General features: G+C 68.9%; 41 protein-coding genes and 6 pseudogenes (1 of these 47 running past the window's edge). 16 read left to right on the top strand and 31 right to left on the bottom strand.

Going from position 1 to position 57,671, the window contains the following annotated elements:
* On the bottom strand, positions 1-474 hold the beginning of the coding sequence (dnaJ, locus tag NF20_RS02230) for a molecular chaperone DnaJ (protein ID WP_019731900.1). The gene continues 672 nt to the left of window position 1, outside the view; only the first 474 of its 1,146 coding nucleotides appear in the window; its start codon is at positions 472-474; its stop codon lies beyond the left edge, outside the window.
* A gap of 56 nt (positions 475-530) precedes the next feature.
* Complete coding sequence (gene hrcA / locus NF20_RS02225; protein ID WP_024637521.1) at positions 531-1,562, bottom strand: heat-inducible transcriptional repressor HrcA; 1,032 nt, start codon at positions 1,560-1,562, stop codon at positions 531-533.
* A 215-nt stretch (positions 1,563-1,777) separates the two neighbouring features.
* Here hrcA and NF20_RS02220 point away from each other — a divergent pair, with 215 nt between their 5' ends.
* From NF20_RS02220 to NF20_RS02210, 3 genes are all read left to right on the top strand, one after another.
* A complete protein-coding gene (locus NF20_RS02220) occupies positions 1,778-2,092 on the top strand; it encodes a type II toxin-antitoxin system VapB family antitoxin (RefSeq protein WP_003876002.1) in 315 nt (104 codons plus the stop codon).
* Between the two features lie 81 nt (positions 2,093-2,173).
* Entirely contained in the window at positions 2,174-2,770 is a 597-nt protein-coding gene (locus tag NF20_RS02215) for a carboxymuconolactone decarboxylase family protein (RefSeq protein WP_024637522.1), read from the top strand.
* Entirely contained in the window at positions 2,767-3,657 is an 891-nt protein-coding gene (locus tag NF20_RS02210) for a sigma-70 family RNA polymerase sigma factor (RefSeq protein WP_011724540.1), read from the top strand. Before NF20_RS02215 ends, NF20_RS02210 begins: the two co-directional genes overlap by 4 nt.
* Here NF20_RS02210 and NF20_RS02205 read toward each other — a convergent pair.
* From NF20_RS02205 to NF20_RS02160, 10 genes and pseudogenes are all read right to left on the bottom strand, one after another.
* Complete coding sequence (locus NF20_RS02205) at positions 3,651-4,169, bottom strand: hypothetical protein (RefSeq protein WP_011724539.1); 519 nt, start codon at positions 4,167-4,169, stop codon at positions 3,651-3,653. The genes NF20_RS02210 and NF20_RS02205 overlap by 7 nt on opposite strands.
* Before the next feature lie 293 nt (positions 4,170-4,462).
* Positions 4,463-4,999 carry a hypothetical protein gene (locus tag NF20_RS02200; protein WP_011724538.1) on the bottom strand — a complete coding sequence of 179 codons (537 nt, stop codon included), beginning with the start codon at positions 4,997-4,999 and terminating at the stop codon, positions 4,463-4,465.
* A gap of 175 nt (positions 5,000-5,174) precedes the next feature.
* Positions 5,175-5,390 (bottom strand): MbtH family protein, encoded by a 216-nt coding sequence (locus NF20_RS02195; protein WP_003875997.1) that lies wholly within the window; start codon positions 5,388-5,390, stop codon positions 5,175-5,177.
* Positions 5,371-6,657: an NADPH-dependent L-lysine N(6)-monooxygenase MbtG gene (mbtG, locus tag NF20_RS02190; RefSeq protein ID WP_024637655.1), complete on the bottom strand. Its 1,287-nt coding sequence runs from the start codon at positions 6,655-6,657 to the stop codon at positions 5,371-5,373. The genes NF20_RS02195 and mbtG overlap by 20 nt, the downstream gene beginning before the upstream one ends.
* Positions 6,654-11,096 (bottom strand): non-ribosomal peptide synthetase, encoded by a 4,443-nt coding sequence (locus NF20_RS02185; RefSeq protein WP_033713222.1) that lies wholly within the window; start codon positions 11,094-11,096, stop codon positions 6,654-6,656. Before NF20_RS02185 ends, mbtG begins: the two co-directional genes overlap by 4 nt.
* Positions 11,093-17,665, bottom strand: coding sequence for a non-ribosomal peptide synthetase (locus NF20_RS02180; protein ID WP_011724535.1), 6,573 nt, complete (start codon positions 17,663-17,665; stop codon positions 11,093-11,095). The genes NF20_RS02185 and NF20_RS02180 overlap by 4 nt, the downstream gene beginning before the upstream one ends.
* Position 17,666: 1 nt before the next feature.
* Positions 17,667-20,710: pseudogene (gene mbtD / locus NF20_RS02175) on the bottom strand (mycobactin polyketide synthase MbtD).
* Entirely contained in the window at positions 20,707-22,035 is a 1,329-nt protein-coding gene (locus tag NF20_RS02170) for a polyketide synthase (protein WP_011724533.1), read from the bottom strand. Before NF20_RS02170 ends, mbtD begins: the two are co-directional and overlap by 4 nt.
* Positions 22,032-22,796, bottom strand: a complete 765-nt coding sequence (locus NF20_RS02165; RefSeq protein WP_023861393.1) for a thioesterase II family protein — start codon at positions 22,794-22,796, stop codon at positions 22,032-22,034. Before NF20_RS02165 ends, NF20_RS02170 begins: the two co-directional genes overlap by 4 nt.
* Positions 22,797-22,804: 8 nt before the next feature.
* Positions 22,805-26,302, bottom strand: coding sequence for a non-ribosomal peptide synthetase (locus NF20_RS02160; protein ID WP_033713220.1), 3,498 nt, complete (start codon positions 26,300-26,302; stop codon positions 22,805-22,807).
* 106 nt (positions 26,303-26,408) lie between these two features.
* On the opposite strand from NF20_RS02160, the gene NF20_RS02155 reads away from it, so the two are divergent.
* Entirely contained in the window at positions 26,409-28,064 is a 1,656-nt protein-coding gene (locus tag NF20_RS02155) for a (2,3-dihydroxybenzoyl)adenylate synthase (protein ID WP_033713218.1), read from the top strand.
* Positions 28,065-28,158: 94 nt separating this feature from the next.
* On the opposite strand, the gene NF20_RS02150 is transcribed toward NF20_RS02155, so the two are convergent.
* The 3 genes from NF20_RS02150 to NF20_RS02140 form a co-directional block, all read right to left on the bottom strand.
* Positions 28,159-29,220: a 3-deoxy-7-phosphoheptulonate synthase gene (locus NF20_RS02150; RefSeq protein ID WP_033713216.1), complete on the bottom strand. Its 1,062-nt coding sequence runs from the start codon at positions 29,218-29,220 to the stop codon at positions 28,159-28,161.
* 414 nt (positions 29,221-29,634) lie between these two features.
* Positions 29,635-29,919 carry an SHOCT domain-containing protein gene (locus tag NF20_RS27910; protein WP_033717197.1) on the bottom strand — a complete coding sequence of 95 codons (285 nt, stop codon included), beginning with the start codon at positions 29,917-29,919 and terminating at the stop codon, positions 29,635-29,637.
* Positions 29,892-30,974, bottom strand: coding sequence for a PPE family protein (locus tag NF20_RS02140; RefSeq protein WP_255343422.1), 1,083 nt, complete (start codon positions 30,972-30,974; stop codon positions 29,892-29,894). The genes NF20_RS27910 and NF20_RS02140 overlap by 28 nt, the downstream gene beginning before the upstream one ends.
* 1,052 nt (positions 30,975-32,026) lie before the next feature.
* On the opposite strand from NF20_RS02140, the gene NF20_RS02135 reads away from it, so the two are divergent.
* From NF20_RS02135 to NF20_RS02110, 6 genes are all read left to right on the top strand, one after another.
* Positions 32,027-33,418 carry a condensation domain-containing protein gene (locus NF20_RS02135; RefSeq protein ID WP_023900848.1) on the top strand — a complete coding sequence of 464 codons (1,392 nt, stop codon included), beginning with the start codon at positions 32,027-32,029 and terminating at the stop codon, positions 33,416-33,418.
* A gap of 33 nt (positions 33,419-33,451) precedes the next feature.
* Positions 33,452-35,098 (top strand): ABC transporter permease, encoded by a 1,647-nt coding sequence (locus NF20_RS02130; protein ID WP_024637184.1) that lies wholly within the window; start codon positions 33,452-33,454, stop codon positions 35,096-35,098.
* A complete protein-coding gene (locus tag NF20_RS02125) occupies positions 35,098-36,441 on the top strand; it encodes a hypothetical protein (protein WP_019733713.1) in 1,344 nt (447 codons plus the stop codon). Before NF20_RS02130 ends, NF20_RS02125 begins: the two co-directional genes overlap by 1 nt.
* A complete protein-coding gene (locus tag NF20_RS02120; RefSeq protein ID WP_033713213.1) occupies positions 36,441-37,697 on the top strand; it encodes a hypothetical protein in 1,257 nt (418 codons plus the stop codon). Before NF20_RS02125 ends, NF20_RS02120 begins: the two co-directional genes overlap by 1 nt.
* Positions 37,698-37,820: 123 nt before the next feature.
* Positions 37,821-38,201 carry a hypothetical protein gene (locus NF20_RS02115; protein WP_224111333.1) on the top strand — a complete coding sequence of 127 codons (381 nt, stop codon included), beginning with the start codon at positions 37,821-37,823 and terminating at the stop codon, positions 38,199-38,201.
* Between the two features lie 243 nt (positions 38,202-38,444).
* Positions 38,445-39,776 carry a PPE family protein gene (locus NF20_RS02110; RefSeq protein ID WP_033713211.1) on the top strand — a complete coding sequence of 444 codons (1,332 nt, stop codon included), beginning with the start codon at positions 38,445-38,447 and terminating at the stop codon, positions 39,774-39,776.
* Between the two features lie 396 nt (positions 39,777-40,172).
* Here NF20_RS02110 and NF20_RS02105 read toward each other — a convergent pair whose 3' ends face one another.
* The 4 genes from NF20_RS02105 to NF20_RS02090 all read right to left on the bottom strand — a co-directional run bounded on the left by NF20_RS02105 (position 40,173) and on the right by NF20_RS02090 (position 42,828).
* On the bottom strand, positions 40,173-40,364 hold the full coding sequence (locus tag NF20_RS02105; RefSeq protein ID WP_033713209.1) for a ferredoxin: 192 nt from the start codon (positions 40,362-40,364) through the stop codon (positions 40,173-40,175).
* Between the two features lie 341 nt (positions 40,365-40,705).
* Positions 40,706-41,785 carry a GGDEF domain-containing protein gene (locus NF20_RS02100; protein WP_023864604.1) on the bottom strand — a complete coding sequence of 360 codons (1,080 nt, stop codon included), beginning with the start codon at positions 41,783-41,785 and terminating at the stop codon, positions 40,706-40,708.
* Between the two features lie 280 nt (positions 41,786-42,065).
* A complete protein-coding gene (locus tag NF20_RS02095) occupies positions 42,066-42,440 on the bottom strand; it encodes a MerR family transcriptional regulator (RefSeq protein ID WP_003875976.1) in 375 nt (124 codons plus the stop codon).
* A gap of 196 nt (positions 42,441-42,636) precedes the next feature.
* Positions 42,637-42,828: a hypothetical protein gene (locus NF20_RS02090; protein WP_003875975.1), complete on the bottom strand. Its 192-nt coding sequence runs from the start codon at positions 42,826-42,828 to the stop codon at positions 42,637-42,639.
* A gap of 434 nt (positions 42,829-43,262) precedes the next feature.
* Between NF20_RS02090 and NF20_RS27545 the strand changes: the two genes are divergently transcribed.
* Entirely contained in the window at positions 43,263-43,409 is a 147-nt protein-coding gene (locus tag NF20_RS27545) for a hypothetical protein (protein WP_019732300.1), read from the top strand.
* 8 nt (positions 43,410-43,417) lie between these two features.
* Here the strand turns inward: NF20_RS27545 and NF20_RS02085 are convergent, their stop codons facing one another.
* Entirely contained in the window at positions 43,418-43,834 is a 417-nt protein-coding gene (locus tag NF20_RS02085) for an Hsp20/alpha crystallin family protein (RefSeq protein WP_003875974.1), read from the bottom strand.
* Positions 43,835-44,062: 228 nt separating this feature from the next.
* Between NF20_RS02085 and NF20_RS02080 the strand changes: the two are divergent.
* From NF20_RS02080 to NF20_RS02065, 4 genes and pseudogenes are all read left to right on the top strand, one after another.
* Positions 44,063-45,582: pseudogene (locus NF20_RS02080) on the top strand (PucR family transcriptional regulator).
* Between the two features lie 152 nt (positions 45,583-45,734).
* On the top strand, positions 45,735-46,367 hold the full coding sequence (locus NF20_RS02075; RefSeq protein ID WP_019732302.1) for a membrane protein: 633 nt from the start codon (positions 45,735-45,737) through the stop codon (positions 46,365-46,367).
* 369 nt (positions 46,368-46,736) lie between these two features.
* Complete coding sequence (locus NF20_RS02070; RefSeq protein ID WP_023900950.1) at positions 46,737-47,270, top strand: GreA/GreB family elongation factor; 534 nt, start codon at positions 46,737-46,739, stop codon at positions 47,268-47,270.
* Positions 47,267-47,734, top strand: coding sequence for a GreA/GreB family elongation factor (locus NF20_RS02065; RefSeq protein WP_003875970.1), 468 nt, complete (start codon positions 47,267-47,269; stop codon positions 47,732-47,734). The genes NF20_RS02070 and NF20_RS02065 overlap by 4 nt, the downstream gene beginning before the upstream one ends.
* A gap of 293 nt (positions 47,735-48,027) precedes the next feature.
* Here NF20_RS02065 and NF20_RS02060 read toward each other — a convergent pair whose 3' ends face one another.
* Positions 48,028-48,531 carry a hypothetical protein gene (locus NF20_RS02060; protein WP_224188558.1) on the bottom strand — a complete coding sequence of 168 codons (504 nt, stop codon included), beginning with the start codon at positions 48,529-48,531 and terminating at the stop codon, positions 48,028-48,030.
* A gap of 133 nt (positions 48,532-48,664) precedes the next feature.
* Here NF20_RS02060 and NF20_RS02055 point away from each other — a divergent pair.
* Positions 48,665-49,379: pseudogene (locus NF20_RS02055) on the top strand (type 1 glutamine amidotransferase domain-containing protein).
* A gap of 602 nt (positions 49,380-49,981) precedes the next feature.
* Here the strand turns inward: NF20_RS02055 and NF20_RS02050 are convergent.
* From NF20_RS02050 to NF20_RS25855, 10 genes and pseudogenes are all read right to left on the bottom strand, one after another.
* A complete protein-coding gene (locus NF20_RS02050) occupies positions 49,982-50,575 on the bottom strand; it encodes a TetR/AcrR family transcriptional regulator (RefSeq protein WP_003875965.1) in 594 nt (197 codons plus the stop codon).
* Positions 50,572-51,423, bottom strand: coding sequence for an oxidoreductase (locus NF20_RS02045; protein WP_011724504.1), 852 nt, complete (start codon positions 51,421-51,423; stop codon positions 50,572-50,574). The genes NF20_RS02050 and NF20_RS02045 overlap by 4 nt, the downstream gene beginning before the upstream one ends.
* A 330-nt stretch (positions 51,424-51,753) precedes the next feature.
* Positions 51,754-52,464: a TetR/AcrR family transcriptional regulator gene (locus NF20_RS02040; RefSeq protein WP_024637172.1), complete on the bottom strand. Its 711-nt coding sequence runs from the start codon at positions 52,462-52,464 to the stop codon at positions 51,754-51,756.
* Between the two features lie 35 nt (positions 52,465-52,499).
* Positions 52,500-53,054, bottom strand: coding sequence for a pyridoxamine 5'-phosphate oxidase family protein (locus tag NF20_RS02035; protein ID WP_023900956.1), 555 nt, complete (start codon positions 53,052-53,054; stop codon positions 52,500-52,502).
* Positions 53,055-53,096: 42 nt separating this feature from the next.
* Positions 53,097-53,369 (bottom strand): thiamine pyrophosphate-binding protein, encoded by a 273-nt coding sequence (locus tag NF20_RS27845; RefSeq protein ID WP_224110892.1) that lies wholly within the window; start codon positions 53,367-53,369, stop codon positions 53,097-53,099.
* 35 nt (positions 53,370-53,404) lie between these two features.
* Positions 53,405-53,863 carry an acetolactate decarboxylase gene (locus NF20_RS02030; RefSeq protein WP_224188572.1) on the bottom strand — a complete coding sequence of 153 codons (459 nt, stop codon included), beginning with the start codon at positions 53,861-53,863 and terminating at the stop codon, positions 53,405-53,407.
* A gap of 64 nt (positions 53,864-53,927) precedes the next feature.
* Positions 53,928-54,149 (bottom strand): annotated as a pseudogene (locus NF20_RS02025) (transposase); the annotation flags it as partial.
* Between the two features lie 43 nt (positions 54,150-54,192).
* On the bottom strand, positions 54,193-56,136 hold the full coding sequence (locus tag NF20_RS02020) for a tyrosine-type recombinase/integrase (protein ID WP_007172497.1): 1,944 nt from the start codon (positions 56,134-56,136) through the stop codon (positions 54,193-54,195).
* Positions 56,133-57,181, bottom strand: a pseudogene (locus NF20_RS28655) (tyrosine-type recombinase/integrase). Before NF20_RS28655 ends, NF20_RS02020 begins: the two are co-directional and overlap by 4 nt.
* 112 nt (positions 57,182-57,293) lie before the next feature.
* A pseudogene (locus NF20_RS25855) lies at positions 57,294-57,671 on the bottom strand (transposase); the annotation flags it as partial.

Genomic DNA, 57,671 nt, shown 5'->3' with positions numbered 1-57,671 from the left:
GGCGGAGTCGCCGTTGGTGCCCTTGCCGTGGCAGCGGTCGCACAGCACGGCGGTGTCGACGGTGACCTGCTTGGTCACCCCGGTGGCGCACTCCTCGAGGTCGAGCCGCATCCGCAGCAGCGAATCCGAGCCCGGCCGGACCCGCCCGATCGGGCCGCGGGAGGTGGTGCCGCCGCCGAAGCCGCCCCCGAAAAAGGCCTCGAACACATCGCCGAGGCCGCCGAACCCTCCGAAGCCGCCGCCCGCCGCGGCCGCCCCCTCCAGCGGATCACCGCCCAGGTCGACGATCCGCCGTTTCTCCGGGTCGCTGAGCACCTCGTAGGCGACGCTGATCTCCTTGAATTTCGCCTGCGCGGCCTCGTCGGGGTTGACGTCGGGATGCAGTTCGCGCGCCAGCTTGCGGTACGCGCGTTTGATCTCCGCATCGCTGGCGCCTCGGCTCACGCCGAGCAGCCCGTAATAGTCGCGTGCCACGCTTGCCTCTCCTATACCTGGTCTTTTCCGCGCCTACCCACGGTGCGGGTGCGCGCTCATCGAGCACCCAGGACTTCGCCGATATACATGGCAACCGCAGCAACGCTGGCGATAGTTCCCGGATAGTCCATCCGGGTGGGCCCCAGCACACCCATTCCCCCGTAAACGGTGTCGGAGGTGCCGTAGGCGGTGGTGACCATCGAGGTGCCCACCATCTGCTCGGCGGCCGTCTCGTGGCCGATGCGCACCGTCACCTTACCGGCCTCCTGCTGGGCGGCCAGCAACCGCAGCACCACGACCTGCTCCTCGAGCGCCTCCAGGATGGAACGCAACGAGCCGCCGAAATCGGCGGCGTTGCGGGTCAGGTTGGCGGTACCGCCCATCAGCAGGCGTTCCTCGCTGTGTTCGACCAGCGACTCCAGCAACACCGTGGCCGACCGGCCCACCGCGTCACCCAGGCCGTCGGGGCTGCGCAGCTGCTCGGCAAGGTCGGCCACCGCGACCGACGCGGCGGACAGCTTCTTGCCGACCAGCGCCTGCCCGAGCATCTCGCGCAGCCGGGACAGCTCGTGGTCGTCGATGACGTCGCCGAGTTCGACGATGCGCTGATCCACCCGGCCAGAGTCGGTGATGACGACCATCAGCAGCCGCGCCGGGGTCAGGGCGATCACCTCGAGGTGCCGCACGGTGGACGACGACAACGTCGGGTACTGCACGATGGCCACCTGCCGGGTCAGCTGCGCGAGCAGCCGCACCGCGCGGCGCAGCACGTCGTCGAGGTCGACACCCGATTCCATGAAGTTCCGGATCGCGCGCCGTTCGGCCGCCGACAGCGGCTTGACGTCGTCGAGCCGGTCGACGAATTCGCGGTAGCCCTTCTCGGTGGGGACCCGCCCGGAGCTGGTGTGCGGCTGGGTGATGTAACCCTCGGCCTCCAGCACCGCCATGTCGTTGCGGACGGTGGCCGACGACACGCCCAGGTTGTGACGCTCCACCAAGGTCTTGGAACCGATCGGCTCCTTGGTGGCGACGAAGTCGGCGACGATGGCGCGCAGCACCTCGAAGCGACGCTCATCGGCACTCCCCACTGGCCCTCACCTCCATCGATACCGCGTTAGCTGGGTTCATTTTACGGTCTCGAGCGGGCCCGACCTCACCGTTGAAGCGCGAGCAGACGCAAAAGCTCCCCGCCGCCCGGCGTGTCGGGTGCTTTCGCGTCTGCTCGCCGGACGACCGGGGTCCCGGCTAGCCTTTCCAGCATGAAACGCTCGGCCCACCAGACCGCGTCGGGAAAGAGGCGCCGATGATTTTCAAGGGCGTGCGCGACGGCAAACCCTATCCCGAGCACAACCTGTCCTACCGGGACTGGTCGCAGATCCCGCCGCAGCAGATCCGGCTCGACGAATTGGTCACCACCACAACGGTGCTGGCGCTGGATCGGTTGCTGTCGGAGGACTCCACCTTCTATGGCGACCTCTTCCCGCACGCGGTGCGGTGGAAGGGCATCACCTATCTCGAGGACGGGCTGCACCGCGCGGTGCGGGCGGCGCTGCGGAACCGCACGGTGTTGCACGCCCGGGTGTACGACATGGACCTGCCGTTGGGCCCGTCCGGATAACCCGCGGTCACGTTTGGGCCTGGCCGCGTGTCGACCTAGTGAGGACCTTGGTCAACAGCACAACTTGCCAGGAGGATCGCCATGTCACGGCTGCCGGGAGTGTCCGACCGCGACGCCGGCCTGGGCGCCAGGATCGCCTTCTTCTTCACCAGGCGCAAGCTCGCCCAGATGACCGGGCTGGAAACCGCGGGGATGCTGGAACCGCTGCGCATGTATGCGCATATCCCGAGACTGCTCAACGCCTACGGCAGGTTGGAGCAGGCCGAGTCCAGGCTGGACATCCTGTCGCCGCGGCACCGCGCGCTGGCCGAGCTGAAGGCGGCGACGACGGTGCGCTGCGAATACTGCATCGACCTGGGCTCCCAGATCGCCCGGCGATGGGGAATCACCGACGAGGAACTGCTGGCCATGGCCGACTACCGCGACGCCGCATGCTTTTCCGACGTCGACAAGCTGATCCTGGAATACGCCACCGCGATCAGCCGCACCCCGGTCGAGGTGAGCGATGAGCTGTTCGACGCGCTGCGCGCGCACTTCGACACCGCACAACTGGTCGGCCTGACCCACGTCATCACGCTGGGCAACCTGCGCGCCCGCTTCAACATCGCGCTCGGCATCGCCTCGTCCGGGTTCTCCGGGAGCCGGGTGTGTGCGCTGCCCGACACCCCGCGGCCATGACGAGCCCGGACGCGGCGGACCTGACGGCCCGGTTCGAGGCGGCCCGGCCCCGGCTGGGTGCGCTCGCGTACCGCATGCTGGGCTCGATCGATGACGCCCAGGACGCCGTGCAGGAGGCCTGGCTGCGGCTCGACCGCAGCGGCGGCGCGGACATCGCCAACCTGGACGCCTGGCTGACCACGGTGGTGGCCCGCATCTGCCTGAACATGTTGCGCGACCGCCGAACTCGCGACGGCGCCGAGCCGGCGGCCCACCTGCCGGACCCGATCGTGGAGCCGGCCGGCGAGTTCGATCCAGAGCACCGCGCGATGCTGGCCGACGCGGTGGGGATGGCGCTGTTCGTGGTGCTGGACACGCTGCCGCCGGCGGAGCGGCTGGCGTTCGTGCTGCACGACGTGTTCGCCGTCCCGTTCGCGCAGATCGCCGCGATCGTGGACGGCACGCCGGAGTCGGCCCGCAAGCTGGCCAGCCGGGCGCGCCGACGCATCGAGCGGGCCGATCCGGTCCCGGACGGCGACCTGGCCGCGCAGCGCGAGGTGGTCGACGCCTTCTTCGCGGCGGGCCGCAGCGGGGACTTCGACCGCCTGGTGTCGGTGCTGCATCCCGACGTGGTGCTGCGCGGCGACTTCGGGCCGGCCACCGCGACGGTTCGGGTGCAGGGCGCGGCCGCGGTGGCCAAGCTGGCCCGCAGCTACGCGGGGCCCGAGCGCGAGGCGTGCGCCGCGACGGTCAACGGCGCCGCGGGTGCCGTCATCTTCGTCGCAGGCCGCGCCGCGTCGGTCATGGGTTTCGTGGTGCGCGGCGGCCGGATCCGCGCGATCGACGTGCTGGCGGATCCGGACCGCATCGCGAAACTGGAGCTGGGTGCGCTACGCGCCGATCACTGACCGGCGGCCTGCAGCAACTCCATCGCCGACGCCCGCGACAGCACCCAACCGCCCTGGTTGACGAAGGTGACGTTCTGGGTGACCGGCGAGGTCAGCTTGGGACCGGACACCGAAACGTCGGCCGTCGCCGCACCCGAGGCGGTCGGTTGGATGTTGGTCACGTCGAACGACAGCGGCAGGTCACCATTTTTGGCGGCCTTCTGCAGCTTCTTGTCGGCGACGTGCGCTTCCACACCGCTGATCCCGCCCTGCACCAGGTTGCTCTTGTTCGCGAACGGAACACTCGGGTCGGCCAGGCTGTTGAGCAGGCCGGTGAGCTGGTCGGAAGTCGGGACGTTGGCGCCCGCGACCGGCTGTGCCGGCGGCGGATCCTGCGGAAGCGGTGCGCCGACGGCGGCGAGCCGCACGGTGCCCGGCGCGCTCGGCGCCGCGGCGGCGGCCAGTCCGGCGGCGGCGCCCCCGACGATGGCCAGCGCCGCCACGCCGGTGGCAATGGTTTTGACGGTGTTCATGATTCCCCCTTCGGTGGGCACGAATGTCGACGCGCAGGTGGTACCCCGGTCGCCCTTTGTTGGATGTGGATGGTGCCCCGTTGCATCTGCTAATTCGTGTCTCGGCACCGATACGTTACGGCCTGCCGATGTGCAGGGGACATGAGCAAACTGTGCGCGGGCTGTGCGAGCCGATGGTTGCGCGGTAAGACGCCGAACCCCCATGCGCCCCTGGACGGGTGGCGCATGGGGGTCGATGACCGTCACTGCGTGTGCACGAATTCGGCGGTCCGGCAAGGGTTTACCGATGTCGGTCAGTTCATCGCGGTGGCCGCCTGGATCAGCGCGATCGCGGCGTCGTGCTGCAGGACCCAGTTGCCGCCCTGGTTGACGAACACCAGGTGCTTGTTGACCGGCCCGGCGAACTTGGGCCCCGTGATGCCGACGTCGGCTTGGGCCATGTTGGGTCCGGCCGGCGCGATGTTGGTGACGTTGAACTGCTCGGGGAAGTTCCCGTTGCGGTAGGCCTTCCGCAGGTCGTGGTCGGCCACCATACCCTCGTTCTGGCTGACGCCGTTTTCCACCAAGTTGGCCTTCTCCCGGTAGTTCACGCCCGGATCGGTCACCTGGTTGCAGAGGTTGGCCAATTGATCCGCCGTCGGCAACTGGCCCGGCGCTCCCGGCGGCAGGGGCGGCGGTGGCGGCGGGTCTTGCGGCAGCGGCGCTCCGAACGCCGCCAACTGCACGTCATGCAGACCGGTCGGCGCTGCCATGGAAGCCACACCGGCGGCCGGGCCGCCGATGGCGGTCAGCGCCGCCACGCCCGTGGCAATGGACTTCACGGTTTTCACAGGTCCCCCTTCGATGCGCATGGACCGTGGCGGGGTTTTGCGGTTGCGCCGCACGCGGTCACACGTCTTCATGGTTGAAGATGGTGTAAGTGTGCCTTGCGACACGGCATTTTGTGTCTCGAGTTGGTCACGTTACGACGACGCTCCGGCCGCGGACCGCGTTTCGCGGTGGCGGCTACTCGCCGGCGAGCGCCTCGATCAGGCTCTTGGGCCGGATATCCGACCAATTCTGCTCCACGTACTGCAGGCAGTCGGCGCGGCCGGCCGCACCGAAGACCACACGCCAGCCCGGGGGCGTCTCGGCGAAGGTCGGCCACAGGCTGTGCTGGTCCTCGTCGTTGACCAGCACCACGAAGGTCGCGGTGTCGTCGTCAAAGGGGTTGGCGCTCATCATGTCTCCTTCGCGCGGGATACTTCGTCGGGCCAAGGGTCGATCCCAACACCCGGTCGGACAGCAAGCCGAGGCAGCTCAGGTTGGGGAACCCGGGCCCCTGGGTGAGCCCGGACAGGTTCGGTAGGAACAACTTGGGGGTGACGTCGGTGACGGCCAGGTCATAACCTATCGCCTCCTGCAGCCGCTCCGAGCTCAGGGGTCCGCCCAGACCGAGCTCCAGCAGATCGAGGGCCTCCTGGCTGAACAGCGGTGCGAACCAAAGCGAGTCGGCACCGGAGCCGTCGATCACCAGGTCGAAGCCGTGCACGGTCTCCAGGTTCTCACTGCCGCGGTTGGTGGACAGCGTCAGCCGGATCTGTCCCTGCACGCCCACCGCGTGGGCGACCCGTCCCCGAAGGTGGTGGATACGGTCGTCGGCCAGCAGCGCTTCCTGCACGGACGACGAGAACACCCCGCGATCGGTGCGGGCCAACGCATCCCGGCGTTCGGCCAGGGTCAGGGCCGGCCAGTTGGTCGGGTCGGAGAACAGCGAGTTCTCGAAATACCCTTCGCCCCGGGTGAACAGCGTCGCCTGGGGCGAGATGACGGTGATGCTGGACACCCGGTGCCGGAACAACTCGTTGAGCATCGCCGCGGCCGTCTCTCCACCGCCGATCACCGCGACCCGCTCGGCCCTGATCCGGTCGTGGTTGGCGGCGCGATCCCAGAACTGGGCGATGGACAGCATCCGCGGATTGCCTGGGAGCAAAGACTTTTCGGCCTGGCCGGGGCCGGTGATCATCAACGCGTCGGCGTGCACGGTGGTTTCGTGGGTATGCAGCGCCCAGCGGTCCCCGGTGACGGCCAGTTGTTCGACCTCGCCGTGCACCACGGTCATCCCCACGTGGTCGGCCACCCAGGACAGATACTGGCTCCACCGGCGGTGCGTCGGCGCCGGCCTGCCGCGGTCGATCCATTCGGCGAACGACGCCGTCGCGATCAGATAGGACTGCCAACTGTAGCGGGTCATCCGCTCGTCCAGTTCGGCGTTGCGGCGCGGCACCAGCGCCGAGCGGTAGGGGAAGCCGACGTCCTTTTCCGGGCTGGTACCCAGCCGGTGCGCACCGTCGGTCCAGCCGCCGCTGGCCTGCCAGTTCGCCGCCACGCCGATGCGTTCCACCGCGACCACGTCGGGAACCTCGACACCCATGTCGCGCAGCACCGAAGCCTTGGCGGCCACCGCCACCGCCTTGGCTCCCGCGCCCAGGATCGCAAGTGTGCTCATGTCACCATCTCCCGCAGTGAATCGACCCAAAGCTCTTGCAGCGCAGTGATATCCGTGTCTGTGAGAATATCGGGCAGGGTGCGCCACTGCGCGGCCAGCACCCGTTGTCCGCCGTATGTCAGCACCATCGCCGCGATGGTGAGCTCGTGGCGCACGGCCAGGTCGGGCTCGGGGATCGGTGACAGTCCGGCGAGCAGCTCACGCTCGAGCGTCAGCCCGGTGCCGCCGTCGGTGTGGGCGGCGCCCAGGTAGTTCAGCAGCAGTTGCGGCGACGGGAGGGCGGCGAGCCGTTCGGCGGTGTCGTCACGCAGGTAGCGCAGCAGCCCGTAGTCGAGTCCGTCGCCGGGGATCGCGGCCAGCTTGTCGGCCACCCGTCGCGGGTCCGCCGCGTCGACCCGGATCGGGTAGATGGAGCTGAGCAGGCCCACCGTGTCGCCGGTGTCGATGGTGTGTGCACCCGGGCCGTCCACCAAACTGTCTGCGCGGCCGTGTGTTTCGAGGGCCAGCAGTGGCGGCGGCGTGGATTGTCCGCGTTGCCGGCGCCAGCGCGTCACGGTGGCCGCGGTGGCGGCCACCAGCAGCGTGGGCAGCGGCAGACCCGACTCCAGGAGCCGGCGGGTGAGGTCGGCGTCGGTGGCGACGTTGCGGACGAGCAGGTCGCGGGCGCGGTCGCGGGCCGGGTCGACGCGCCGGGCGCCGAGATCGGGGTCGTCGCCGTCCAATTCGGACGCCCAGAACCCCACGGTGTCCAACCGGTGCGCACGCGCGGTCAGCGCGTGCGCCCAGCGGCGGTAGCTGGTGTGCTCCCGGACGGCCGCCGGCGAGTGACCGGTGGCCGCCGCCGTCAAGGCGGCGCCGAGTTCGCCGAGGACCACCCGCCACGACGCCGGGTCGAGGGCGATGACGTGCGCGGTGAGCAGCAGCACGCCGTCCCCGTCGGCCGGTCGCAGCCACACCGCGCTCAGCAGCACCCCGCGTTCGGGGTCCAGCCGGTCGATCGCCCGGGTGGCGTGGTCGGCCACCGCCGCGCGCAGATCACCAACCACCGCAACCTCTTCCAGTTCCCTACCGATGTCGGGAGCCGGTCCCGCAACCAGGGTCATCGTGGCGCGGTCCACCCGGCTGCGCAGCACCTCGTGACCGTCGATGATGCCGGCCAGGGCGGTCTCCAACTGGTCGCGGCGCAGCGTCTGCGGGACCCGGATGGCTTCGGTTTGGGCCAGTCTGCGCGGCTGGCCGTGTTCGTAGAGCCAGCGGCCGTTGGGCAGCAACGGCATCGGGCCCGTTCCGTCGTCCACTCGGCCCGCGGCGGGCGTGCTTTCCGCGTCGATCGCTTCGGCAAGTTCGCGGATGCTGGTGCAGTCGAGAACGAGCCTGGCGCGCAACGCGATTCCGCGGGCCCGGGCCGCCTGGACCACCGAGAGCGCCATGATGCTGTCCAGGCCCAGCGCCAGGAAGTCCGCGGTGACGTCGACTCGCGGCTGGCCGAGCAGCTCGGCGATCAGTTCGGCCAGCGCTGATTCGGTGCCGGTCTGTGGCGTGGCCGCGCCGTCGACGGCTTCGGCGTTGTCCACGGCGGCCAGCGCGGTTTCGTCGAGCTTCCCGTTGGGGGTCAACGGGATTTCGTCGACCATGATGATGCGCTGCGGCACCATGTAGCGCGGCAGCCGGGCGCTGAGCATGCCGCGCAGCTCGGCCGGGCTCGGCGTGTCGGGTGCGGCCCGGTGCGTCGCCACGTAGGCGGTGAGCCGCGGTGCGCCGTCGCGGTGGCGCACCAGCACACCGGCGTGCCGGACGGCGGGGTGTGATTCCAGTGCGGCCGCGATCTCGCCGGGCTCCACCCGGTGGCCGCGGATCTTCACCTGGGCGTCGGCGCGTCCCACGTATTGCAGTGAGCCGTCGGGCAACCGGCGCACCAGGTCCCCGGTTCGATACATCCGTTCGGAGGCCGCGAACGGGTCGGCGACGAACCGGGACGCGGTCTCCCCCGCGCGGCCCAGATAGCCGCGGGCCAGCTGGGCGCCGCCCAGGTACAGCTCGCCGGTCGCCCCGCACGGCACCGGGCGCAACTCGGAGTCCAGCACGTAGCCGCGGGTGTGCCGGGTGGGCCGCCCGATGGACGGCTCGGCGTGCTCGGCGATGGCGGCCACCACCGCCTCGACGGTGGTCTCGGTCGGGCCGTAGCAGTTGTACGCCGACATCGTTGTGGTGTTGCACGCGTTGCGGATTCGGGCCCAGGCCGCGCTGCCGAGCGCCTCGCCCCCCAACGCCAGCACGGTCAGCGGCGCCTCGCTCAGCAGGCCGAAGGCCTGCAGCTGGGCGAACATCGACGGGGTGGTGTCGATCATGTCGACGCCGTGCTCGGCGATCAGCGCGACCAGCGCCTCCGCGTCGGTCTGGGTGGCTTCGTCGACGACGTGCACGCCGTGGCCGTCGAGCAATGCAACCAGCGGCTGCCAGGCGGCGTCGAAGGCGAAGGACCAGGCGTGGGCGATGCGCAACGGGCGGCCCAGCGCGGCCGCCGCCGGGCGTAACACCCGGTCGAGGTGGTCGTCGGCGTAGGCGCCCACCGCGCCGTGAGTTCCGATGACGCCCTTGGGTTCTCCCGTCGTGCCGGAGGTGAACACCACATAGGCGGCCTGGGCCGGCGGGATGTCGGGCGGCTCGAAGCCGCCGTGCTGGGATCTGCCGGCCTCGAGGAGTTCGTCGATCCGCTCCTCGTCCAGCACGATCGAGGCGCCGGACTGGCGCAGAATCGAGTTCACCCGCGGCGCGGGCATTCCCGGCTCCATCGGCACGCACATGCCGCCGGCCTTCAGCACCGCCAGCATCGCGACGACGTAGCGCGGCCCGCGGGAAAGCTTGATCGCGACCGGTGTTTCGGGTTCGACCCCGAGCGCGACAAGTTGTGCCGCGAGCCGGTTGGTCGCCTCGTCCAGTTCGCGGTAGGTGAGCGAGCCCTGCGCCCAGCTGACCGCCGGCGCGTCGGGTGTCTGCGCCACCACGTCGGCGAATCGGGCGGGCAGGCATTTCGGTGACGGCGGCGCGATGGGCCCGGCGGCGCGCAGCGGTGCGGCTTCGTCGTCGAACAGGACGCTGACGGCACGCAACGGGCGCTCCCAGTGCCGCAGCAGTCGCTCGGCGGTGGTCAGCAGCCGGCGCCCGACCGCATCGGCGGGGATGACACCGAGCGCGCCGTCGACCACTTCGATCAGCACCACCAGTTCGCCGCCTTCCATGTGGGCGGCGACGGCGATCGGGAAGTGGGACAGCGTTTGCAGGGCCGACGGCCGGAATGTCGCACCGCCGGCGGACAATTCACCGCCGGCGGTCAATCCGTCCATCGGGAAGTTCTCGTACACCAGCAGCGTGTCGAACATCTCGCCGATCCCGCCGAGGGCGCGCAGCTGGGCATGCCCGAGGTAGCTGTGCTCACGCAGCAGCGCGGCGTCGCGCTGCACGGCCCGGCACTGTTCGCCGACGGTCGCGGCGGGGTCGAGCCGCACCCGCAGCGGCACGGTGTTGATGAACAGACCGACCATGGTCTCCACACCGGTCAACTCCGGCGGCCGGCCCGACACCGTGACCCCGAAAACCACGTCGCGGGTGTCGGTCAGCCGGGACAGCACCAGCGCCCACGCCATCTGCATCAGGGTGTTGACGGTGATGCCGCGGGACCGGGTCTCGGCGGCCAGCCGCGCGGTGGCCTCCGCCGGCATCCGCAATTCGGTGGTGCGCGGCAACGCAGTCCGCTGTCCCCCGGTCGCCTCGGCCGAGCCGAGCGAGGCGGCCAGCAGGGTGGGACCGGGCAGCCCGGCCAGGTGTTCGCGCCAAACCCGTTGGCTGGCTTGTAGATCGCGGCCGGCCAGCCAACCGATGTAGTCGCGATAGGGCCGCGGCGCGGCGGGCAGCGCCGACCGATCGCCGCCGGCCCGGTACAGGGTCATCAGCTCGTTGACGAACACCGGCAGCGACCAGCCGTCGATCACGATGTGATGAGCGGTCAGCACCAAACGCCAATGCGCATCCGGTAATTCGATGAGCAGGAAACGGATGGCCGGCCCGCGCTCGAGATCGAAGGGGCGCCGGCGTTCGGCGGTTTCCAGCATCGGCACCTCAGCGGGCGAGGCCGTGACGGACCGCCACGGCAGCTCGACCCGGGACGGCACGATCTGCACCGGCCGCGGGATGCCTCGGGAAAAGAAGCTGGCCCGCAGGTTCGGGTGGCGCACCAACATCTTTTCCGCGCAATCGCGCAGCAGGGCGACATCGAGTGTCCCGGTGATGTCGGCGGCCATCCCGATCACGTACGGGTCGTCCGCCGGCTGGCCGTCGGCGAACTCGGCAAGCGTGGTCAGCGAATACAAGCCCTCCTGCAGCGGGCTCAGCGCCATCACATCCTCGATGTCGGGGGCGACATCGGTTTCGGCGGCGGTCATGCGGTGCCTTCCCGCGACGACGACCAAAGCTGGGTCACCGCGGCCAGATCCGAGGCCGACAACCCGGAGGTGCTCATCGGCTCGAACCGGGTGTCGGCCGGCTGATCGTCCAGCCGACCGTCACTATCGTTGTCTCCCAACGCATCCAGGGCGGCAGCCAGCTGCTGCACGGTGGGGTTCTCGAAGATCATCCGCGGACTCACCGGCAGGCCGGCTGCCCGCGCCCGCGACGCCAGCTGCACCGACAGGATGCTGTCGCCGCCCAGCGCGAAGAAGTCGTCGAACCGCCCGACCTCGGGTGTGGACAGCAGCTCGGCGAACACGTTGGCCAATGCCCGTTCGGTGTCGGTGCGGGCCGGCTCGGTCCGGCCGCCGGTGCTGACCGCCGGCCGGGGCAGGCCGGGCCGATTCAGCTTGCCGGATTCGGTTTTCGGCAGGGCGTCGAGCACGGTCAGCGACGACGGCATCATGTAGCCCGGCAAGGTGGCAGCGATCTCGGCGCGCACCTGTGCGGCGAACGCCGCCTTCTCGGCCTCGTCGGCAATGGGCCGTTGCGGCACCACGTAGCCGGCCAGGGAGGTGCCGCCGTGCACCTCCCAGGTGCGGGCCGCCGCCGCGGCGACGCCATCGGCGCCCGCCAGAGCCGCCTCGACCTCGGCCAACTCGACCCGGAAACCACGGACCTGCACCTGGTGGTCGGAGCGCCCGACGAATTCCAGCTGGCCGTCCTCGGTCCACCGGGCCAGGTCACCGCTGCGGTACAGGCGCGAACCGGGTTCCGCCCCGAACGGATTCGCGACGAACCGGGCCGCGGTCAGGCCGGGACGTTTCCAATACCCCCGAGCGAGCTGGTCGCCGGCGTAGTAGAGCTCCCCCACCACGCCGACCGGCACCGGGCGCAGCCCGTCGTCGAGCAGATACGCCTGCGCACCCGGAACGGGTTTCCCGACAAGCGGATTCGGCGGACTCAACGGCCCGCGGGACACCGCGCCGGAGGTTTCGGTCGAGCCGATGTTGTTCAACAACTCGGGGCCGCCGCCGTCGGCTTCGTCGCACACCGACACCAGCCGCTGCAGCAGCGAGGTGCTGACCGGCTCGCCGCCGCACACCAGCCGCGACAGCGAGCGCACCGCATCGGGCCGGCTGTCCAGCAGCGCGGAGACCAGGCTGGGCACCGCGGTCACCTGGGCGACCGAATGCCGGTGCATCAACTCCCCGAGCGCCTCGGGGTCGCGGTGTTCGGCGTCGTCGGCCAGGATCATCGTCGCGCCCGCCGCCAGCCCGGCCAGCATCTCCATGCCGCCTTCCAGGAAGGTGATGGAGGCCTGCGCCAATCGAACGTCGTCGGTGCGCGGCGGGTAGTGCCGCAGCTGCCAATCCAGCCGGGCCGCCATCGAGCGATGCGTTCCCACAGCACCTTTCGGCTTGCCGGTGGAGCCCGAGGTGAACACCAGATACATCGGATCGTCGGGGTGGGGCGGTCGCAGTCGGCCCGCCCGCGGGTCCACGTCGTCGCGGTCCACCAGCGCGCGGACCTGCGGATCGTCCAGCGAGAGCAGCTCGACCCCGGGCAGCCCCGGCATGGTGTCCACCGCTTCGACCGTCGCGACCACGACCGGTGGCCGCACGTCGTCGAGCATGAATTGCTTACGCGCCGAAGGATATCCGGGATCGACGGGGAAGTAACCGGCACCGGCCTTCATGATGGCCACCAGCGCCACCACCAGCTCGATGCTGCGCCGGGTGGACAGCCCGACCAGCGTGCCCGGTCCTACCCCCCTGTCGACGAGCAGCGCGGCCAGGTTGTCCGAACGGCGGTGCAGCGCAGGGTAGTCGATGTGCTCGGCGCCGCAGCGCACCGCGATCCGGTCGGCCCCCAGCGACCGGCTGGCTTGCAGCAGTTCCGGTATGGTGCGCGGCCGGTCCCGTGGCGGCTGCGCGCCGCGGCTCCACTGTCGCAGGATGCGCTGTTGTTCGCCGGCGTCGATCAGCGCGACGTCCCGCAACGTCTGGTCGAGGTCGTCGGCGAACGCGGTGACGGCCCGGACCAGCCATCCGGCCAGCCGCTCGATGGTGGTCCTGCGATACAGGTCGGTGCGGAAGATCAGATGGCAGTTGTAGCCGATGTCGCCGGCGCCGTCGGTGCCGAAGAAGTTCACGCTCAGGTCGGCGTGCGCCATGTCGAAGACGGGATCCAGCGACGTGCACACGGTGTCCTGGCCGTCGCCTCCGACGGGTGCGGTCTCGATGACCCGGGTGGCGGACAGGTGATCGCGGACGTGCACGACGACCTGGAACAGCGGATTGCGCGACAATGACCGCACCGGGCTGACGCTGTCGACCACCCGGTCGAACGGCAGGTCCTGGTGCGCATAGGCGGCCAGCGCGGTTTCCCGGGCCCGCTTGAGCAGTTCGCGCAACGTCGGGTTGCCGTCCAGGTCGTTGCGCAGCACCAGGATGTTGACGAAAAAGCCAATCAGCTGGTCCAATTCGGCTTCGGTGCGACCGGCTACCGGGGTGCCCAGCGGAATGTCCACGCCGCCACCGGCCTTGTGCAGCACGACGGCGACCGCCGTTTGCAGCAGCATGAACTCGGTGATGCCCAATTCGCGGCACACGTCGGCGAGCTTGGCCCTGGTGGCCGCGTCGATGTGGAAGTCGACGGATTCGCCGTCCCCGCTGGGCACCGGCTGGCGCGGGAAGTCCGGGCGCAGCCCGGTGTCCTCCGGCAGCCCGGCCAGCTGCCGGGTCCAGTACTCGCGCTGCGCACCGGCAACCGCGGACTCCTGGCCGCCAGCGTCACCGAGAAACGTGCGCTGCCAGGCCGCGTAGTCGGCGTACTGCACGCGCAGCGGAGCCCAGGACGGCGCTTCCCCACCGCGCCGCGCGCGGTAGGCGGTCATCACGTCGGCGAACAGCACACCCGCCGACCAATGGTCGGATGCGATGTGGTGCACGACCAGAGACAGCACATGCTCGGCCGCGTTCGCGACGCGCAGCACCGCGACCCGGATCGGCAATTCGCCGTCCAGCTCGAAGCAGTGCCGCCGCTCGGCGTCGAGCTGCTGCTGCAGCCAGGGGTCGTCGGGGCCGTCCTCGCGGCGCACCGGGATCTCGACGCCGGGCGGGCCCACCACCTGGTAGGGCACGCCGTCGAGTTCGACGTAGCGGGTGCGCAGGATCTCGTGCCGGGCGACGACGTCGCCGACGGCCGCGATCAGCGCGTCGATGTCCCACGGCCCGGTCAGCCTCGCCGCGAAGGGAATGTTGTTGACCGGACTGGGCCCATCCATCCGGTAGGCGAACCAGCTGCGCAGCTGGGACGCCGAAAGCGGCAGGGGCTCGTCGTGGGCGGTCGCGATCAGTTTGGGCCGCGTTCCGGTCAGTTCGCCCGAACTGAGCTGATCGACCCGCTCCGCCAACAGGCCCACCGTCGCCAGCTCGAACACGTCGCGGATCCCGATCTCGACCCCGCATTCGGCGCGGATCGCGGTGACCAGTTTGGTCGCGACCAGCGAGTGGCCACCCAGATCGAAGAACGAGTCGTCGACGCCCACCCGTTCGTGACCGAGCAGTCCGGAAAACAGTTGGGCGATGCGGTGTTCGGTGGGAGTCGTGGGATCGCGGTATTCGGTGCCCGCGCCGATCTGCGGCTGCGGCAGCGCGGCGCGGTCGATCTTCTGGTGCGCGGTGATCGGGATCTCGTCGAGCACCACGTAGGCGGCCGGCGTCATGTAGTCCGGCAGCGCGGCCGCCACCCGGGCCCGGATGCGTTCGACGTCAACGGTTTCCGTGCCGGCACCCTGGGCCGGTGTCACGTATCCCACCAGGCTCTTGCCCAACTGGGGCAGGTCCATGGCCAGCACGACCGCTTGCCCCACGCTGGGGTCGACCGAGATGGCGGCGGCGATCTCGCCCAGCTCGATGCGGAAGCCGCGGATCTTCACCTGTTCGTCGGCGCGGCCGACGAACTCGATGTCGCCGTTGGCGTTGCGCCGGGCCAGGTCGCCGGAGCGGTACATGCGCCCGCCCCGGGAGAACGGGTCGGCGACGAAACGCTCGGCGGTCAGCTGCGGCCGGCGGTGGTATCCGTGCGCGACATGTGTTCCGGCGATGTAGATTTCGCCGATCACACCGGGCGGAACCGGCTGCAGGGCGTTGTCGAGCAGATACACCCGGGTGTTGATCTTGGGCCGCCCGATGGGCACCACCCGGGTCCCCTGTGCGCCTTCCACCGGGTAGCTGGTGCAGTTGACCACCGTCTCGGTCGGCCCGTAGAAGTTGTACAGCGACGCGTCGAAGGTGGCGTGGAACTTGTCGGCGATCTCGCCGGGCAGCGCCTCGCCGCCGATGGGTACCCGACGCAGGGTGCGCCACTGGCTGACCCCGGGCAACGACAGAAACAGCCCCAGCAGCGACGGCACGAAGTGCATCGACGTGATGCCCTCCCGGGCCAGCAGTTCGGTGAGGTAGCCGATGTCACGCAACCCGTCGGGCCGCGGAATCACCAGGCGCGCACCCATGATCAGGGTGCCGAAGATCTCTCCGATGGACACGTCGAAGCTGGGCGATGCGACCTGCAACAGCCGGTCCGTCTCGTCGATGCGGTACTCGTCGCCGAACCAGACGAAGTACTCGGCGATGGGCGCGTGCGGCACCGGAACGCCCTTGGGCAGCCCGGTGGAACCCGAGGTGTAGATGAGGTAGGCGGTGTTCTGCGGGGTCAGCGGCCGCAGCAACTCGGTAGGTGCGGTGGCCGGATAGTCGGCCAGGTCGGTAACCGGTTCGCGCAGCACGAGTTTGGCGTCGGCGTCGCCGAGGATGAAGTTCAGCCGGTCCTGCGGATAGGTGGGGTCCACCGGCAGGTACACCCCGCCCGCCTTGAGCACGCCGAGCGCGGTGATGACCAGCTCGGGTGACTTGTCCAGCAGCACCGCGACCCGGTCCTCGGTGCCGACGCCCCGCTCGATGAGCCAGTGCGCCACCCGGTTCGACTCTTCCTCGATGTCCCGGTAGGTGTAGGTGCGGCCCTCGTAGACGACGGCAACGGCGTCGGGGGTGCGCGCCGCCCGGCGGCTGACCAACTCCGACAACGTGGCGGCCGGGGTGATGAATTGTTCACCGGTCGACACCGCGCGCAGCCACTCGGCGTCCGCGTCGCTCATCAGCGCGCATGCCGACAGCGTCGCGTCCGGGTCGGACAGCAGGCTGTCGAGCAGGGTGCGGTAGTGACGCAGCATCTGCTCCACCAACTGCTGATCGAGCACCTCGACCAGATACTCGGCCTCCACCAAACCGCCACCGGAACCGTCCGGCGTGCGGTTCAGCTCGACCATCAGGCTCAGCGGCAGCTGGTTGAAATGCCCTCGCAAATCGCCGCGTTCACAACGCACGCCGGGCGGGCAGAAGCCGGCGCCATCGGGCTCGCGCTGCCCAAAGCTGACCCGGGTCATCCGGTCGGCGCCGTGCCGGCGATCCGGATTCGATTCGCGCACCAGCCAATCCAGGTCGGCGCGGGAGTGAGCGAAGGCGCCCACCGCGCCGTCGCGGGTTTGGGCCAGCAGCTCGCGAAAGCTCTGATGCGACTGCGGTCGCAGCCGGATGACCACGGTGTTGCCGTAGTAGCCGATGACGTTCTCGGTCGCCGCGCCGCGGTTGAGCACCGGGGCGGCGACGAGGAAGTCCGTCGACCCGGTGTAGCGGTGCACCAGCGCGGCGAACGCGGCCATCAACACCATGTACGGGGTGGCGCCCGTCTCGCGGGCCAGCGCGGCCGCCCGGTCGACGATCTCCGCCGGCAATTCGGCGAAGGCACGCTGCGCGCGCCAGGTGCTGGGCACCACCGAACCGTTAGGTCCGGGCAGCTCGAGCGGCTCCGGCAGATCGGCCATCAGCGGACGCCAATAGTCCAGGTCTTCCCGGCGGATCGCGGTCGGATCCGCCGATAGGTCAGGCACCACCGGCGTGGCATCGAAATCGCCCGGGGCGGTGTACGCCCGGGTCAGGTCGGCGAAAAACGGCGCCCATGAGCCGTCGTCCCAGGCGATGTGGTGGGCGGTGATCAACAGCATCAGCTCGTCGTCGGCCAGGCGGGCCGCCGTGACGCGCAGCGGCGAATCCTTGCTCAGGTCGAACGGCCGGCGAAAGTCCCGCTGGGCCAACACATCCAGCCGCAACCGGCGGGCCTGCTCGGTCAGCCCGGACAGGTCGTGTTCGGCCCACTCGGGCCGCAGGTCCGCGCGGAGCACCGGCCGCGGGTCCCCCTCATCGGTGGTGTCATACGTGGTGTGCAGGACCGGGTGTCGGGCCGCAACGGCGTCGACCGCGCGGTGCAGCCGCCCGGTGTCGACGCCGCCGGTGAGGCGATAGGAAACGCAGATGTTGAGCAGCGCGCTGTCGGGATCGACCGACTGCACGAACCACATCCGGTGCTGACCGACGGACATGCGTGGCTCGTCGTGCCTGGCCGTGCCGGCCGACCGGGACAGGCCGCGCTCAGCAAGCTTGCGGCGCAACAACTCCAGCCGCTCGTCGTCGAGGCGGGTGCCGGCGCCGGTGGTTTCTGTCACGCTAGGAGTCCAACCTTTCTAGCATCGCGAGCTTTGAGGGATGCGCACCGCTGACGGCGCCGGTGCGCTGGATGGTTGGTGGGACCACGGGGCCGCCGGTGGCGTCGGCGCGCAGCGCGTCGACCAGCTCCGCGACGGTGATGCCGCCGAGCATGCGGGCCACCGGAACCGAGTTGCCCACCGTGCGGCGCAGCCGCTTGCGCAGATCGAGCGCGAGCAATGAGTCCACGCCGAGGTCGATCAGCGACGCGCTGGGATCGATCGACACCGAGTCGCCCACGTGCAGCGTCGCGGCCAGTTCGGCCCGCACCAGCTCCGCCAGGGGTTTGCCCGCCGGGGCGGCGACGGCCGCTTCGTCGTCGCGGGCCGGCGTATCGCTGAACGGCATTGGCATTCCCTGGCTTTCGAAGAACACCTGCAGCCGGTCGAAGTCGGCGTCGAAGATCAGCGGATCGGACTCGTACCGGTGCAGGCTGGCCTGCAGCGCCCGCCGCGGGTCCATCGCCACCAGTCCGGAGCGTTCGGTGCGGGCGATCTCACTGCCCGCCACCACCCCGGCGTCCTGCCACAGCCCCCACCGAATGGCCGTGCAGTCCAGACCCCGGGCGCGCAGCTGGGTTGCCAGCACGTCGAGCATCCGGTTGGAGGCCGCGTACGCCGCGTGGTGGTAACCGCCCCATACGCCGAAAACCGAGGAGCAGGCCAGGATTCGGCAGTCCGGCCGCAGCGGCCAGACGTCGGCCATCAGCGCCAGTCCGCGGACCTTGGCCGCGCACACCGCCGCCACGTCGGCGCCGGTGAGATCGGTTCGCGAACGCGCCTGCGCGATGCCCGCGGTGTGGATCAGCAGCGTCGCGCCCGAGCCCGCGTATCGGGCGGCGGCCTCGGTCACGGCGGCGCGGTCGGTGATGTCGCAGCGCGGGGCCGACACCCGGGCGTCGTGGCTGCCGGTGAGTTCACGCAGCACGGCCGCCTCGATCCCGTTGCGGCTCAACAGGGTGAGGTTGCGCGCCCCGCGCTGCAGGCAGTACCGCGCGTAGTGCAGTCCGATGGCGCCGCTGCCGCCGGTGATCACCACATGCTCCAGGGCGGCGTCATCGAGGGGCCGGTCGGCGGATTCGTGGTGCGCGCGGAAGGTTCGGACATGACGTCGCGGCGACTGCTCGCCGCGCAGCGCAACCTCGGCCGGCTCCGCGAGCAGAACCTCGATGATCGCGTACGCGGTGGCGGCGTCGACGTCGCGGTGCGGCAGGTCGACATGCCCGAAGGCCTGGTCCGGGAACTCGAAGCCGATGCTGCGGTGCATCGCCGCCAGCGCCGCCTGCGCGACGCAGGCCTGATCGTCATCGCCATCGACGTGTTCGGCGCGCACGGTCAGCAGCCAGACCGCCCGGCATCGCGGACCGATCAGTCCCCGGTAATCGGGGAGGCCGGCGTCCTCGCGGGCGCCGATCTGCTCGACGGCGGCGACGGCGTCGAGCTGGTCGAGCTCCGGGGCGACGATGGCCACGATCTCCGCCTCGCCGGGCGCGACCACCCGGCAACCGCCTTGTGCCGCCGCGGCATCGGCGAGCCGCCGGGTCATCGGGTGCGCACCGGCGAATCCGAGGTCGGCCGCAGTCGGTGTGGTCGGGGACGTGGTGTGCCGCCAATCCTCGACGGCCACGGTGAGCCTCGGCCGCGGCGCCGCTTCGGTGACGCGGTCCGGTGCGGCCCACAGGTGGGTCGCCCGCATCGGCGCGTTCGGGAATCCGTGCAGCGCAGGCTGATTGCGGGTGGGCACGGTCTCGGACCACCGGTATCCGGGATCGGCGGTCGCGACGGCGGCCATACTCGCCGACAGCGATTCGGTGATGGGCCGGTCGCGGTGCCCCGAGCCGACGATCACGGCCGACTCGTCGTCGATGATGCCGGACAGCGGGTACAGCAGCGAGGGATGCGCCGAGAGCTCCACGAACGCATCCGCCCCGCAGCTGCGGGCGCACTGCACAGCCAGATCGAATCGCACTGTGCTGCAAAGGTTTTCATACCAGTAGCTGGCGTAGTCGGTCGTCGCCGCCACCTCGGCGCCGCGGGTGGAGCCGATGAACCGTATCGGGGAGTCCCGGAAAGCCGATTGCGGGGTCAGCTCGGCCAGCGCGGCGCGCAATGGTCTCAGCGCGCTGGTGTGGCCGGGATAGTCGACGAAGAGCTGATGGGCGAAGATCTCCCGTTGCTGCGCCAACCGCACCGCGGCGGCCACCGCGTCGTGGTCGCCGGCGACCACGGTGGACGCCGGCCCGTTGACCGCCGAAACCTCCACCCAGCCGGGTGTTGTGGCCAGCAGCGACTCGGCGTCGGCGGCACCGGCGCCCAACACGGCCATCGCGTAGCGGCCGGTCAACCGGTCGACGACGGTCGCGCGGGCGACCACCAGCGCGACGGCATCCGGCAGCGAGATCGCTTCGGCGACATACGCCGCCGCCACCTCACCGAGGCTGTGCCCGATGGCCATTTCGGGCAGCACCCCGAAGCAGCGCCACGCTTCGGCCAGGGCGACCGCATGGGTGAACTGCGCGCCCTGGATCTCGGGACGGGTCCAGCTCTGCTCGTCGGGGCTCACCAGATACGGGAGCGGGGAAGGGAACCCGGCGGCGACGAACGCCTGCGCGCACCGATCGGCCGCCTCGCGGTAGGCCGGCAGCCGCCGGTAGGCGTCGGCGCCCATCGCCTGCCATTGATTGCCCTGCCCGGAAACACGAACGCGATCCGCGGCGGCGTCGTCCGGGCCGAGCGGGTGATCAGCGCGTGCTCCTCGCCGCGGGCGATCGCCGCCAGTCCGGCGGCGAGTTCGGCGCGGTCCGCCGCGCGCAGCAGGGCGCGGTGCCGGCGCACCCGCCGCAGCCGCAGCAAGGTCGCGGCTACCGCACCCGTCGCTTCGGTCGATTCGCCGATGCGGTCGAGATACTCGAGGATCGCCGCGGCGTCGCGGCGGATCAGCTCCGGGTCGTGGGAACTGAGCAGCACCGGGATGCGCCCGTCCGGCAGGCCGTGGGTCGGCATCATGCGACCTCGGGCATGGAGACGATCAGGTGCGCGTTGGTGCCCGCGATCCCGAACGCGGACGCGGCCGCGGTGCGCTGCCCGTCGATCGCCGGCCACGGCGTCAACGTCTGCGCCAACCGCAAACCCTGGTGTTCCCAGTCGATTTCGCCGCTGGCTTCGGTGGCGTGCAGGGTGGGCGGGACGGCGCCGTGTTCGGCGGAGACCAGCACCTTGGCCAGGCCCAGCGCGCCGGCCGCGGCCAGCGAGTGGCCGAGGTTGGATTTCACCGACCCCAGCAGGGCACCGGCGCCGGGTTCGGTGTCGCCGTATGTCTGTGCCAGCGAGCGCAACTCGGTGCGGTCGCCGAGCCTGGTTCCGGTGCCGTGCCCCTCGATCATGCCAACTTCGGCGGGCTTGACCCCGGATTCGCCGAGGGCCCGCCGGAACAGCCGGACCTGGGCATCGCCGCTGGGCGCGCTGAGCCCGGCGCTGCGCCCGTCCTGGTTGATCGCGGTGGCGCGCACCTCGGCCACGACCCGCCGGCCGGCTTGCAGCGCCGCTGATTTGCGTTGCAGCACAAACATTGCCGCTCCCTCGGCCCACACGGTTCCGCTGGCCTGGGCGCTGTACGGGCGGCAGTGTCCGTCGTCGGAGAGGGCGTGTTGTTTGGAGAACTCGACGAAGAATCCCGGCGAGCCCAGCACGTTGACCCCGCCGGCCAGGGCCAGGTCGCAGTCGCCGTTCTGCAGCGCTCGCACCGCCACGTGAAACGCCACCAGGGCCGAGGCGCACGAGGAGTCCACAGTCAGTGCCGGACCGGTCAATCCCAGCGTGTAGGCGATCCGGCCGGAGATGACGCTGAGCGCCGTCCCGGCCAGTAGATGACCGCTGTGCTCGGAGAACCTGGCCATTTCCGGTCCGTAGCCGGTGGCCGACGCCCCGACGAAGCAGCCCACGTCCTCTCCGGCGAGGTCGTCGGGATTGATGCCGCTGTTTTCCAGCGCGCGCCAGGCCACCCGCAGCGCCACCCGCTGCTGGGGGTCCATCACCACCGCTTCACGGGGCGAGATGCCGAAGAACTCCGGATCGAAAGTGGCTGCGCCGCTGAGGAAGCCACCGCGGTCATGAATCTGTTTGAAGCCGCTGCGCCGGGATCCGGCGAGCAGTTCACTCACCGCCCAGCCGCGGTCGGTGGGGAAAGGGCCCAGCGCCTCGCGGCCGTGGGCCAGCAGCTCCCAGTAGTCTTCGGCGGTCTCGATGCCGCCGGGCGCCTCGACACCCATCCCCACGATCACCACCGGGTCGATGCCGGCGGCATCGAACCCGTTCTCAGACATCGGCGTCACCCGGCATTCACCTGCGCCGCGACCGTTTCGACGTGGTCGTAGAGGTAGAAGTGCCCGCCGTCGTACAGCGACATGGCAAAGGATCCGGCGGTGTGCCTCTCCCATTGCCGGAGCACGCCGGTTGCGATGCGGTGGTCATGATGACCGCCCAGCACATGGATGTCCGCGCCGATGCGGACGTCGGGGCTGGGGTCGTACCCGTTGAAGGCTTGGTAGTCGGCGCGCACGGCGGTGGTCAGCAGTTCGGAGAATTCTTCGTCGGCAAGCAATTCGGGGTCGGTGCCGCCCAAATCCGCGATGTCGGCGAGCAGCCCGTCGTGGGTGGTCGGCAGTTCGGGCATGTCGCCGACCACGCAGGGCGGCGGGCCGGCCGACACCCACAGCTTGCGCACCGGGGTTCCGTTCGCCTCGGCGACGCGGGCGAATTCGAAGGCGACGACGCCGCCCATGCTGTGCCCGAACAACGTCAGCGGCGCCACTCCGGGCCAGGGCGCGGCCCGGAACAGGCCGACGGCCAGATCATGCACGCTCTCGTGGGCGGGGTCGCCGAGGCGCTCGGCCCGCTGCGGGTACTGCACGACGTAGGTGTCGGCGCCGGCGGCCAACGCCGCCGCGAGCACCCGATAGCTCGCGGCGGCCGCGCCGGCATGCGGGAACACTATGGTGGCGCCCGTCCCTGACGCCGCGCCGCCGCGGCCCGGGGCCAGCTTGATCCAGGACGGGAAGGCGGAGGGCACGGTAGCGATGTTATTCAATGTCATTGCACCGGTTACGATTTCGTAATTTGCCGGGTAGCCGCCAGAACCGATTCAGCATCCATGCCGATCACCTCCAGATACAACTCGGCGACGTGGTCGAGCCGGTCGGGGTCGTCCTCGGCGGCACGTAGCACCGCGGCCAGCGCCGACACCGTCCGGTTGGCGAAGATGTCGGCGACCATGACGTCGGGCGCGTCCAGCCAGGCCCGGATTCGCGCCACCGCCTGGGTGGCGAGCACCGAATCACCGCCGAGCGCAAAGAAGTCGTCGTCCACGCCAACGTCGTCCCGCCCGAGCAGATCGCCCAGGATCAGCGCCAGCGCACCTTCCAGCGGTGTGGACGCCGCGCGGTGGCCGGGCGAGCGCGATTGCCCGACGACGCTGTGCAATTCGCGTGCCACGGCCCGGCGATCGAGCTTGCCGGCCGCGGTGAAGCCGATCCGCTCCACCACCTCGACGTGGCGCGGGATCATGTGCGCGGGAACGAGGTCGGCGAGGTATTGCCGGACCTGCTCGCCGGTCAGGGCGGGGTCGTCGGTGCCCACTTGGGCGGCCAGCACGTCGGATTCGCCCGCCCCGGCGATCAGGGCGGCCACCGCCGTGCGCACCCCTGGCACCCGCCGTAGCGCGGACTCGATCTCACCCAGCTCGACGCGGTACCCGCTGATCTTGACGCGGTGGTCGGCGCGCCCGACGAATTCCAGGGTTCCGTCCGGCCGGTAGCGAACCAAATCGCCGGTGCGATACCAGGTTCGGCCGTCGTGCTCGACGAAGCGCTGCGCGGTGAGATCGGGGCGGCCGCGGTAACCGCGGGCGATGCCGCGCCCGGACACCCAGAGCTCCCCGGGCACCCAATCCGGACAGTCACCGCCGGTGTCGCCGACGACGCGGCAGACGTTGTTGGGCAGCGGGACGCCGAACGGCAGCGCCGTGCAGTCCGCCGGGATCGGTTCGGTCACCTCGAAAATCGTGTTGTGCACCGGTGTTTCGGTCGCCCCGCCGAGGCCGGCGAACCGCAGGCCGGGCGCTTCGGCCCGCAGCCTGCGCACCACCTCGGGCCGCACCCAGTCGCCGCCGGTGGGCACCACCCGCACCGAGGACAGCCGCCCGCGGCCGACCTCGACCAGCATCTCCAGCCATCCGGGCATGAAATGCAGCACCGTGACGCGGTGGGTGTCGATCAGCCGGGCCCACGCATCGGGGTCACGCCGCTGTGCCTCGTCGACCACCACGATGGCGCCGCCGGTGCGCAACGTGACGAACACGTCCATCACCGAGATGTCGCCTTCCAGGGTCGACAGGGCCAGGCATCGATCCGCGGGGCCGATCTCGAAGTGGCGGCCGATGAATTCCACGGTGTTCATCGCGGCATCGTGGGTGACTTCGACACCCTTCGGCTCTCCGGTCGACCCCGAGGTGAACAACACGTAGGCGAGCTCGCCGGGATCGACTCTCGCGCAGGCGATCTCGGCGTCCGCGGGAGCACCGCCCAGCACGTCGGCAAGGACCAGCCCGGGCACCGGCAGCGATAGCTGCCGCCCGCCGCACACCAGGGCCAGGCGCACCCGGCCGGATTGCAGGATGCGCTCGGCGCGGTCGCGGGGCTGGTCGGCCCCGATCGGCAGATAGGCAGCGCCGACGGACAGGATGCCCAGCACCGCCGGGATCTGCTCGGCGCTTTTCGGGCCGACCACCGCGACGGTGTCCCCGGCACCGGCGCCGGCCGCACACAGCGCCGCCGCCACCGCCAGGGCCTGATCGCGCAGCTGCGCGTAGCTGAGGTCGCCGGAACCGGCGAACACCGCGGGCGCATCCGGCTGCCGCTCGGCTTGCCGGAAGAACCCGTCGTGCAAGGCTTCTCCGCTGGGCGGCGCGGTGCGCCCGTTGATCGCCTCGCGCACGGCGCGCTGCGCCTCGGGCAGCGCCGCGGGTCCCGGCGCGTCCCAGGCGTCGTCGGCGGAGGCCAACCGCAGCAGTTCGTCGATGTGGTAGGCGAACATGGCGTCGATCACCCCGGGTGGGAAAAACCCTTCCCGTACATCCCAATTCACCAGCACGCCGCCGTCGAATTCGGTGACCTGGGCGTCGAGCAGCACCTGCGGTCCCTGAGAGATGATCCAGGCCGGGGTGCCGAACTGGTCGGTGACCTCCGGGCTGAACAGTTCGCCGAGTCCCAGCGCGCTGGTGAAAACCACCGGCGCCAGCACCTGGGTGCCGCGATGACGGCTCAGGTCGCGCAGCACCGACAACCCCGAGTAGGCGGAATGGGCGGCGGCCGTGCGCATCGCGTCCTGCACCACCTGAGCGCGCGCCGCCGCGGTGTGCGCGCCGACCAGGTCGACGTCGAGCAGCAGCGAGGAGGTGAAGTCGCCGACCAGCGCGTCGACGTCCGGGTGCAAGGGCTGGCGCCCGAACAGCGGAACATTCAGCAGGAAGCGGGAATTGGACGACCAGCGGGCCAGCGTGTTGGCGAACCCCGCGGCCAGCGCCATCGCCGGGGTGATGCCGCGCGCTTGGGCGCGGGCGAACAGTGCGTCGCGGGTCTGCGGATCCAGCCAGTGCCAGCGCCGGGTGCTGCGGTTTGCGCCGCGGCCGGCGGTGATCGGCAGGGCCGGCGGATCCGGCAGCTCCGGCAGACGGCGTGCCCACCAGTCCCGGTCGGCGTCCCGGCGCGGTTGCGGCTGCGCGTCCTGCGCCTCGACGACGTGGCGGTACTGCCGGTAGGTGTAGCTCAGTTCAGGCAGATCGCATCCGCGGTACAGCGCCGCCAGATCGGCCATCAGGGTGCGATAGCTCATCGCGTCGGCGGCTTGCATGTCCAGATCGACGTGCAACCGCGACCGCCCACCCGGCAGCAGGGTCACGGTCAGCTCGAACACCGCGCCGTCGAGCTGCTGGTGCGATTTGGCCTCGCGCAGCGCGGTGAGCCGCCGCTCGACCTCGTCGGTGCCCAGCTCGCGCAGATCCTCGACGTGCACCGGGAAGTCACCGCATTCCACCGCTGGGGTGATGCGCTGGGTGCCGTCGGGCAGAAACCGCACGCGCAGCATCGGGTGGCGACGGGCCAGCGCGGTGGCCGCCGCCCGCAGCCGGCCCGGGTCGAGAAGGCCGGCGTCGAACTCCACGTAGAGGTGCCCGGCCACCCCGCCGAGCTGCTGGTTGTCCTGGCGGCCCACCCACATGGCGTGCTGCATCGGGGCCAGGGCAAACGGCTCGTTCTCGCCCGACGGGTCCCCGGGTGAATCGGCGGGCGGGGCCGCCGAATCGGTGTCCTGGCGGCCGGCGGTGACCAGTTGTGCCCAGGCCTCGATGGTGGGCGTCTCGGCCAGCGTGGCGAAGTCGACGGCGATGCCCTGGCGCCGCCAGCGGCCGGCCAGGGTCATGATCCGGATCGAGTCCAAGCCCTGGCCGATGAGGTTGCTACCCGGCTGAACTGCATCGACATCGACGCCGAGCAGTTCAGCCACCTCTTCCCGGATGTCCTCCGAGCGTGCCGGGGCGTGCACCACAGACCTCCCTGAATTAGCACAGGCTGCCCTTAAATGATTTGGTTACCCTATCCTTACTCCTTGCGTCCCCGCTACTAGCCCCGTTCGAAGCCCGCTTAGAGGAGCCATGAGCCCCAACACCACGCCGCCGGCCGGAGTCCTCGACGGGTTCGTGCCGTTTCCCGCCGAGCGCGCCGCCGCCTACCGGGCGGCCGGTTTGTGGACGGGGCGAACCCTGGACACGATCCTGACCGACGCGGCCCGGCGGTGGCCCGACCGAACCGCCGTCCTCGACGCCTCCGGCGGCACCGGTTTCAGCTACGCGGGCCTCGATGAGCAGGCTAACCGCGCCGCCGCGGGTTTGGCGGACGCGGGTATCGCCCCCGGCGACCGGGTGCTGCTGCAGCTGCCGAACGGCTGCCAGTTCGCGGTGGCGCTGTTCGCGCTGTTACGGGCGGGGGCGATCCCGGTGATGTGCCTGCCCGGCCACCGCGCCGCCGAGCTTGGGCATTTCGCCGCGCTCAGCCAGGCCACCGCACTGCTGATCGCCGACACCGCAACGGGTTTCGATTATCGAACGATGGCCGCGGGGCTCGTCGAGGAGCATGAAGCGCTCGCCCACGTGATCGTCGACGGCGACCCGGGGCCGTTTCTGTCCTGGGCGCAGCTGTGCGAGCGTGCGCCCGCGGGGCGGCCGGCGACGCCGGTCGATCCGGGAACGCCTGCGCTGCTTCTGGTTTCCGGTGGCACCACCGGCACACCCAAGCTCATCCCGCGCACCCACGACGATTACGTCTTCAACGCCACCGCCAGCGCCGAACTGTGCGGGCTCACCCGCGACGACGTCTATCTGGCGGTGCTGTCGGCCGGCCACAATTTCCCGCTCGCCTGCCCCGGCCTGCTCGGCGCGATGACGGTGGGCGCGACCACGGTGTTCGGCACCGACCCCAGCCCCGAGGCGGCCTTTGCCACCATCGCGCGCCACGGCGTCACGGTGACCGCCCTGGTCCCGGCCCTGGCCAAACTGTGGGCGCAGGCCTGCGAATGGGAGGACAATCCACCGAAGTCCTTGCGGCTCTTGCAAGTCGGCGGCGCCAAGTTGGAGGCCGACGACGCCCGTGTGATCCGCAGCGCGTTGACGCCGGGCCTGCAGCAGGTGTTCGGGATGGCCGAGGGCCTGCTGAACTACACCCGGCTCGACGATCCACCGGAGATCACCGAGCACACCCAGGGGCGGCCGTTGTCGACCGCCGACGAGGTGCGGGTGGTCGACGCGGCGGGCAATCCCGTTGCCCCGGGGCAGGAAGGCGAACTGCTGGTCCGCGGACCGTACACGTTCAACGGTTATTTCCGGGCCGAACGCGACAATCAACGCTGCTTCGACGCGCAGGGCTTTTTCCGCAGCGGCGATTTGGTCCGGGTCCGCGATGATGGCTACCTGGTGGTGACCGGACGGGTCAAGGACGTGATCTGCCGTGGCGGCGAGACGATTTCCGCGGCCGACCTCGAGGAGCAGATGCTGAGCCACCCGGCGATCTTCTCGGCCGCCGCAGTACCCCTCCCCGACCCCTACCTCGGCGAAAAGATCTGTGCTGCTGTCGTTTTCGAGGGCCCGGCGCTGTCACTCGCGGAGTTGAACGGCTACCTGGACGAGCGCGGTGTGGCCGCGCACGCCCGTCCCGACGTCCTGGCCCCGATGCCGTCGTTGCCCACCACGCCGATCGGCAAGATCGACAAAAAGGCGATCGCGAACCAGGTATCGGCGCGGAATCGGCGTCCCTGAGGGTCGCCCAACGTGCGCTCATCGCGAAATTCCGCGCCTTTTTTCGCAGCACGTGCACGTTCGGCACGGCTAGTCGATCATCGCGCCGCCGGGGTCAGCCCATCGCCGCGTACAACCCGGCCAGCAACCGGGCCGTGGTCGCAAAATCCATGCACTCATCGGTGACAGATTGGCCGTAGGTCAGTTCGCCGCCGAGCGGTTGAGCACCGGCCACCAGGAAGCTTTCCAGCATCAGGCCCCCGATCCCGCGCTCGCCGGCGGCGATGCGGGCGATCAGTTCGGCGGCGACTTCGGCTTGCCGCACATGGTCCTTGGCGGAGTTGGCGTGTGAGCAGTCGACCATGACCCGCGGGGAAAGCCCTGCCGCACTTAACCGTTCGATGGCGCCGGCCACCGAGCCGGCGTCGTAGTTGGGTCCGGCGGTGCCGCCGCGCAGGATCACGTGGCAGTCGGGGTTGCCCATGGTCTCGACGACGGCGGCCCGGCCCACGTCGCCGGTTCCGAAGAAGTGGTGCGGCGCCGCCGCGGCCTTGACGCCGTCGATGGCGACCTGGACGTTGCCGTCGGTGCCGTTCTTGAATCCGATCGGCATCGACAGCCCCGACGCCAGTTGGCGGTGCACCTGCGATTCGGTGGTCCGGGCGCCGATCGCGCCCCACGCGACGGCGTCGGCGATGTACTGCGGGCTGGTGGGTTCCAGGAATTCACATCCCACCGGCATGCCCACGTCGATGATGTCGAGCAGCAGCGCACGCGCGGTGCGGATGCCGCGCTCCACGTCGAAGCTGCCGTCCATGGCGGGGTCGTTGATCAGTCCCTTCCAGCCGATGGTGGTGCGCGGCTTTTCGAAGTAGACGCGCATCACGATCTTCAGCCGATCCGCGAACTCGGCGGCGATCGGCGCGAGCCGGCGCGCGTAGTCGAGCGCGGCGACCGGATCGTGCACCGAGCAGGGGCCGACCACCAGGAGCAGCCGGTCGTCAGCACCGGCCAGGATGGCCGCGATGTCGTCGCGGTCGCGCTGGACCGCCCGGGCGCGCCGGGGCGTCAGCGGCAGTTCGGCGCGAATCGCGGCCGGCGCCGACAGTTCCCGGAACGACACGATCCGGTGATCGGAGGTATCGACGGCCGGTGTGGCGCATTCGGTGAGGGACATGGGGGTGGGTGCCTTTCTGTGCTGCCAGGGCACGCCCGCTGATTCCCGATGCCCTGAAAAACGAAAAGCAGCGACCGTGTGGTCACTGCTGGGCTCCGGGTGTCGGTCGTGCGCGTGCGTCAACCGGACGCGGTATCGCGGGCCCCACCCGGAGCCACGATAAAGCGCCAATACGCGCGCACGCCGATTTTCACGTCGGCCAAGATACCACGTGCGGCAGTGGCGCCGGACAACCCGTCGCCGCCTCGGCCGACGCCCGCCCTTCCGGGGACCATCGACTACCCAATCTCCTTGCTGCGTAATGCGATAAGTAGCCGGTCCGTTACCGCGCCCGCGTCCGCGCGGGCGATGTATTGCTCCACCGCCACCGACCGCAGGGCCCCTTTCAGCAGGCGGAGCTGTGAGCCGCGCTGGTCAGCGGGCCCCGAGCAGCCGCTGCTTCTGTTCGGCGAATTCGGTGTCGGTCAGCGCTCCGGTGGCCCGCAGTTCGGCGAGTTTGCCGAGCAGATCGGTGATTTCGCGAAGCTCCGCGGTGGTGCCGGTCGACGCGGTGCGGGCGGCCCCGGCGGGCCCGTGCGACGCCGCCGCACGTCGCCCTCGCCCGGCGGTCCCGGCGTCCCCGGACGAGCGGCCGTCGCGGGAATCGGCGGCGCCCCGGCCGGGCAGGCCCATCAGCGGCGCACCACCGAACAGCGGCATCTCGCCGAACGGACCCGGGCGGCCGGCGGCGCGGCAGCGGCGGCGGGCGCCTGCAGCGCGGTGAGGCGCAGTTCCGGTGCGGCGGTGGACCAGCCCTGCGGAACCGACATGCCGCCCAGCGAGGACGCACGACCCATCCCGGCCGACACCGTCGTCGCCCCGGACGAACGCGACCCGGGCGGCGGCTCCAGCCGCTCCGGCGCCGCGACAGCCTTGGACTTCGCACCCGGCTCCGTCATCTTGTGTTCAGCGTCGGAAATGAAGCCCGCGGCGCCGGACACGCCGATCAGCCCGGTGCCGTTACCGAAGAACGCCGAGCCCAGCGACACCAGGTTGTACGGGTTCAGGAAGCTCGAGAAGTCACTCAGCCCCGATGCCGCCGAGGATGACGAGGACGACGACGCGAGATTCTGCAGCGCGTTGGGCACGGCGGACATCGCGTTGCTGTTCGACACCGCCGACTGGACGTGTCCGGCCGAGGTGCCGGCGGCCTGGGCGACCGAGGCGTTCTGGGCGCCCATACCGGCCTCGTTGGTGGTTCGCTGCGGCGGGGTGAACGGCGTGACCCGGGAGGCGGCCTGCGCGGCGCCGGCGTAGCCGTACATCGCGGCGACGTCCTGGGCCCACATTTCGCCGTAGGCGACTTCGGTGGCCGCGATCGCCGGCGTGTTCTGGCCCAGCAGGTTGGTGGCGACCAGCGACGCCAACCGGGAACGGTTGGCCGCGACGACCGACGGTGGCACCGTCATCGCATAGGCCGACTCGTAAGCCGTCGCGGCCGCCCTGAGCTGAGCGCCGGTCTGCGCCGCCTGCTCGGCGGTGGCGGTCAGCCACTCGACCTGTGTTGCGGCCGCAGCGGTCACCGCCGCCGCCGACGGGCCCTGCCACGGCTCGCTGGTGAGCCCCGAGATCACCGACTCGATGTTGGCGGCCGTGACGTGCAGCTCGTTGGCCAGCTCGTCCCATGCCGACGCCGCCGCCAGCATCGATCCCGAGCCGGGGCCGGAGTACATGCGGCCGGAGTTGACCTCCGGCGGCAATACCGCAAAGTGCATCGAGTTCCTTTGGGATCTGGTTCCTTTGGGATTGCGAAGGCATCGGGCACGCCGGGGTCATGCCGGCCTCGCTCACGTTGCTTTTGTTACCACGCACGCCAGATTTTCAATCGCGGCCACAGCTCGGCGGAGGCAGCGTCGGCGCGCGGTCATCGTGCGCAGATTTCCCCTGCTGCGCTGGACTTTTCGTCGGCGGCCCCAACGCCGTTGCGCACGCGGTCCGGCGCCAGCGGGCCGGAACGTGAACATCCTCACAGCGCCCTGCAGCGTCACCATCCGTTGGCCAACCATTCACGCCGCCGGAGCAAGGGGGATCACCTCGGTGCGTAACCCACTGGGGTACACGAGTTTCGACGGCGCTCACGCCACCGATCGAGCCGGCTGCGGGTGCTTGGCGCAAGCCCTGCAGCTCGCCATCGTCGACTCGGCCGGCATCGCAGTTTGCTACCGGCGTGCAGGCGGCACCGGGATTCGCACGCCGCGCATTGTATTAACCGGGCTGTATCACCCTCTGCCGCGGCACTTTTGGGAATCGATTGACTGTTTGCCAGCGTGATTGGCGCGAGGAATCTTTCACTGACACTATTCCAATACGGCCACACATCACGATACGGTAACTGAGGCGCCGTTTTGGCAGGCCCGCCTTTCTATCACATGTGGTCTCGTCAAGATAGCGCTCGCTCTGTGGTGGGAATCGACAGGTTGGGTCATCACGTCGAGATAAATGCTTGTTCGCGTGGTAGTTCCGTGTTATCCAAGCGCGAACTGCCGACCCGCGATGTCGACTACCTCACACACGAGCACCTATTCGGTTGAGAACTTGCTGGGAGATAACTCGACCCGAAGGGGGATTCATGATTGCGCCGCGGGATCGCAGGCGAGTCATTTATCTTCGCTGCTTGACGCCGTGGGGGCCGTCAACGGCAACCGTCAGCCACTTGTCGGTCCTGCGGAACCGGACCGCGCCGGCGCCCGACTTACTCAACAATTCATGCGCGGTGCAGTTAAGGTCATCCGAACCGGCGTCGCCACTGACGGATGAGGGTTAGCGCATGTTTTTGGGCACGGTTGAGGACTGGACAGCCGAGGGCACGGTCGTAGCCTGGTACCCCACCGCCGCAACCTATCGGCGCGCGGCCCAAGCGCAATACCACCCCGCCCCGGTGAGCTATCAGCAGGCGCAACATCTGCGCTATTACCGGCGCCAGGTAAGCCGCGGCCGTGATATCCCCCGGTTGTGCATCGGGGCCTGGGAAATCAGCGGTACCTGCGACATCGACGCGATGACGCAGGCGGTGAACACTCATCTGCGCCGGCACGACACCTACCACGACCGCTTTGTCTTCGGCGACGACGACGAAATCCTTCGCTACGTCATTCCCGAACCGGAGGCGATCACGTTGGCGCCAACGGATCTCGGAAGGATGGCTCCGCCCCAGATCCGCAAACTACTTCTCGATACGCCCGACCCGTTGCAATGGGACTGCTTTACCTTCGGCATCGTTCAGGCTCAAGACCGGTTCACCATCTATATCGCCGTCGACCATCTACGCGCCGACGGCATGTCGGCCGGCGTGATCTTCCTCGACATCCAGACAACCTACTTCGCCGCGTTGCAAAGGACGCATTTCGCGTTGCCGCCCGCGCCCAGCCATCGCGAATACAGCGCGAGGCAGCACGCCTATACCCGAAGCCTGAACGAGGAGTCGCCCGAGATCCGGTCGTGGCACGCCTTTCTCGCGGCCAACAACGGGGCCCTACCCAGGTTTCCCCTGGAACTCGGCGAGTCGAACGCCGATACACCGGGGGCCATCGAGGTGTTCGACCTGATCGATGACGAGCAGGGCCGGCGGTTCGAGGCCGCATGCCGTGCCGCGGGTGCGCGGTTCAGCGGCGGGGTGTTCGCCTGCGCTGCGCTGACCGAACACCGGTTGACCGGCGCCGCAACGTATTTCGGTCTGACACCGTTCGACAACCGGCGGGACCCCGCGCACGCCACCGCCGTCGGTTGGCTGGCGAGCTTCGTGCCGCTGGCGATTCCGACCGCCGGTGCGTCATTCGACGAGGTGGTCAGTGCCGCCCAGGCCTCGTTCGATTCCAACGCCGCCCTCGGCGCCGTGCCGTACTACCACCTGCTCGAGACCACCGGCCCGTCGTCGACGCCCATCGAGGTTCCGGATCGTCCCGTCCCGATGCTGTCCTACATCGACATCCGTAAGCTGCCGTTCGGCGATTACTTCGACGGCCTGCGCGCCGGCGTATGGGGCGATAACCGGCTGTCGGAGACGGTGTGCATGTGGGTCAATCGCATGCACGACAGGACTCAGTTGGTGGTCGCCTACCCGGGCACCGACGTCGCCCGCGGGTCCGTCCGGCGTTATGTCGAGACGATGCGTGCCGAGTTCGCCCGGGTGTGCGACGCCGGACCGCGCAGCGATGCGTGATGTAATACCCGTCCCGGCACCGGAGGCCTCGCTATGAGTGCCCTGGTGGCGCTGACCTTGCGCACGATGTCAGGGTCGCGGCGCGACGCGGACCTGCTCTTCGCGGCGCTGGCACCGGTGGGCTGCTTCCTGGGATTCACCCTGGTGCTGGGCGGCCTCATCCGCACCGGCTCGATGAGCTATCCGCAATACGTCCTTCCGGTGGTCGTCGTGCAGGCGATGCTGTTCGGTGCCATGACCACGGCCGACCGCGCCGCCCGAGACCGGCTGTCCGGCTTCGGGTCTCGGCTTCGCACCCTGCCGCTTCCCGCATCGGTACCGCTGGGCGCGCGGATGCTGTACTGCCTGACACGCGCGCTCATCGCGCTGGCCGCGACCATGGCGGCCGGATGGTCATTCGGCTTCCGGATGCAGGGCGGCCCGGCGGATGCAGTCCTGTTCGTGACCATCGTTGTGGTGTTCGCGATGGCGGTCTGCCTCGGCGCCGACGCCCTGGGCTCCCGCGTCGGCACCGTCGAATCGTCGAGCCAGTTGCTGCTTCTCCCCCAACTGGTCCTGGTCTTGTTGTCCACCGGCATCGCTCCGGCGGAATCGTTTCCGGCGTGGATGGCACCGTTCATTCGCAACCAACCGGTATCCCAGGTCACCGAGGCGCTGCGCGGCCTTGCGACCGGTCACGTCGCCGGCGGCAGTCTGGCGGCGGCATTGACGTGGTGCCTCGGCCTGCTCGCGGTATTCGGTGTTGTCGCGGTGCGTATGCAACGACGCGTCGACGCGGGCAGGTCGCGAGCACACCGAGCCGTTCGCAAGGCGCCTCGAGACACCGCGCCAGCCGGTGATGTGGGTGTGAACCCTGTCGGGAAATCGGCCGAAGGCATTGCACGGCAAGAGGTTACGCGGGTGGGCTGCCTGAAGGGATTCGTCAGCCAAAGCGCCTCGGAGGCGGGACGGCTGCTGCGCCGCTGGCGCCGCGACCCGGTCGTCGCGGTGCAGGCGTTGTTGTTTCCGACGCTTCTGCTGGTCATCTACAAGCTGCTGGTCGGCAAATCGGTGCTGGCCGTCACCGGACACGACAGCCTGTACGGGTTGGTCCCGATGTGCGCGGTGGTCGGCGCGGTCTTCGGGACCATCGGCGCCGGTTTGGCTTTGCCGTCGGAGCGCGAGTCGGGCGTGCTGACCAGGTTATGGGTGCAGCCGGTCCATCGGGCCAGCCCCGTGGCGGGCCGGCTGGTCGCGGAGGCCGCCCGAACCGTCGCATCCGCGTTCGTGCTCACCGTCTTCGGGGTCGCCCTGGGTCTGCGGTTCAACGACGGCTGGATCGCCATGCTGGCGTTCGTGCTTGTGCCCGTGACGATTTCGGCGGGGATGGCGACACTGGTCACCGCCATCGCTGCCCGCGCGGACGGCAAAGCGATGGTGACCTGGCTGGGTGCGGGGTGCGTGGTGCTGTTGTTCCTCAACACCGGTGTCGCGCCCGCCGAGGTGTTTCCGGGATGGCTGCAGCCGGTGGTGCGTTATTCGCCGATTTCACCGACGATCGAGGCGATGCGTGCGCTGGCGCAGGGCGGCCCGGTGTTGTCGCCGCTGTGGCAGGCGGGTTTGTGGAGTGGCGTTCTGGTCGCGGTGTTCGCGCCGATCGCGGTGCGCGGGTATCGCGCCGCGGCCGAGGCGGGGTGCTAGTGGCGAGGCTGGCGCTGCTGGACCAGGCCGCCTTCCTCCGGCTGCGCGCCACCGGTCAGGGCAGCACCGTGCAATGCACCTGGATCTACGACCGCGACGTGAACATCGCCGAGTTGCGGGCCTTCAATGACAACCTCGGCTTCGGCCTGCTCGGACGCCGCATCGAGCGTTCGCCGCTGCCGTTCGGGCGTCACCGCTGGGTGCTCGACCGCCGCCCGCCCGACATCGCGTGGGAGCCTCGGCAACCGCGGTGCGAGATCGGTGCGTGGCTCGAAAGACGCGCGCGGGTCGCCGTCGACCCCGAACACGGCCCGACGTTTCACCTCGGCGTGCTGCCGCTGGACGACGGCGGCGCGGCGGTCACCCTGGTGGCGTCACACTGCGTCGTCGACGGGCTCGGTCTGGTGACGGCCGTCGCCGAAGCGGTCAAGGGTGAGCGACGCGATCTCGGCTATCCACAACCGAATTCACGCAGCCGGTGGCGCGCGGTGCGTGAGGACCTGGCCGATGCCGTTGCCGCCCTGCCGTCGGCAACCCGCGCGCTGATCGCGACCCTGCTTCTGTTGCTCAGGGTTTCGCCCGATCGGCGGGTTCAACCGCGGGCGCAGCGGCGCGGGGACTTCGTCCCGCGTGACGACGCGTCGAACACCTCCGGGTCGGTGACGATCCACACCGATGCCGCGGCATGGGAGGCACGAGCGCGCGCCCTGAACGGAAGCGGCAATTCGCTGTTCGTCGCATTCGCCGCCCGCCTGGCGCACCGGATGGGCAGGGTGCTGGCCGACGGAAAGTCCGTGACCGTGGTACTTCCGGTCAGCGACCGCGCCCCCGACGACGACCGCGCCAACGCGCTGACCTCGATCACGCTGACCGTCGACGGTGCGGCGGTGGCCGACGACTTGACCGATGTGCGCGCCGACGTCAAGAGATCGCTGGCATCCCTGCAGCACCGGCCCAACGAAATGCTCGCCGGACTGCCGCTCATCCCGTTCATCCCGCGATGGCTGGTGCGGCGCGGCGAAGGCCTCGCCATGGCGTCCAGCCAACTGCCGGTGGGATGCTCCAACGTCGGGAGCCTGGACGGCGCCGTCGGCCGCATCGACGGCGCGGACGCGACCGAGGTCTCCATGCGACTAGTCGAGCAGGGCATCACCCGGGCCCGCATCGAGCAGGCCGGTGGCCAATTATTCTGCGCCACAGGCGTTGTCAACGGCAGCAGGTTTCTCACTGTCGTCGCCCACCAAGGCGGTGCGGGCAACGCCACGGCCACACCTGAACTCGCGTGTGCCGCGCTGGCCGACCTGCAGCTGTCCGCCACCACCGTTTACGAGGGCCGAAACTGATGGTGGGCCTGGGCATCAAGGCGGATCCGCCTGCCCGGCGGCACCGCCGTGTGTACGTGGGCATCGGCGCCGCGATCGCGGCGTGGGCGGCGCTCGTGCTGTGGTGCGCAATACGGGTCGTTCCGCTCGACGTGTACTGGATGTCGTATTACGCCGCCGACTACACCCACGGCTTCGTCCGTCGCGGGCTCGCCGGTGAGCTGGTTCACCTGGTACCGGGACACTACTTCGCGGTCGGTCTCGGTGTGCGATGGATGTCCACGGCGGTTTATTTGTGCGGTCTGGCGGCGGTCGCCGGCGTGGTGCTCGCCGGTGGGCCTCGGTCGCAGCGCCGGCTGTTGGTTGCGATGCTGATTCCGTTGCTGCCCTTCGGAGTTCCGTTCGCGGCGTTCTCGGCTCGGCCCGACCTGTTCGGCGGGGCGGCCCTGGCGCTGTTCAGCACGGCGCTGACGCAGGCGCGTTCCCGCGCCCTCGCGATGGGCTGGTGCGCGCTGTATGGCGGCGCGATCGCGGTGCTGACGTTGGTGCACGAGGCGATAGGGCTGCAGTTTGCTTTCGGGGCGGTGCTGGCGATCGTCGTCCTCGGCGGCGGGCTGGGATCCGCTCGGCGTCTCGGCGCGCTCGTGGCCGTGACACCGGGGGTCCTCGCCGCGGCGATGGTGGCCGTGCTCGGCCGTCACGACGTCGCCGCCGAACTGTGTGCCGCCGTGCCGCATCGCCTCATGCCCAACCCCTTCGCGAAGGTGACGTCGCCGGAGACGCTGTTGCGCTTTGTGATCGAGGGACCGCCCAGTCAGACCGATTATCACGACTGGGTATGCCGCAACGTGATGCCGAACTACGACAACGGAATCTCGGACGCGCTGCGCGCGGTCGGCCAGATCGGAGCACTCGGTCTCACCGTCTCTCTGATCTTCGGCGGCGCTGCCGTCGTGGCGACGTTGTGGGGACTCGGCGAACTTTCCGGCGTGCCGTGGCACGCGTTCATCGCGGCGTTGCACGGCCGGATGACCTGGGTGACCGCCGGGCTGCTGCTGGTCGTCCCGGTTTTCCTCACCGGCTACGACTGGACGCGCTGGCTGACCATCGTCGCGTTCGACATCGCGATCGTGTTCCTCCTCTTCGCCTCCCGTCGCGCGGAGATCGACCAAGCGCCCACCCCAAGAACGCTGCGGCTGTTCATCGTTCTCGCGATCGCGTTCGCGCTCATTCCGGTGGGCGCCGTTCCGGGTTTCGGAGGACCGCGGATGGTCTGATCGGCCCCGGCGCGCTGGCCGGGGCAGGAGATCGCGGCTGGTAAAGTGGGGGGCACTGTGACTTTTGGTGACCGAACGCCGGCACGGTGGTCACGACGGCAGAGCGCGTCGGCCATCGTTGCCGTGCTGACCCTCGTCGCAGCTGTCCTCGGTTGCGCGGCTTTGCGGGTTGAAATGGCAGGCGACGCCTCGCAACCCGGGATGGTGGCCTCGGCCGCCGAACTGGCCTCCGGGCCCGCGCGGCTGAACCACGAGCCGGTTCCGGCACGCCGGCTGGGGATCGGCTCCACCGTGAACGATGACCTGGCGTTCAAGAGCCCCGGCCTAAAGCGTGATCGCGCAACCGCTTTCGCGTTCTCCACACCGCGTTCGTCCGATTCCCTGGTAGCACCGACGGCCGGTGTCATCGGGTGGCAGCAGCGTGTCGATACACCTCCTCGCCCGCCCACCCCGGTTCCCGCCGGACACAACCTCCGGATTCAATTCTGCGTCGCCCGTTGCTGATCCGCCCTCGCCGCTCGGTGGCGCGCGACGCCATCGCGGCGGGCTAGCAACCGGCTGGCCGCTTTCGGCAACGGCTCATCGCGGGCCGGCCGCTGAGCCTCCTGCCGAGCTCGACTCCCGACCGGCCTCGCGTGCCGCGTCGGGGACTCCGACCTTTCCTCACCTGCGTCAGCCGCTGACCGGTTCGCGTGCGCACGCCGCGGCAAGTCGGCTGAAGACGTCAACCAAAAGATGGGTACGAACATGGATTTTGGCGCGTTACCACCCGAGATCAACTCGGGCCGGATGTATTCGGGACCGGGACCGGCGTCGCTGCTGGCCGCCGCCGCGGGATGGGAGTCACTGGCCGCCGAGCTGGCCGACGGCGCCGGCAATTACCGAGCGGTGATCGCCGGCCTAACCAACGAGTCCTGGCTGGGGCCGGCGTCGCTGTCGATGGCGGGCGCGGTGATGCCCTATGTCTCCTGGCTGACGGCGGTCGCCGAGCAATGCGGTCGGGCCGCCGCACAGGCCACCGCGGCGGCATCCGCCTTCGAAGCGGCATACGCGATGACGGTGCCCCCACCGCTGATAGCGGCCAACCGAGCCCGGCTGCTGGCCCTGGTCCAGAGCAACATCTTCGGGCAGAACACCCCGGCCATCATGGCCACCGAAGCCGAGTACAGCGAAATGTGGGCCCAGGACGCGACCGCGATGTACGGCTACGCCGCCAATTCGGCGTCGGCGTCGGCACTTTCGCCGGTGCCTTCCCCACCGCAACCGACGAATCCCGCCGCGGCCGGCCACCTCGCTGCCGCCGCCCACGCGGCGGTCCAATCGGGCAGCAGCGCGCACACCACGACAGCGCACTGGATGTCCTCGGTTCCCCAGACGCTGCAAGGCCTTTCGACACCCGGGTCGACGCCGGGCAATGGTCTGTCACCCACAGCGATGGGCACCGGCGCCGCGCTGGGATCCTCCGGGCCATTCAGCTCGCTGTCGAGCCTCACCGGCGCCTCGGGCAAGGGTGCGACCAAAAGCGCGAGCACCGGCGCCGGCGCGGGACTGGCGTCGGCGCTCGCCGCCGGGCCCGCGGCGGACGGAGCCGCGGCCGGCTTGGCGGAGGAGGCGGCCGGGTACGGCGCCGACGGCGCCGGTCTGATCGCCGACGGCGGTGGAATAGGTATCGACCTATACGGCCTCGATCTGGATTACCAGGGACTGGCGTTGGACGAAGCGGGCGCCGGTTCCATCCTGGGGGCCGAGGCTGGCACCGGCATAGCGGGCACCGCCGGATTGGGAAGCCTCGAACCGCCGGCGGGACTGGGCCAAGGCGCCTCGGCGAGCGTGGGCCAGGCCGGCGCGCCCAGCACGTTGTCGGTGCCGCCGAGTTGGGCCACAACGGTGTCGACGGTCACCTCGCTGCCCTCGCCCAACTCCGGTCCGGTGCCGGGCGGTTGGGCCGCGGCGCCCACGGCGTCACCCGGTCCCGCGGTGTCCCGGCTGCCGTTGGGCGGGATGGTCGGGCGCGAATCCGAGGGCGCGGTGCACCGGGTCGGCCAGCGCGTCTCGCTCATTCCGCAGGTGATCGGATGAGCCACCGCCTCACTCGGCACGCCGTACCGAGATCCGCAAACCGGTCGACCACAAAGGAGATCGTCATGCCCAGCCCCGCACCACCCCGCTCGGGCCGTCCGAGGCGGGACCGAAACCCGTTGGCGCTCATCGCAAAACCGCTGCTGGGCGCCGCCCTGGCAGCGGCGGTCGCGACCGCGTGGCCGGCGACTGCCGGTGCCGATCCGGACCCCGGCGGCGCCGCAAATCCGTTCGGCGGTCTCAGTTGCGGCTGCAGCGGGACGCGACCGGCGGGCGATCCAGCGCAAATCGATCATGGACTGCGACAGGGACTTTCGGACGGGCGCCCTGCGTCGTCACCCGAGCGGTCACCGGGTTGACCGGCCGGGCCCGGCCGGCAGCTCACCGGGTCCGCGGTCAGTCCTGGCGCGATAACGCCGCGCGGGGGCAGTCGGCGATCGCCTGCTCGGCCAGCGCCGTTTGCTCGGCGGGCACCGGGTCGGCGATGACCACGGCGTATTCGTCGTCGTCGAGTTGGAACACCTCGGGTGCGATCTTCACGCAGAAAGCGTTGCCCTCACAGCGATCACGATCTACTACGACGCGCACGGTTTCTCCTTTGCTCGGGCTTCACTGGGGCGTCCGTTCGGTAGCGGGCCGGGATGGTCGCGGTGAGCCTCGGCGCAGCAGTCGCCCTATCCCGCGGTTTCATGAAAAGCCCGATCGCGGAATCGATTTCGCGATGTTGCCGCGTCAGGACCGCGGATAACGCGCCACCGGGCATCGGGTGCTCCTCTGCGCCACTGAAACAGGCCGGCGGGCCCGGGTCTGCACCGATGGCCGCAGGACGCCGGTGGGCTGCCCGCCCGCTCCTCGATTTTTACAGCAACAATTGTGTAAACTCTAGCCGTCGGCGCGCCGGCTGACCAGACCAATAGCGCGCGTGTCGATCAGGTAGAGACCTGGGCGGGCCGGTGCCGGGTTTGGTTGCCGCCGCAGCGTTTAGCTTCGTACATGGCGCTGTCGGCCTGGGCGACTAACTGGTGAAACGCGTGTTCGGCGTATTCGGACACGAGGTCGCGCAGCGGCAGGGTCGCCGTGCCGACGCTGGCGGTCACCGGCGGATCCAGCGCGGCCACGGCCTCGCACAGTTGGTGGCCCCACCCGGGTAGCTGCTCGGTGCTCACGATGTCGGCGACCAGGAATTCCTCGCCGCCGACGCGGCCGACCACGGTGGTGTCGCCGCAGGCCGCGGTCAGGGCGCCGGCCACCGCGATGAGCGCCTCGTCGCCGGCGGCGTGTCCGTGCGTGTCGTTGAGCGCCTTGAACCGGTCCAGGTCGACCATGGCCACGGCCAAAAACATGTGGCTGGCCCCGGTGAGCATGCGTCCGATGATGGCCCGGTTACACGCTCTGCGGTTCAGCAGCCCGGTCAGCGGGTCGCGGTTGGCGCGCAGCAAGTCGAGCCAGAGTGCACGCACCACGATCTGGATGGACAGCGGGACGATCACGTTGAGCTCGAGGACCAGGAAATACCCGGTGAAGGCAAGCATCGCCTGGCCGGACGCGGCCAGCCGGGCCGCCTGCAGCGCCCCGATGGCGCCGGCCAACCCGAAGTTCAGGCCCATGAACTTGGCGGTGTGGAAGAAGGCGTTGTAGCCGCCGGTAACCGAGAGCGCCGAGCATGCCATGAGTCCGACCAGCGGCTCGGTTTGCCACAGGCAGCCGGCGCCGATGGCCACGCTGCCGGTCAGCGCGAAGACGACGGACTGGCGGCGGGTGGGCCACCCGTGCAGCCACAGCACCGCCATGCCCAGCCCCACCATGCCGGCCAGCACCGAGACCGTCAGCGTCAGCCCGGGAAAGAACGGCGTGGCGCCCCACAGCACGTTGGCCGGAACCAGCACCAGCGAGGCACCCACCACGGCCATCGCCCGGCGGGTGGCCGTGCCGAACCCGTGATCTTGCAAATAGCCGGTCAGCCAATCGAAATGGTCGGGTTGTCCCCACCACGCCGCCAGCCACTTCATCGGTCTGCCTCTCCCGTACTTCCTCACCCTTCAACGCCCGCGTCACCGAGTTCGACCACAGTAGACCATCGGCAGGCCGAAATACGTTGAAATGACAAGAAAGTGCAAGGAGTTGGCCGCCGGGTGCGCGACGGCCCTTCGGGCGGCGGCTCAGCCGCTCCGGCGGGGCGAAACGACGGCGTGGGCGGCCTCGAAGACCGCTGTGTCGCCCGATGATTCGGCGTCGTGGTTGGCGACCGCCTCGGCGTGCAACGTGAACACCCGACCGGTTGCGAACCCGTCAGGGCGTCTGCTTTTCTCCGGTGCGACGGGAGGTGGCCCGGCTCGGCGAGGGTTTGGATCGATCCCGGAGTTTGGCGTTGGACAGTTGCAGCCTGGTGTAGTCGGACTTCAACTGGTTGTTTTCGGTTTCCAGGTGCAGTATTCGGGCGATGCCGGCGAGGTTGATGCCCTGGCCGACCAATTCGCTGATCCGCTTGAGGCGCTCGAGATCGTCGTCGCTGTAGCGACGGGTGCCGCCGTCGGTGCGCGACGGCGTCAGCAGTCCCCGTCGTTCGTACAGCCGCAGCGTTTGCGGCGGGGTGGCGGACAGCTCGGCGGCCACCGAAATGCCGTAGACGCCGCGCGCGGATCGAGCGGTCGCATCGCCGGTCAACTGGTTTCTCCCTGTCGAAATGACCCGGTATTCCTGGCTCGGAAAGAATACCTGCGCAGGTGGCACAAAATCTATGTCAACTGAAGCACATCAATGGCCAGCCCACCGACCGGCCGATCCCGCTGGATGCAAATGCGTGCCGCTGACCCGGTCCGCCCCGCCGAGGGCAGCCCTGGGGCGGGGCGGACCGCAACGGTCAGTCGATGCCGAGACCGCTGGTGACCAGGACGCGACGGTCGCCGCCGAGGTGCGGATATTCGTCGTCGGGCAGGGGCACCAGCTGTTGCTGTTCTGCCCAGTCGGCGGGATCAGCCTCGACCGGCACAGCGGTGCGTAACGCGCCGGAGTACTTGCGCGCACCGATGTGGGGGACGGCTTGTGCGATCACGACTCTTACCCCTCCCTTTTGCGACTCAACGAATACCTTTGCCTGTCAACGCTTTCAGGCTTCTATAGCTTGCCGCCGCGTCGCGGCGCAACGAAGGGTGGGGCCGCCCGCCCCCGGGTGAGTTGCCTGCTGGGCAATGGCGTCTCCTCGCACACTGAGGTAGCGCCCACGGTGCTGCCCGGCCGGCGGGCTGACCCGATCATCGTGTTGGTGATGCCATCACCTGCCTTTCCTGGATCGTTGCGTTAACGGTCCCATCGGGGATGGGCTGCGGAGGGCCGCGCTCCGCGGCGAACACGTCGCGCACGGGTCCGGTCCGCGGGCGCGCCGGTATCTGCCAAGACCGACCAGGTGACCGGGGCCCGAGCAGGGCGCACCCGACCACTGGTGGCGCCGGTGGCCGACGAAGCAGGGCTTCCGCCGCCGCGCACAGGATGGCATCGACCTCGGCGATCAGCGTGGCCACCGGCGGATCGTCCAGCAGCAAGGGCGCCTGCTGGTCCTGGATGGCTGTGCCGGGCGCCGGCGAGGCCACGGTGCTGCAGCGCGTCATCACTAACCCGCCTTCTGTCAGCATCTGACCGGCCGATCACGCGTTGACGGCGGCCTGCCCATTCCGGCTGACCGCGATCTTGCGCGGCTTCGCCTTCTCGGCCACCGGAATTCGCAACCGCAACACCCCGTCGGTGTAGGTCGCCTCGATGCGGTCGGTGTCCAGGTTGTCGCCGAGCACGAGCTGGCGGCTGAACACGCCGCGCGGCCGTTCGGTGGCCAGCATCTCGCGCCCCGGATCGACGTCGGGCCGCTCGGCGCGCACCGTCACCACGTTGCGTTCGATGTCGAGGTCCAACGACTGCTCGTCGATTCCCGGCAGGTCGAACTCGACGATGAACTGTTCACCGTCGCGCCAGGCGTCCATCGGCATCACCGACGGATGCGCCGCGGTGCCCGAGACCTGCCGAGTGAAGCGATTGAGGTCACGGAAGGGATCGCTGCGCACCAACATGGTCGTCACCTCCAACACTCCAATCTGTCGTCTACCCGCCATCGATTATCTATGTCTCGCGACACAGTTTTTATTTACCTCCGTCTCGGTGTTCTGGCAAGGTTCTCCCCAAGATTTTTTTGACGCGATCACCGGGGCGGCTTTCCGGCGTAGTTGTTGCACCTGACCTCGGGGGGCAGGATACGAAGGAATCTGCCTCTAGTTTCTGAGCATCGTTGGAGCCGGCTCGTGATCACGTTGGACCGCCTGGTGAACGTCTTGGGCGGCTACGGGGTCCGCTTGCGGTGGTCGGCGGTGCCCCGGTCGACCGAGCTGCGCAGCGTCGTCATCCACGAGACGCCCGAGGACCGCCCGGTGGTGGGCGACGTCCTGCTGGCCGTGGGCGCCGGCTCGCTCGACGAAGCCGTGCGCTGGGCGGCGTCGGCGCGTGCCGCGGTGGTGGTGCTGCGCGACGATGAGACGCCGATGACGTTCGACGGCGTCACCGACGTCGGCGCTGTCCTGGTGATCGATCCGACGGTGTCGTGGAGCGCGGTGGCCGCGGTCGTCTACGGTCTGGTTCTGGAAGGCCGCGAGACCGAATCCGGGCGTGGCCCAACGGATCTTTTCGCGTTGGCCGACAGCCTGGCCGACGGGATCGGCAACCCGGTGGTGATCCAGGATCGGCACCTGGGCGTGCTGGCGTACTCGCGGCTGGCCCAGGCCGATCCGGCCTTGGTCGAGACGGTCCTGCAACGGCAGACGCCCGAGCCGTTGCGCGCGCTGTTGGAGGCCCGAGGGGTATTCGCCCACCTGCAGGTCGCCGACGAGCCGCTGTTCGTCGCCGAGGACGCCGAGCGGGGTCTCTCCGGGCGCATGGTGGTGGCGGTGCGAGCCGGCGCGGAGTTGATCGGATCTGTGTGGGTGGCGTGTGAGGCGCCGTTGCAGCCGGCGGCGCTGCGCGCCTTGGCGGACGGGGCGCGCACGGTGGCCTTACACCTGCTGCGGTCGCGCGCCAGCGCGGACCTGGAGCGACAGGTCGAATCCGAACTCGTCATCCGGCTGCTGGAGGGTACCGCCGACGCCGCCACGGTGGCGAGCCGGTTGGGCTTGGCGCACAACGGTTTACGCGTGGTCGCGGTGCAGGCCTTCGTCGGCGCCGACCGCGATGCCCCGCTGCTGTTGGCGTTCGAGCGCGCCACCACCGGGTTCGGCTGGTCACGGCCCGGGCGCAGCGCACTGGCCGGCAACAGTGTCTACGCCGTGCTGCCCGCCGATGAGGCGTCGACGGCGCGGCGCTGGGTCGGCGCGTTGCGGGCGGCGCTGCCCGAGCGGCTGACCGTGATCGCCGGAATCAGTGGTGTGGCCGAGGTTGGCGATCTGGCCGCCGCGCGCCAGGAGGCCGACGAGTGTCTGGCACTGCACGAGATGTCGCCTGCCGCACCGCCGCCCGCCTACGACGAGTCGTGGGACGACATCCTGCTGCAGCGTTTGCGTGCCGCGGCGCGGTCCGGGCGTGCCCGACCCGCGGGCCGGTGGCCGACCTGGGCCGCCATGACCGCGCCAACGGCACCGATTACCTGGCCACGCTGCGGGCCTGGCTGCAGGCCCAGGGCGACCCCGCCGAGGCCGGCAGGCAGCTGGGAGTGCACGAGAACACGGTGCGCTACCGGCTGCGCAAGATGGCCGAGATCACCAACCTGTCGTTGGACGACTCCAAGAAGCGGCTGGCGATGATGATCGAACTCGCTGCCATCCACACCGACTGAGCATCGACGCTGTCGGGATCCGACAAATCGCCGCACCACCGTTGTGCGCCACGGGCAACGCGCTCGCCGACGGTCCGCCCGATGATGAGGTTGTCCATGGCCCGCTCGGGTGCGGGCCCCGCGCGATGTCCAGGCTTGACAGGAAGCATCCGATGACCACCAAGGGTCGCGATCATCAGCGGCTCACCGGCGGGCGCGGCGGTGACGCCGCGGCGGAACTGGAGACCGTGCACATCCCGCTGCCGCGGATCCTGCTGGCGCACCTGTTCGGGCGAAATCCACTGGTACGCGTGAGCGACCGGGTGCAGGCGCTGATCTTCGTGTTGGCGGTCGCGGTCTCGTTGGCGGCGGTGCCCGTCGCCGCGACCATCGGCACCGCCGTCCACGAATCCCGCAGTCGCGTCTACGCCGAGCAGTCCCAGACGTGGCGGACGGTGACCGCGACGGCCGTCGGGGACAGCCATCCCCGCCGAGATCTTGACAGCCCGACGGTAAGGGTGCCCGCCCGGTGGCAGTACGCCGGCGCCGAACATGCCGGCGATGTCATCGCGCCGCTGAATGTCAAAGCCGGTGACACGGTTGAGATTTGGGTCGACGACACGGGTTCGCCGGTGACGCCGCCGGATCGGACCGCCCTCGACGAGGCGGTGGCGTTCGCGGTGGTGTCCTGGTGCGCCGTGAGTTTGCCCGCCGCGGCCTTGTTCGCCGCCGCCCGCGCCGCCCTCGATCGACGGCGTTACGCCGCATGGCAACGCGACTTCGACAGGCTTGTCGACCAGCGGTAGGGATACGCGGCTCCCCCTGCGTCCACCTCCCCCTGTGTCCACCTCCCCCACCTCCCCCTGTGTCCACGACACGTAAATGGTGGCGAAGACACGCCGACGAGCACCGCCACAGGTTAAGTTTCGTCCAAGCCACCGCGGCGAGCCGTCGACGTGCCGCAACTCGGGCGCGACGGCATTGTCGGGCCGCGACAACGGGCCGCGGCGCCGTTGTCCGTTTCCAGCAAACGCGGCGCCCGCGGACCGGCCACCATGGGAAGTAGCAACTCCGGGACTCGCCCCGACCGCAGGGGTTCCGCGTCGTCAGGGACGGCTGCCGTATGTCGGCCCGTCCCTGACGACATCTCTTCTCATGGAAGGATTTTCACCAGCATGACCACCGACACGATCGCCTCGTCCACATCGCAGTACCACCGCGGGCTGCGTGACGAGCTCTCCGCGCTGCGCTCCCAGCGCAGTGTCGAGTTTCCCGACGACTTCATGGATTACCGCCCGGGTCGTGCTGCGCGTCCGTCGGTGCGCCGCAACCGAATCCGTGAGCTCGAGGAGCTGTTGGCGACCGCCCCGGGATCCGGGGATCGCGCCGCCCAGGCCGTCGCCGCACCCGGCATGGTGCTCACCATTCGCTACGACGCGACCGGCGAGACGGAGACGTTTCTGCTCGGTCGGCGCAACGGTGGTGACGGCCGGGTCAAGGTGTACTCGATGGCGTCACCGCTGGGGCGGTCGATCGCCGGCGCGCGCCCCGGCGAGCAACGCATCTACGCGATACCCAACGACACCGGCCGCGTGGTGACGTTGCTCAAGGTCGTGCCCTACGCGGGAGGAGACTCGAAACCCCGTTCCCCACAAGGCATTCAACGGTGCGCTGACGCCGGCCTGGCTGACGAGAGGAGACAGGCATGACCAGCACACAGCCCGCGTGGATTTCGCCGCAAGCCCACGAACGATTGCAGCGGGAACTGGCCACGCTTCGCGAGTTGCGTGATACCAGTGCCGTCGGCAGCGCCACCGACGAGAACTCTCTGGCGGTTCAGCGTGCCTGGCAGCTGCGCATCCACCGGATTCATGACCTGCTGGTCAACGCCGTGGTCGGTGATGACCCGCCCGATGACGGGGTCGCCGAACCCGGCATGGTGTTGACCATCCGCTACGACGACACGGGAGAGATCGAAACGTTCCTGTTGAGCGTGCGCGGCGCCGAGTACGACGGCACCGAGGTCTATTCGATCCGGTCGCCGTTGGGCGCCGCGATCGCGGGTGCGCGTCCGGGTGAGCAGCGCAGCTACATCCTGCCCAACGGTGCCCCGCTCACCGTCACTCTGCTGAAGGCGGTGCCGTACGGCGTTCACCTGGCCGGCAGTAGCTGATCGCCGGTGATCGGATGATATTCGACCTCATCGATCCGCTGGCGATGATCGTTCTGCTGACCGCGGTGGTCTTCCTCATGGTCGCCGTCGCGTACGGGCGAATGTGACGCCGGAAGAGCCCTGATTGTCAGCGGGCTTGTTTCAACGGGTCATGCCTCAGCGTCATCAGGCGATGTCGCCAATTTTGTTGCCCGGCGGTCGGTTCCAGCTCGTCGCGGCGTTCGGCGTGAATCCGATGCACGACCTTGCAGTCGCGGTCGGAGCCGACTCGCGGAGCCGACGTTGCCTGAGGATTATGCGGGCAACTCACGCAAGAACGATCGCGCGACGGCGGGTGACGCCAACTCGACGACGCGGACGGTGTCGGCATAGCGCACCAGGGCGGCATCGAGGAGCGGTCGGCTGTCGATCGGGTATCGCCATACCCATCGCAGGAACTTCCAATCGAGGCGTTCGGGGCAGCCGTCGGCTTGCACCGCCCGTCCCCTGTTCGTCCACCATCTGCGCAACAACCCAACCAGGCATCGCCAGCGTGAGAACGCAAGGATGATCACTGCATCGGCCCGCTCCAGGCGTAGGTCGAGCGAGCTACGGTAGTTGCCGTCCATGATCCAGCGATCCCCAGCGGCCAGCTCCGCCACCGTCTTTCGCCATTGATCCGTCGGGGTCGGCGTCCAGTGCGGACGCCAGTAATGGTGATCCAGGTGAATTACGGGAAGACCGGTACGACGCCCCAGCTCCCGGCAGAAGGTGGTCTTACCCGCTCCGCCGGACCCCACGACCGCGACGCGCTGCACGACGCGATTCTGTAAACATCTGGCCGGCCGTGCAAGACCCGAGAGTTGTCTGAGACGGTGACACCGCAGCTGATTTTGGTGATCCCGTCGCGGATTCGGGTACCCCGGAGGAAGCGCTGCAGCCGATTCACCGATCCGTCAATCACACGAAAGCAGGCCGCCGACGACCAAACGCATCCTGAACGTGGTCACCAACGTGGCCCACTACGACGAGCCCGAGCACCCGACCGGCCTATGGCTGTCGGGTCACCCACGCGTGGCACGTCTTCGACGAGCACGGCTTGGAGCAGACCCTCGTCAGCCCCTCCGGCGGCAAGGTCCCGCTGGAGCCCAGAGCGCTAAAGTTCCCCAACTACGACAAGACCGCCAAGGCCTGGCGCGCCGACCCGGGCAAGATGGCACTCCTGGAAAACACCCGCAGCCCCGACGAGATCGACTCAGCCGACTACGACGCGATCTACTTCACCGGGGGCCACGCTGTCATGTACGACTTCCCCGATAGCATTGGGCTGCAACGCATCACCCGTGAGATCTACGAACGCGGGGACATCCTCGCCTCGGTGTGCCACGGCTACTGCGGACTTCTCAACACCACGCTTTCCGACGGCTCCTACCTGATCGCGGGCAAGAAGATGACGGGCTTCTCGTGGCGAGAAGAGGTCCTCGCCCGCGTCGACAAGCTCGTTCCCTACAACGCGGAGCAACGAGCCAAGGATCGTGGCGCGCTCTACGAAAAAGCCAAACTTCCCTTCATCTCCTACGCCGTCGTCGACGGCAACCTCGTCACCGGACAGAATCCAGCCTCGGCCAAGGAGACAGCCAAAAAGCTCGCGTCGCTTCTCCGGTAGATCAGCGGCTGCCCCAAACAGCCGCAACCGGCCGAGCGGCTGACCGAGCCGTGCGGCGGGCGTTAACCCCGTCAGCGGCCGCAGCCGACTAGCAAATGGCGGCCGGGGCGCCGGTGAGGGGGCAGTAGGGAGGCACACAACTCACCGACGTCGTCGAGACGGCAAAGGCGAGCACCAGCGTAAACAAGATTTTCGTGACCTTGTTCATAACCGGAGATTATAGGTCCAGCCACCGTCCCGCAGGGGGCGGTTCAGACGCATCCAGGTGACGGCTCGAAGTGCGCGCGTGCAAAAGGAATCGTTGCGCCAACTGCATAAGTTCTTCCGAGCCAAGGCGGCCAGCGTGGCTCTCGAAGAACTTCAAGCTTGCATCGCTACACTCCGCAAACTCAGCGGTGTCCCCGAATCGCCAGTTCCAAATCCGCTGCGGAAGGCCGACGGCGACCGGTGATCGAGTCTGGTCACCCCGACATTTGACCGAGCAGCTAGCCGCTGCCACACCTTCTTCTCCCCCGTCAGGGCAGAGGCGTCTCGTCGCGACACTGCGAAGTTGCGGGCTGGCGGTGCTCTCCTTTCTCTGCGGCAACAGGGCACAGCGCGACTCAAGAGGCGACTCGTAGCCATATTTCGGTACAGGTCTGTCGCGCTCGAGTCAGGCGGGCGGGCGACACTCGGGATGCTTGATAGAAGTTGCGTTCGATCATCCAGCACAGAGCCTCAGCGATGGCCGCCGATTTGTCGGGCCCCTTACCGGCCGGCACACCCATGTGCTCGAGTATTGCGGTGATCGCAACGACGAAGATGTCGGCCGTCTGTTTCCACAATGCATCGAGTTGCGGAACGGTGGCCGCGAGGTCGATCGCCGTGCGCATGACGACGCCGTGCTCGCGCCAGAGATCCTCGGTCCGTCGCATGGCGGTATCGATCGCCTTCGCCCCGCTGGCGGCGTCCTCGGTTGCGGCCCGCGACTTCTCGTGGAGCACCGCGACGGTGCGGGCGAACAACGCGGTGATGACTTCCTGCTTGGATCCGAAATAGAAGTAGAGCGCTCCGCGGGTGATGCCGGCGCGTGCGGCGATGTCGGCGATCGTCATCGCGTCATAGCCGATGGCGCCCAGTAACTCCTCGGCCGCGTCCAGGATCGCGGCCTCGCGGAGGTCACCTTTGCGGGGTTCGCCCGCTCGTCGCCGGGTCAACTCGCCGCAATCTGATGGCCGTCGGGGAAATCGGTGCTGCGCGACAACGACTCCCAGGCCGCGATGTCAGCGTCGACCGCGTCGCGTCCGGCGCGGATCAGCCGGAGCGCATCGGATCCCAGTAGGAGGTGGCGGGGTGGCTGCGCAGCTTCGACGGCGGTCAGTATGGCCGTCGCGGCCTTTGCCGGATCACCGAGCTGGTTGCCGTTGGCGCGCAGCCGTGCCGAACGGATCGGCTCGAACACCGCGTCGTAGTCATCGATAGCGCGTTCGGCGCGGACCATCGACCGGCCCGCCCAATCCGTCCGGAACGACCCGGGTTCGATTGCGGTGACGTGGATCCCGAACCCGGCAACTTCCTTGCCGATGCTCTCCAGCAGGCCTTCGAGCGCATACTTGCTGGCGCAATACACCGAGAGCCCCGGTACCGTCATCAACCCGCCCATCGAAGTGACGGCCATGATGTGCCCGCCCCGCCGCTTGCGCATGTACGGCAGCACCGACTGCACGGTGGCGGCAGCCCCGAAGAAATTGGTCTCAAACTGCGCGCGCACCTCCGACAGCGGCGTCTCCTCGAAGACGCCTTCCAATCCGTAACCGGCATTGGCGATCAGGACATCGATAGGCCCGATGGACGCTTCGGCTTCGGCGACGGTGTCGATGACCGCCGCGTGGTCGGTGACGTCGAGGATCCGGCCGTGGGCCTTCGCGTCCAGTGCTTCGAAAGGGGCTAAATCGGCGGTCTTGCGCACCGTGCCGATGACGGTGTGGCCGGCTTCCAGCGCACCGTGCGCAAGGGCGCGGCCGAGTCCGCTGCTCACACCGGTGATGAAGAACGTCTTGGGCATGACCCGAACCTATGCAAAAATCAACGCTGTGTCGAGTTTTTTCATCTCTGCGTTGATTACGCAGGTGGCGCCGATCGATGACGAATCGCGCGACGCGGTGACCACACGCTGGGTCGCGTCCCGGCGAGCATGCGGCCGATCCATCGTTCGGCCTGCACGACATGGGGGCCGAAAACGAGCCGTACCAGTCGATCATCTGCCTAGCGCAAGCAGTCTTGACGACCCAGCTGGCGAGGTACGCGGGTCCGGGGCTTGCGTCATTCGGAAGCTGCTAATTACAACTTGGGCCGCAATGTGTTGTCACGGTGTTGTTTTGGCGAGTGTTGAACTTCAGTCGAAACGCGGTTCAGTCTCCGAGTTCCTCCGCGGGCGTGAGGCGGGCCTGGAGCATGAAATTCCGGGTAGCAGCGTGGTTATCAGGGCATCCGCGTGCGCGGATATCCACTTAGATGATTGCGGATCGTGTCCGGTGAGAAGGCGCACTTCGGGCGCGTTGCTGTAGGGAGTCGATGCCCCGCCGACGAGCAGGTAGTAGACGATGTCGCTGTCGATGGGAGCGGCCACCCCGGCCTCGCGCAGTAGCGTCCACGCGGATGCAACGGCATCAAAGAGTGGCTTGACGTGAGTTTTGGTCAACCAAGCAAGTCTGTCGGAGTCGGCGGTTCCCTCATGGACCATGATTTGGTTGAGTTCGGGATGTCGGGCGGCAAATGCCACGAACCGCCGTATGCCGTCAGCGAAGTCCACTGCCAATTGCGCTGCGTCGATGTTGGTCGGACCAGTTGGGAAGAGCCCAGCCATCTCCTCGCCGAGTAGCGCAAATAAGTGGTCCACGGCTGCGGTCCACAGCGCCATCTTCGATTCGAAGTGGTAATTGATCTGGGGCTGGTGCGCGTCTACCCGCGCCGCAATCGCACGGGTGGATGCGCCGTCGAAGCCTTTGGCTCCGAACTCGACCAGTGCCGCGTTCAATAGTGCTTCGCGGATATCAGTTCGCACCCGACGCTGGCGTGGTGCGTGTTGGGGCGCTTTGGTTTTCATTGCGTCACGTTACTGGCGATTCGAGAGGACGCGAATCAGGCGGGATCGGGTGCGTCCCAGGGCACGGTGGTCGACACCCAGTGAACGATCTCTTCCTCTTGATCATTGCGGTAGAGGTGAGCCGGTGGCTGCGCGAAAGTCGCGTAAGGGCGGCAACGCACGACGACCCGATCCTCCTCAGCGGCCTTGGCGGCAACGATCGGACGCGCTTCCTCGGGGAGTGGCTCACCCGACATCCGACCAGCGACGGCCATCATTACATCGACCACCAGATCGTGGTCTCGCTCGATGGTGGCGTCTGTGTACACCTGCAGATATGCGAAGGGCCAGCGTTCATCAAGAACGCAGAGGCTCACCTTGCCGTCTCTCTCGACCATCCGGGCCTTGCCACGAGCGGCCATCGTGGACACCAGCAGTTCGTCGTTGTCGGTCGGTATGTAGTACACGATCGACATCGCCGGACCGTCGTTTCGCCGGCGGTAACCGTAAACACAGGTACGATGGGTACGCACGAATTCTCGCCGCTCCGAGGGGAGCAGGTCGCGATCAGTGGGAACCGTGAATGGCTCCGGCGCGAGGGGAAGCAGCATGACGCCAATCCTTTATCTTTGGTAGGCGATCCGGGCATGGTGCTAGCTTCCTCGGAGCGTTATTATCAGTCGATAATAATGCTGGGGCCGCAGAGGTGCAACCTTGCCCTGGCCTCTAACAAGCAGCCGCCATGAACCCAGACGAGCGCACAAAGATGTAGAGGGATCCCACATCGCATGCGCCGCATTCTGTTCGTGGCGACACACGACAAGTTCGGCACCACTGTCGAGGAGGGCGTCGAAGACCGGGTCGATCTTGGCCCCGGGCACACCGAAGACATATCGAACTCCATATGCGTGCAATGTCTCGACCACCCGCTGAGCCGAGCGCGCTTCGTTTTCGCCCGTCTTCAGCCGCCCTCGGTCTGGCGGATCTGACCGTCCAGATTCGGCTGGTTTAATTCGGCGCCAAGGAAGCCCGGGGTGCGCTGCAGACTCAGATGCAGTTCGGTGCGCACGCCAATCTCGACGGTTCCCCGAACCAGTTGGTAGTCAAGGGTATGTCCGCCATGCCGGTGCTCGGCGTCGATGAAGTGCGAGTGGTAGCCAGCCACCGAGATGCCCTGCTCGTAGTCGGGCATGCGGAATCCGACCAACGTCCCAGTCACGTCGGTAAACGTCACCTCCTGCTGATCCTCGGTGGCCTCGGTGAAGGGCCGGAACGGCGGATGCTGCTCCGTGACGGTGCGGGTGCGAATCGTGCTGAAATCACCGGTAACACGAACGGCGACCATGAGATTCGTGCTCTCCAGAGCTTCGTCAATCCGCGCTTTGAGCGCGCCGCGGTCATGTGGGGCCGAGACGTCTATCGGTCACGTCCCGTGGAGTGGTGTAAGAGCGGTCGCGTGTCCGCGTGTGGCTCTGTGGTAGCCACTATGCCGTGAGAGCGGCTGTGGGGGCAATGGTTTCGGCACTTTGGTCACTGACGTCGAGCAGAGCGAGGCTGGTCTCGGAGAGGTAGCGCTTGTCGGCGACCTGCCATTCGTCGTGGGCCTCAACGAGTACCGAGCCGGCCAGCCGTAACAGCGCGGCGGGGTTGGGGAACACGCCGACGACGTCGGTGCGGCGTTTGATTTCCTTGTTCAATCGCTCCATTATCCGGCCCTCGGGGGCGGGTCAACCCGTCGGGGTGGGATGTTCATCGATCGAGGCGCTGGAGGTGGTCGGTAAGGGCGTGGGCGACGCGGTCGTGGCGGGCGGCTTCGTCGGTCCAGCCGCGGCACTCGGCGTCGGTTCTGAGGGCCTGGACGTCGGCGAGTTGGTCGGTGAGCGTGTCGCGGAATTCGGGGGCGGTGACGTAGTTGTCGCAGGTTTCGCAGATGTTGGCATAAGGGCACGCGCCCGCGGATTCGTGGCGAGCGCAGTATCCGTGTGCAACGCGGGTTTTCAGCATTTCACTGTGCAGCCAGCCGACCTTGTCGGGCAGGATCGGTTTGCCGACCGGGGTGAGGGTGAACTGGCGGCGCATCTTGCCCATCGCTTCGTCGTAGGCCGCGCGCAGGGTGGGCGAGGCCAGGGTGGCGTAGCGGATCGTCATTTGTGGAGTGACGTGCCCGAGTAAGGACATCAAGGCCTGCAGACTCATCCCGGCGTTGGCGAGTTCGGTGGCCCAGGTGTGGCGCAACTGATGTGGAGTGACCATCAGGACGCCGCCGTCGGGACGGTGCAACCCGGCGGATTCAGCGGCGGTGAGCAGCCCGTTGCGCAGCCGGGTGTAGCCCAGGCGGCGTCCGTGCCGGGTGAACAGAAAGTCGGTGAGCACGCCGGTGCGTGGGTGCGGCAGCGGCCGGTGCGTGCCGCGGAGGGCGACCCACTCGTCGAGCGCGGCGAGGGTCGCGGCGGAGAGCGGGACCATGCGTTCGGTGGCGAGCTTGCCCAGTGGCACCTTCAGCCAGGTTCCGGCCGGTCCGTAGTCGATGATGCTGCCCAGTTCGAGGTCGAGCAGTTCCCCCGCCCGCAGGCCGGCACCACGCAGCACGGTCAGGCCGATGCGGGCGAACGGATCCTGCAGGTGGGCAACGGCGTTCATCACTGCCGCGTCCACATCGGGTGCTAGCGCGCGTGGCAACGGCTGGTCGAGTTTGGGGACGTCGGCGGCGAATACCAACCGCCGTGGTGGGGCCTGCGCCCAGCCCCAGGCGGTGATGTCGTCGAGCAGGTTGCGCAGACTGAGCACTGCCGACTGGGCCACCGCGGCCGAGACGGTGCGCCCGGCGCCCGCGGCGGCGCGCTGACCACGCCAGCCCCGGGTGCGATTCCATTTCAGGTAGCCCTCGATGCAGCTCCGGTCGAGTTCACGCAGGCTGATGACGTCGGGATGGTGAGCGGTGAGGTATTCGGCGAAGGGCAGCAGGTCGTTGATCAGCGACTCGACCGATTTGGGCCGCAGCACCGCCGCGCGCACGCCGATGTAGCGCAGCAACGTCTGACGGATCGGGTCGGGCATCTCCACCTCGGTGAAGCGCTGCTCGAGGCTACGGGCCCACCGCCGGCGTTTCGGCGCGGTGTCGATGACCGCGGTCTCGAACAACAGCTGCCGCAGGCTGGCCAGCCGCCCCCTGTATGCCCGCCGCGACGATGGCGGCACCACGGTACGTGACAGCGCGGCGTCGAAGTCGTCGAGCGCGTCGCCGGTCAGGTCGGCGACCATTCCGCCGTGGTGTGCCAGCACTACCGCCAGACATTCGCCGAGGACCGTCTCGACCCAGGAACTCCTCCAGCCCAACCGAATTCCCGCATTCCGCAACGCGGCGAATCCGCTCGGATCCCGGTCCTCCACTGCGCGGCCCAGCCCGGTCAACTGTTTGACCGCGGCCAGCTCGACGTCCAGCCGTAACCGGCCGGTGCCGATCGTGTGACAGATCAGCGGCCACGCCCCGGTGTCCCGTATCTCGGCGATCCGCTCGGCTGCCGGCAGCGTCATCCAGGCGTGCAGGTCGCGGTGGCGTGCGGTGAAGTCGCGAGCGATCCGAATCCGGTCGCGTACCGCCCGCCCGCTCAAACCCAGGGTGGCGACGTGGTCGAGATAATCCGCCACCACCTCGTCGGCGCCTACGGGTTGGCCGACCAACACCGTGGTCACTGCCGGGCTCCGGCCAACGTCGCACGAGCAGCACCGTATTCGGCGGCGAGCTGCTCGATCGACAAATGCACGTAGCGGGCCGTGGTCTCCGGCGAGACATGCCCCATCAACGCCCGCAACGCCAGCAGATCGATTCCGGCCGCCGACAATTCGGTGCCGTAGGTATGCCGTAAACGGTGCGGGCGGACTCTTGTGGCGCCAGAGGTCTCCCGGTGCCGACGGAACAGGCTGCGCAGCCCGGCCTCGCTGACCGGTGCACCGGTCGTCGGGCCGCGCAGCACTACGAAGCACTGCGGCGTCGCCAACCCCGGCGGCCGCTCCCATCGCAGGTAGGCGGCGAGCTCGGTGAAGAACGCCGCATCGACCGGGACATGACGTTCCTTGCCGCCCTTGCCGATCACCCGAAGCCGGCGCCGGCCCATATCGACGTCGGCGAGCAGCAGGCCACGCGCCTCGGCCGAACGCAGCCCTCCGAGTAGCATCACCAGCACCATCGCCCGGTCCCGGTGCGTTGCCAGTGTCGCCAGGAACGCGTCGACATCGTTGGTGGACAACGATTCCGGAAGACGCTGCGGCTGACGCACCAACCTACCGCCACTGCGTGCACGCCCGGGACCCAGATGACCGAGCAACCCCCGCTGCGACTGGCGCAGCCCTGTCCCCGCCGCGGCGACGGCACCGGATTGTCGGTGCAGACACCGGTCATCACCAGATACTCGAATAACGCGCGCACTGCCGCGACCCGGCGGTTCACCGTCGAAGCTGCCGGCGGGGTCGACGAGCGGTGACCGCCGGTGGGCTGGTCCGTTCGGCGGACGCCTTGCCAGTCGATCCAGTCGAACACCAACGGCGCATCGACCGCGGCGAGCCCGACCGCTTGCTGGACGAGGAACCGGCTCAAATTGGCGACGTCGAATGCGTAGGCCCGCACCGTGGCCGCGCTGAACCCCCGTCCCGCCAAATGGTTGAGAAACGCGTTCACCGCGTCCTGCCCGTCCCAGTCGCCCTCCAGGACATATCCGCTGTCGCTCTTGAGTACCCGCATCGCCGCTCCGCCTTCCCCCACCGAGATGCAGACAGCATCCATCCGTGCTCAGCGCTTGTGCGTGAACCTCACGCTGCAGCCCGAACCGTGTCCCCGAGAGCCGGTTAACGGATAGTGGGTTGGTTGACCAGATCTTTTTCCAGTGGGCCACCGGGAAGTCGGCGAAGGCGGTGATGTCGGCGGCGGCCTCGCGCAACATGGTTTCGACCTTGGGGAACTGGCGGCCGAGCATGCCGGCGATGGTGTCGAGTTGTTCGCGCACGTGCTCGGCGTCTGGCTGGGCGAAGACGGTGCGGATCGCGGCGGCGACCATCTCTGCGGAGCCCTTGGGCACTTGGGCGAGCACGTTGCGCAGGAAGTGCACTCGACACCGCTGCCAGGCGGCCCCGATCAGCACGGCGTCAATGGCACTGCGCAGTCCGGCATGGGCATCGGAGATGACCAGTTGGACTCCGGCCAGACCGCGGGATTTCAACGACCGCAAAAACGC

The sequence above is a fragment of the Mycobacterium sp. MAC_080597_8934 genome (genome assembly GCF_000523975.1).
Classification (GTDB): domain Bacteria; phylum Actinomycetota; class Actinomycetes; order Mycobacteriales; family Mycobacteriaceae; genus Mycobacterium; species Mycobacterium avium.
Note: the sequence above shows the minus strand (reverse complement) of the source record. Positions and strands in the feature narration are given on the sequence as shown.

Excerpts from the sequence above, each read along its gene's own strand:
- NF20_RS02120 (WP_033713213.1), top strand. The coding sequence starts at position 36,441 with ATGGTGGGCCTGGGCATCAAGGCGGATCCGCCTGCCCGGCGGCACCGC.
- NF20_RS02155 (WP_033713218.1), top strand. The coding sequence starts at position 26,409 with ATGAGCCCCAACACCACGCCGCCGGCCGGAGTCCTCGACGGGTTCGTG.
- NF20_RS02070 (WP_023900950.1), top strand. The coding sequence starts at position 46,737 with ATGACCACCGACACGATCGCCTCGTCCACATCGCAGTACCACCGCGGG.
- NF20_RS02220 (WP_003876002.1), top strand. The coding sequence starts at position 1,778 with ATGATTTTCAAGGGCGTGCGCGACGGCAAACCCTATCCCGAGCACAAC.
- NF20_RS02140 (WP_255343422.1), bottom strand. The coding sequence starts at position 30,974 with ATGCACTTTGCGGTATTGCCGCCGGAGGTCAACTCCGGCCGCATGTAC.
- NF20_RS02065 (WP_003875970.1), top strand. The coding sequence starts at position 47,267 with ATGACCAGCACACAGCCCGCGTGGATTTCGCCGCAAGCCCACGAACGA.
- NF20_RS02185 (WP_033713222.1), bottom strand. The coding sequence starts at position 11,096 with ATGACCGCCGCCGAAACCGATGTCGCCCCCGACATCGAGGATGTGATG.
- NF20_RS02135 (WP_023900848.1), top strand. The coding sequence starts at position 32,027 with ATGTTTTTGGGCACGGTTGAGGACTGGACAGCCGAGGGCACGGTCGTA.
- NF20_RS02130 (WP_024637184.1), top strand. The coding sequence starts at position 33,452 with ATGAGTGCCCTGGTGGCGCTGACCTTGCGCACGATGTCAGGGTCGCGG.
- NF20_RS02150 (WP_033713216.1), bottom strand. The coding sequence starts at position 29,220 with ATGTCCCTCACCGAATGCGCCACACCGGCCGTCGATACCTCCGATCAC.
- NF20_RS02045 (WP_011724504.1), bottom strand. The coding sequence starts at position 51,423 with ATGCCCAAGACGTTCTTCATCACCGGTGTGAGCAGCGGACTCGGCCGC.
- NF20_RS02205 (WP_011724539.1), bottom strand. The coding sequence starts at position 4,169 with ATGAACACCGTCAAAACCATTGCCACCGGCGTGGCGGCGCTGGCCATC.
- NF20_RS02100 (WP_023864604.1), bottom strand. The coding sequence starts at position 41,785 with ATGAAGTGGCTGGCGGCGTGGTGGGGACAACCCGACCATTTCGATTGG.
- NF20_RS02110 (WP_033713211.1), top strand. The coding sequence starts at position 38,445 with ATGGATTTTGGCGCGTTACCACCCGAGATCAACTCGGGCCGGATGTAT.
- NF20_RS02165 (WP_023861393.1), bottom strand. The coding sequence starts at position 22,796 with ATGACATTGAATAACATCGCTACCGTGCCCTCCGCCTTCCCGTCCTGG.
- NF20_RS02075 (WP_019732302.1), top strand. The coding sequence starts at position 45,735 with ATGACCACCAAGGGTCGCGATCATCAGCGGCTCACCGGCGGGCGCGGC.
- NF20_RS02195 (WP_003875997.1), bottom strand. The coding sequence starts at position 5,390 with ATGAGCGCCAACCCCTTTGACGACGACACCGCGACCTTCGTGGTGCTG.
- NF20_RS02085 (WP_003875974.1), bottom strand. The coding sequence starts at position 43,834 with ATGTTGGTGCGCAGCGATCCCTTCCGTGACCTCAATCGCTTCACTCGG.
- NF20_RS27545 (WP_019732300.1), top strand. The coding sequence starts at position 43,263 with ATGGCATCGACCTCGGCGATCAGCGTGGCCACCGGCGGATCGTCCAGC.
- NF20_RS02035 (WP_023900956.1), bottom strand. The coding sequence starts at position 53,054 with ATGCTGCTTCCCCTCGCGCCGGAGCCATTCACGGTTCCCACTGATCGC.
- NF20_RS27910 (WP_033717197.1), bottom strand. The coding sequence starts at position 29,919 with ATGCCGCTGTTCGGTGGTGCGCCGCTGATGGGCCTGCCCGGCCGGGGC.
- NF20_RS02210 (WP_011724540.1), top strand. The coding sequence starts at position 2,767 with ATGACGAGCCCGGACGCGGCGGACCTGACGGCCCGGTTCGAGGCGGCC.
- NF20_RS02040 (WP_024637172.1), bottom strand. The coding sequence starts at position 52,464 with ATGAAAACCAAAGCGCCCCAACACGCACCACGCCAGCGTCGGGTGCGA.
- mbtG (WP_024637655.1), bottom strand. The coding sequence starts at position 6,657 with ATGAGCACACTTGCGATCCTGGGCGCGGGAGCCAAGGCGGTGGCGGTG.
- NF20_RS02215 (WP_024637522.1), top strand. The coding sequence starts at position 2,174 with ATGTCACGGCTGCCGGGAGTGTCCGACCGCGACGCCGGCCTGGGCGCC.